The following is a 57,671-nucleotide window of genomic DNA, read 5'->3' on the forward strand; positions in this document are numbered from 1 at the left end:
GGCACAAAATGGTGCTCACAACTAGAATAAAAGCTGATGTCTTTTTCCACCAACATTTCATTGTAGCGGTATTTGTTTTCGAAAAGCTTGATGTCGGGCTTATTTTCAGGGTTTAGCCCACTGAAAATCTCTTTTACGTACATTTTTGCAACTCGCCTAGGCGTGCCCATCAGGCTATCGTCCTTGAGGTCGAGCCCCATAATGTCCATAATCTCTCGGAAATGAGATTCGATCTTATCGATTTTTTCTTCATCGCTCATTTCGAACGCATCGTCACGCAAGGGTGTATCATAGGAAGTTCCAACATGCTCATCTCCCAATTGGTCGATGAAGTCTAAGTCGGCTTCCGTTACGTTTTGAGAACCTTTGCCGTTATGATGCAGGGTATTCAACGAAATTCCGTTCTGTTTCATAAAGGATCACTTTTAAATCAAATTTATTATCAAGTTTTGCACTAATTTTTTGCCAAATCACCACGGCTATATTTTCCGCAGTGGGGTTCAGCTCTTTAAATTCTTCGGTGTCGAGGTTTAAGTTTTTGTGGTCGAATTGCTCCAATACTTCGGCTTTAATAATGTCCCTCAGTATTTTTAGGTCTATCACATACCCTGTTTTTGGGTCAATCTCTCCAGTTACTTTTACCGTAAGGTTGTAGTTATGTCCATGATAATTTGGGTTGTTACATTTTCCAAAAATCTTCTGGTTTTGCTCTTCACTCCATTCGGGGTTATTCAAACGGTGCGCTGCGTTAAAATGCTCTTTCCTACTAACGGTTACTCTCATCAATCAAAAAAATAAAATTTGTATTGCTGTTTTTGAATTCCACAAAAAATTAGTGCGCTGCAAATGTAGTAGTTTTTAATGTTTCGTTTTGGTCGCCTCTAATTAACTCAATTATCTACCTTACAGTTCAACCTATTTTGCTTTCCAGATTCATAACATAAGGATTAGAATTAATGTTTAAGTGTTATTAAAAATAATTAAACAAAATATGGATTAATGGAAAAGTATGACGTGTGCGTGATAGGTAGTGGGATGGCGGGGCTTACGGCGGCTTCGCTTCTTACCAAAAAAGGGTTGAGGGTAGGTGTGCTGGAGCACAATTACCTGCCCGGTGGCTGCACCAGTTCTTATTGGCGGAAAGGGTTTGTGTTTGAAACAGGCGCCACTACACTGGTTGGTATGGACGAGCATATGCCCTTGCGCCATCTGGTAAATGAAATTGGTTTGGAAATACCTATGAAAAAGTTGCAGTTGCCCATGCAAGTGCACCTTGCCAATGGAAAAAAAATTAACAGGTACGAGAACTTGGAAGAATGGATTGCCGAAGCCGAAAGGGTTTTTGGAAAGAAGAACCAGCGCGCATTTTGGGAGTTTTGTTACGATGTAAGCGAGTTTGTGTGGGAAACTTCGCTTAAGCAGAAGGCCTTCCCTCCCGAAAATATATCAGATTTGATGCAAGCAGCGTCGAATGCTGACCTCAAACAAGTGCGGTATGCAACATGGGCGCTCATGTCCATGAAAAAACTTCTTAAGCGCTATGGGTTACTTGAGAACAAAGCTTTTGTCGATTTTGTAAATGAACAGTTGCTTATCACCGCTCAAAACCATATTTCGGAAGTGAATGTCCTTTTTGGGGCGGCGGCTCTCTGCTACACCAACTATGGGAATTATTATGTAGACGGCGGGCTTATAAATTTGGTGAAACCAATTGTACATTATTTGAAAGAAAACGAATCGAGGGTGCATTTGCGCAATACAGTGGAAAAGGTGACCCAGAAGGACGATGGCTATCTTATTCACACAAAAAAGCAGGGAGATATTGCGTGTGATTTTGTGATATCGGCAATTCCTCTCAACAACACCTTGCCAATTTTCGAAAATATCCCGAAGCCTGCTTTCTCTGAAAAAGAACTAAAACCAGCACTGCTCAACAGTGCTTTCCAGCTAGGCATAGGTTACGAGCCGCACAAAAAACTCCCAACCCTCCACCATCAAATCCATTTGGAAGAACCACTGCCCGAAATTGGTTCGGCGAGTATTTTCCTAAGCATCAGTCACCCCGAAGACCATACCCGCACCGATGAACCCGGACAAGGAGTCGCTTCCGTCAGTACGCATATTTCCCAGCCCAACTCAAGGTCCGCCATAGACAAAGAAAAGGTGGAAGCTGCTATTTTGAATAAGTTGGAAGAACTGGATTTTATTCGAAAAGACCACATTATTTATACGCACTCATCTGCCCAGAAAAGCTGGGAAAAATGGACGGGGAGAGCCTTCGGTTTTGTAGGTGGCTACCCGCAATACATGAAGATAAAACCTTGGCAAATGCCGGGAAACAGGCTGGATGGAAAAGGGGCGTACATTTGTGGGGACAGCACCTATCCGGGTCAGGGTATTCCGGGAGTAACGCTTAGTGGGATAATTGTAGCCGATAAATTTATGAGGGATCAGAAGAGTTATTTGAAAAGGAAAAAATATGAAAGGGAGATGAGCTTGCTTTAGTTTCAGGGAGGTTGGCTATTTTAGCCAAATGAACCATTAGTCGGAACGTCCATTCCACCCAAGCAATAGGATTGCTATAAACCAATGCCGACAAGATCCAGGGGGCGCTTTGATCGGAGGGGTGCTAATTGGAGTACTTTACATAACATTTTAGATGGGGGAATCGATGATGTTTATATGCTGTTTCAAAAAGAGAAAAATACAAATTTTGTATTTTAAAACCGTTATTACAAGAAGTTACTTCAAAGAACAAAAAACAGAATAATGGAGCCAAGAGGATATGGGTACCTAGCAGGGTTACTACTCATGTTAGCATTAAGTGGTATTGCAATATTGTTTAACTCTATTAGAAATTATCTGGATGAGCGATACCTTAGAAAAAAAGGAACTGTCGATTTCAAAACAAAAAATGGAAAAACTAAAGGGTATTGGGTCACAAAAGATGGTGAAAAGTATGATAAGGATTTAAAATTGGAAGATTAGATATTATACATATACTTAAACTATAAGAGTAGAGAGGGATGGACAAATGCTCCGAATAATTGGGGCATCAATTCTAATTTAATAATTGAAAATAATAGTAGGGATAATATTCATATAGAGACAAATCATAAAGAGATTTCTTGACTATTGTTAAAACAGAGTATTTACTTCCATTTGGCGTGCAGATATAGGGTAATATTTCTTTAGGTCTAGCATCGTTAGGCAACATTTGTAGCTTACTATTTGGAATAGTCTCAACATAATATTTTGAAATAAACCCGATCATAGGTAACAACAACTCTTCATAGGTTTGATGGGATAAAAAATTGTGGCATCTGATAGATACTTCCTCCAATAAATGAATATCATAGGTCTTAATTTCGCTGTTAAGTCCAATTTTAGTAAACAACTCATTTTCAAGGGAATCCGAAAGCCTAGGAAATTCTTTGTCAAAAGAGTAATACTCAAAAATGGACGTTCCAAGATTTATGTGATATGCTTTAAAATCTTCGAAATCATTAAAGAGTGATCCATATTGAAAAGATGTGTTATTCCCTGAAATATAAGAAACTACCAAGTATTGTCCATTTTCAAGTTTTAACAACTTTTTATTTTGACAGAGAGGTTTTTTCCAAAAAGAAAAAATAGAACCATCTACTACCTCAAAAGTAAAATGGTCGAGAAGTTTTTTTATATTTTCTTCGCCAGTAATTTCAATCAAGCCATTTTTTAAGAGAGGATGTAGAAGTTTTGCCACTTCTCTTTCGTTTTCCTCTAAATCATGAGAAACATAGTCTTCTAGATATTCCTTAGAAGGAAATTTCAACATCAACTTTTCTTTTTTACAGTCCCTCAAATAGTAAACACCCTCACAAAAATATTGCTCATAGCGAGGTCTCTCTATTCTCGAAACGATTGAATTATTTGTAACATAACTACTCTCGTCTTCATTTACTAAAATGATTTTCAATGGACTGTATCCAATAATTTCCTCTATGTTATCTTGTGCCACTAGATCAAAATAAGTTAGAAAAGATAAAAATAATATATATGCCTTCATGCACTAAATATATTTTAATTTTCTGGAAAATCTCCCCAATGGCACAAGCGTCTCACTTGTGCCTACAAAGCTGGATATTTCTTAGCAAACAAGAGAGCGGTTTCCTGCCCACTCTCGTCATTTTTTTTATAACTATCTTCTAAGTACATGACAAAAAAATCTTAAAAGCGATTTTGATGTCGTTTCTAATTGTATTGATAAAAGCATTGGTAAGGAAATCAAGCCCGTAAGTAAAGAAGCTTACGGCCCTCCTGCCGTGGTTTTTAATTGCTATTTTTTTGACACAATCATTAAGGTAAATGCCTACGCTGTAAGACCAAACAAAAGCAATGGAAATGACTTTTATCAGGGTGTCTAATCTTTCATAATCAGTAATATGGGTATCTTCCAAATTAAAACCAGCCGACTTGAAAGCCCTGAACATAGTTTCTATCTGCCAACGGTTTTTATAGATGTCTAGGCTTAAGTCTTCTTGGTTATAGGAAACCAATATCAGGTAATCAATTTTTCCATTTTGACCAACATATTTAATACCTGAGAAATAGCCCAACGTATCATTGAGATAAACAATTTTAGGGTGAAAATATACTCGGTTTAGCCGTTGAGCCATTAATAACCAATAAGCTTTCACCGTTTTGCCTTCCGCCAAAGTAATATGCATATTATTGCGGACCCTGATAAAATAACGGATTTGATGGCTCGTCAAATACGCCAACCAATCTTGGCCAACAAACTCTCTATCAGCTGTCAAATAGGCAATCTTATCATCTCCAAAGTTGAGCATAAAACGATTGAGTAGGTCTTTTCGCTCTTTTTGAGAGGAATTGCCCCGCTTATTTCCCAATGTGCACCAAAATACGGGCAGGCCTACTCCTTTATAAATTACTGATAAGAACAAAATGTTGATGTTGAGCTGTCCCAGCTTCCAATTTGTCCGGTCCAGGCTTAATTCATATTTACCTTCTATTGGTAAGGTTTTCATTATCAGCTTACAATAAAGGGCTTCTGCAAAGGTGAATTGGCTGAAGAACCGCTGGACTCTACGAAGTTTTGATGATAGAAGAACCCCATTATCATATCCTGTCGCCAATCGTTTGAAATTCACGCTCCTTACTTTCAAAACCGATATGATTAAATAACTCAACAACGTTATTCTGGCTTTATTTCCTCCCAACTCTTGCTGCAAAATCAATTGCAATTCTTTACTTTTATACAGGCTTGTCATCTAGGTTGTTTTTTTGTCTCGCAACTCAAAAATAACCTTTTGATGGCTTGCCTTTTATTTTTGTCATGTACTCAGAAATGGCATTAGAAAAAAATCATCTTCCATTTCCTTCGCTTTTCTTTAAATCAAGTTATTTTTCCTCTGTTTCGGGGAGGTTGGTTATTTTAGCCAAATGATTGAAGTCAGTAAGCTGAGCAAGTCCTTTTCTGGAAACCGAGTGGTCGATAACATTTCCTTTTCGGTGGAAAAAGGTAAGACGTTGGTGCTATTGGGGAAAAGTGGGTGTGGGAAAACTACTACGCTCAAAATGCTCAACCGCTTGGTAGAGCCTGATGTGGGAGAGATCAGGATATTGGGCAAGAATGTACTTGCCATCACTCCCGAACAACTTCGCAGAAACATAGGCTACGTTATCCAAGATACTGGGCTTTTTCCTCATTATTCCATTGCCCAAAACATTGCCGTGGTGCCCACGCTCCTTGGTTGGGAAGCAGGCAAAATCAAGAAAAAAACTTCCGAATTGCTGGAAATGTTGGATTTGCCCCAGTCTATCCTTAGCCGGAAACCTGCCGAGCTTAGCGGAGGGCAGCAACAGCGGGTGGGCATTGCCCGGGCATTGGCTGCCGAACCACCCGTCATCTTGCTCGATGAACCCTTTGGGGCGCTCGACCCGCTCACCCGTCAGCAAATAAGGAAAGACTTTAAGCAGCTAGAAACCCTGCTCGATACTACAATGGTGATGGTTACCCACGACGTAGCCGAAGCGGTGGAACTTGCAGATGAAATTTGCCTCATGGATCAAGGGAGGATTGTTCAGAAAGGAGTTCCAAAAAACTTGGTTTTTAATCCGAATTCTAGTTTTAGCAAAGCTTTTTTCGAAAATGATTTTTTGCAGCTTAGCTTCAGTTTGGTAAAAATAAAAGACCTTTTGCCCTTGCTCAATCCTACTGGTAAAGAAGAAAATGGCAAGGAAATAAGCCACTTTTCTGTTCAGGAAAATTTAGCCTTAGTGCTCAATTCGGCAAATGGGCACCTGCTTGCTTTTAAAGAGGAAAGAGAAGGCAGTGAACCAGTTTATACAAACAAAGAAGCACTTTTGATCGCTTACCAGCGGTGGGTGGAAAACGGATACGCATGAATGAGTTTTTAGATTATTTACAGGCAAATCAGCATACGCTTTGGAAGGAAACCTTGCAGCATATTTGGCTGACCTTGTTTTCCCTCTTTTTGGCAACATTGGTTGGTGTGGGGCTGGGTATTTTGCTCACTAGGTTTCAGAAAATCTCCCGCCCTGTAATGGGCGTAGTGAGCACCATCCAGACCATTCCTAGCTTGGCTTTGCTCGGTTTTTTGCTGCCCTTTTTGGGCATAGGCGTGCTGCCCTCCATTGTGATGTTGTTTCTCTATGCGCTGCTGCCCATTGTCCGAAATACCCTTACGGGAATAGAGGGAGTGGATTCTTCGGTAAAAGAGGCGGCAATGGGCATGGGATTTACCAGCCAGCAGCTGCTTTTGAAGGTAGAATTACCTTTGGCCATGCCCACCATTTTTGCAGGAATCCGAACCGCTTCGGTCATTAATGTAGGCATTGCAACACTCTGTGCACTTATTGCCTCAGGTGGTTTGGGTACGTTTATTTATCGAGGTATTTCCCTCAACGATGCCAATATGATTTTGGCAGGGGCTATTCCCGCCACCATCCTTGCCCTTGTTTTTGATTTTCTCTTTTCCATTATCCAGCGGAACATCAGTCAGCTATTTAAACCAGTGCTAATCGTTGCTCCTTTGGTGCTGCTCTTGGTCTGGTTTGCTGGTAAAAATGATGCTGGGGGCAATGGGTTTACCGGAGGCTTCCACCCTGAGTTTATGGAGCGGGTAGATGGTTATGCAGGAATGTCGCAGGTGTATGGCCTGAAAATGGAAACTGTGGAGCTGGATGTTGGGCTAATGTACCAAGCCTTGGTGGAAGGGCAAGTCGATGTGATAGGAGGATATTCTACCGATGGGCGAATTGATGCCTATGGCTTAAAGGTATTGGCCGATGACCAAAACTATTTTCCGCCTTACCAAGCTGTTCCTGTGGTCAGAAAAGAAACTTTGGAGAAATATCCTTACCTACTTCCCTTGTTGGATAAGTTGGAAGGGTTGATCGATAACAAAGCAATGCGCAAGCTTAACTACCAAGTAGACCATGGTATAGCCGATGCTAAAACAGCAGCAAAAAACTTCCTAGGGGAAAAGGGTTTCCAGACGGATATAGACAGGCAGGGCGACACAGATTTGGCAATAGGAGGGAAGATCTTCACCGAGCAATTTATCTTGGGAGAATTAGTTGCCACCTATCTAGAGAACCAAACCTCGCTTACCGTGGAGGTAAAAGGGGGTTTGGGAGGTACAAAAATTATCTTAGATGCGCTGAAGGCTGGGCAGATAGATATGTACGTAGAATATACAGGAACGGGCTTTTTGGTCTGGTTCAAGCCCGAAGAAGCGGTGATAGAAAACCTCATTCGCTCATCAGAAAAAGTGCTTGATTATGTTTCCCTCCAAAGTGACTCCCTGCTCAATATCCATTGGGGAAAACCGCTGGGCTTCAACAACAGCTACGCCCTCATGATGCGTGGGAACACCGCCGATTCTTTAGGTATTGAAACTATGTCTGATTTGGGGAAGTATTTGGGTGGGGAGTGATGATGGGTTATAGCGATGGTTAAAACTCCAAGCTAACCCCCAATACTACATTAATACCCAGATCATCGGCGAAATAGCGCCAGCGGTTGAGGTAGTCGCGATAGACTTGGTTAAGGAGGTTTTCCGCTTTGGCAAAGGTATTTAGCCTTACCGAGCCTAGTTGCTTTTCTGCCGAAACTTTTGCCCCCACCAAGTTATAGCCTTTTGGTGGCGGGGCGTAGTCTTGGGAAGGCAGCAGGTTTCTCTGTTCGAACACGTACCTATTGTTGAGTTCTAACGTGATGTTTTCAAACCTCCCAGCCTTAGGCAGTATGTAGTTCACCGCCGCAAAAATATTATTGGATGGCATATTGATCAGGGGCAAATCGTCCCCTTCGTTCCAACCTTTCAGGTAGCTGTATTTGAGCACGGCGTTGGTGAGGTCTGTAAATTTATAGGTCGCGGCAAAGTCTAGCCCATAAATCACCGCATCGGTCTGCTCGTATTTGAACACAGGAAATACCCCACGGATGGTCAACCTTACGGTATCTTGGGGATTGAGGTAAATGAAATCGTCTATTTTTTGCCAGTAAACCAAAGCATCCACCATCAACCTATTTTGGGAATTGGCCTTGATGGAAAATGTGTTTTTGAAAGAATTCTCTTTTTTTAGGTTGGGATCGCCTTCTTCTATTCCGCCCACCCCTTGGTGCACCCCATTGCTATACAGCTCATTCACTTCAGGGTTTCGGGAAGTCAAGCCAATGTTGTAAGCTAGCGTTACGCCCGGGCTTAGTTCATAGCTTGCCCCACCTGAGGCACTGTAGTTGGCAAAAAGGTTATTGTACCGAATGATTTCCCTCGGAACGGTTTGGGAAATAGCGGCAACCCGCTGCACATCATAATCAAACCTCCCCCCAAACTCTACAAACCACCTGTCCGAATCCCATTGGGTGATGGCAAACACACCTGTTTTGTTCGAAACATAATCTGGGATGAGGGGTAAAATCCCCGTTTCAGGCAGGTTTGTGTTGTTCACACTATTCAATTGAACACCTGTTTTTAGCAACCATTCAATGTTCAATTCTTTCTCAAACTTAAACTCAAAAAAATGGCTGAATTGCTCTAGGCTCAAAGCAGGCATGTCTGACCGACCACTTCTTCTCACATCGAATTCTTTTCTCAAATTGAGCTGCCCAGCGTAGGTAAAATCAAGCATTGCCGTTTCGCCATATGCATAACCCGTATGGAATTTCACCAAGTGGTGATTCACTTTTTGGTACGGTGCAGAAATGTCGTACGAAAAATAGTCTTTGGTGTGAAAAGGCACTTCTCGCTCAAAAGCGTCCTCCGAATCGGTCAGGTTTCCGATATGGCTGCCCCTCAATATTCCAAGGTTCGAGTTGAAGGTGCTAAGGTACAATTCGGTTTTCCAATCGGGGGTAATCGACTTTTCTAGTTGGAGGGTAAAATTGGCTTCCTCGTGCCCCGTATTGGTCAAAAAATAATTCGGGCTTCGTTTGTCCCCACTTTTTTTGACAGTCCCAACCGCCCTCCAGGCCAACCATTTGTCTTGCTCAAGCTGCATGTTCACCCCGTGTCCTCTTCCGTTCGATTCGTAAAAGTAACTGCCCTTCCCATGCAAATGCGGCTCATTGTCAATTTCCTTAGGGTCAATCATCACCACGCTCCCCAAGTTGCTGCCTTGGTACTCCAACGCCGCCGCTCCTTTCACCACTGTGAGCTTGTTTGCCGACCAAGGGTCGATTTCTGGCGCATGGTCTGCCCCCCACTGCTGCCCGCTTTGTGCCACGCCGTTGTTCAAAATAGTCAAACGGTTGCCGTACATCCCGTGGACAACGGGCTTGGAAATGGTGCTTCCCGTCCGCAACGTACTCACCCCGGCAATGCTCTCTAGCATATTCCCCAAGTTCTGGTTGGCATTTTCGGCAATCGTAGCCTCCCTTATCATCTGCACTTCTTGGGTGGATTCCATCATCTCCATCCCCACTACCGACACCTCATTGAGTAAGCGAGTAGCTTTGGAAAGCCTGATCACTACTGAAGTATCTCCATCTACTTTAAAATAAGCTTTTTGGGTTTCGTAACCGATGTAGCTCACAATCAGGTGAACATCTCCCTTGCACACGTTCTTTAGCTCAAAAGTACCATGCACATCACTCATCACCCCTCTTTTGCTTTCCTCAATAACAATATTGGTAAAAGGCACGTGTGTGTCCGAGCCTTGCTCTTGCACTACCCCCTTTATACTAAAAAAACAGTCCTGAGCAAAACTTAGCCCAGGAACTGCAAATGACATTAGGATGAATACTATATTTCTCAAATACACTGTTAAGTAATTTTTTGGCTGAGTGAAGATTGGTGTTAGTTGCTTTTTGCTGGGCGAACTGATAATCTAATTTGGAGTCAATTCAAGCGAGACGCTCGCGCCAGACAATTTTTTTAACCCTATACTGGTATGTTAGTTCAATAATTATTGTGATTTAGTTTCCAACTTATTAAACCAGCAACACATCATAAAGCTTGAAAACCAATCAATTACTTTACTTCCACATCAAACGTAACTTCTATGTCTGTTTCTCCACCTGCGTTGGTGATGTCGCCGTCTTTTACCCCGTCGGCGGTTTTGTTGGGTTCGTGCCTCAAAGTTACGGTCAATTTTCCACTTCCCGCAGTAGTGGTCGCAACTTTAGTAGCCAAGCCAACAGGATTTCCGTCACCATCTATATCGTCGTAAGCAACAGAAAGACCATTAACGGTAGTTTGGTAAAAAAACTGGTGTTCGTCATTCTCTTCTTCTACTTCTTCCGTGATGTCTTCAGCAGGAGATTCCAATTCGTTTAATAGCTCAATACTTCCCTCATAAGTAGTGTTTGCAGCCAATGTGCCTCCTGTTATTTCTGGATCATCTCCTCCATCACCGTCCAAATCTTTGAACTTCAGTTCAACTGTTGTTCCTCCACCCACAGGTGTAAGCGTGTAGGTAAGCGTGGTGATCAGTTCTTCTTCATTAGGGATTTCTGGTTCAGGATCGTCCGAACAAGAAGACAAAAAGGTCATCACCAATCCAAGTGAAATGAATAAGAAATTTTTAATTTTCATTACGATAAGTTTTAGTAGGTTTTGAGTTTATCATGCAAAGATAAATACTAAATGCAATAATGTTGCATTTAGTAAAAGGTTTTTGCAACATTATTGCATTTTATCTTTTTTAAGTAATGAGGAAAGGTGAATTAAAGGCTATGGTATTTGCTTCGGTAAGTAGCAGGGGTAAGCCCTACAAATTTTTTGAATTGGCGGTGGAAAAAGGACATGTTTTCATAGCCACATTCCATGGCTAGTTGGTTGATGGAAAAGTCGGTGTCTTGCAAACCTTGGCAGACTTTTCTGATCCGGAATTCATTGAGGTAATGGGTGAAAGACTTGCTGAACTGCTTTTTGAAATACTTGCAGAACGATACTTTGGTCATGAACGTCAAATCTGACATTTCTCCAATAGTAATCTTCCTAGTGAAATTTTGTTCAATAAAAGTGACAATATCTTTTACCCGATGGTCCGATTCATCCGTTTTGAGCAATTTTCCGCCAGACCCCGAAAGAGCTTTTACCTCCTTAAGCTGCGAGAGGCTGAGCAAAACCTCCATAAATGCCATTATTTTTCGAGCACCTTCTATTTGGGGCAAGGCTTCAAGCTGCTTGCCTATCTCGGCAGTCTGTCCCGATTCTTCAAAATGCAACCCATGATCGGCTCGGGAAAGCAAGAGCCTGATGGGCTGGAACTCTACGATTTTATCTAAGAATTCCTCAAATATCTGGGGACTCCACTGGATGCAAATGGAAGCAGACCCTGCCGAATATGTAGGGTCGTTTTTCCAAGTATGGGGCAACGAAGAGCCTAGTAACACCAAATCTCCGGGTTGGAAATTATCTATACTACTGCCTACATATCTAATTCCGCTGCTCTGGCGGATGTACGTCAGCTCAAATTCCTCGTGGTAGTGCCACGGTGCATCAAAATGATTGTTTTCGTAGAAAAAAGCATGGATCGAGCTGTCTAAGTCGTGGGGGACTAGTTCCAGTTTAGGCCGCATAAAGCTCTATATTTCTATTTAAAGTTCGTGTTTAATTATCAAAAGGGAAATATAGTACATCTTTTGAAGAATATAGGATTTAATGGGGAATAGTCTTACAGCGTACTTTTGTTGTAGATTAAAACGAAATGGAAAGGGATATGGAAGTAATATGCAGCGGGTTAAATGTAGTTGACTTACTAGTGTCTAGCCCAGAAACGATTGCCTTTGGGCAGAAAAACGAGTGTGAGAAAATAATTATACAAGGAGGTGCCCCGGCAGGAAATGCAGCGTGCGGGTTGGCAGCTCTTGGGCACGATACGGCTTTTTTGGGTTATTTGGGCGAGAATACGCTCAGCGAAATAGCAAAAGCAGAATTGTTGCGACATGGGGTGAAGCCCACACTTTTTAAAGAGAAAAAAGAGGCGACTCCTGCCATAGCGATAGTTCAGATCAATAGTGAAGGCGAACGAACTGTTTTGTATTCGATGAACGGTTACGCCCCTTTCCAACCTGAAGACCTAGATGAATCTGCCATCAAAAACTGTAAACTGATATTGGTAGATGGCTACGATGCCGTGATAAATACGCATTTGCTCAAACTTGCAAAAAAGTACGGGATAGCCACGGTGCTCGATCTGGAAAAAGCAGATGAAGCGGTGATGAAAGAAATGGTTTCCCTTACTTCCCACGCCATTTTGCCTCTGGAAACAGCCCAGGCACTTTCGGGCAAAACCAGCATTGAGGACTGCGTAGAGGCAATAGCCCAATTCACCAATGCCCAAGTGGTAGTGACGGACGGAAGCAATGGCTCATTTGCAATGGATAATGGGAAGCTAGTTCATCAACCTTCTTTCAAAGTTGAAGTAGTAGATACAACGGGTTGTGGCGATTCGTTTCATGCGGCGTATGCTTCGGCTCTTTTGCAAGGAATGGACTTGCCGCAGCGCATGGAATATGCCAGCTTTTTTGCCGCACAAGTCGCAACGGTATTTGGTGGGAGAACCCACTTTCCTTCAAGGGAATTCATGGAAAAACACCTTCATTCTGAAGTAATGAGCTGATCATTTTCAGCTAATTAATACCTTGTAAACCAAGTTTTCGTGTTTTTAAAATAAAGCCTATTGTTGATTTACTACCGTATTTGATTGTTGCTGACGGTCCGCCGCTGCGGTTTCTCGTTACTGGTTGCTCGTTTTTTCTTAAGAAAAGTCTTTTACTTTTTAAGAAGAAGACAGTTAATCAACTCATTACCTAGTTGAACCAGTAACCCGTAACTAGCACCTAGTAACCGTCAGCAGGGTCTAAAAATCAAAATAATAAGCATTATTAAAACACTCGGTTATTTAGTTCACAGTGTATTTTAAAAAGCACATAGCCCATTTTTTTATAGATATTTTTTGAAAACATTAGGTAAATAAACAATGGAAACACTAGCATTATCAAACTTGGAACATGGCATTGTTAGCCATCTTTTCGAGAAAGCGATCCTTCCTCCACAAGCAAAATACAGAGCCAATATTGGGCTGGTAGGAATAGGTTTTGAACTTCATTTCGATTGGAATTCTATTTTGGAAAACTACCAAATAGCCAAAGAAAGCCTGAAGCAGAGCCTTCCCAAAGATCGGTTCAACCTTGTTTGCTCCAAAGAGCCGCTACAAACTCCCGAAGATGTATTGGGCTGGCTAGAACAAGCAAAAAAAGAAGGACTTGATGGGGTGATTATCTACCAAGGTTCGTTCATGGCCGGGGAATTGGGCGCTACGGTTGCCCGCTGGCTCATGCAAAATCCAACACCTGTACTTAGTTGGTCGCACGACGAAGCAACGGGAGCTCGCCTTTCCAACAACCGACTCTGTGCGCAAAATTTCCTATTGAATATTTTCAAGTCTAGCGGAGTGAAATACTCTTGGTTGTTCGAGTCGCCTCGTTCGGAAAGCTTGGCGGAGCATATGATGGTTTTTGCGAAAGCGGTGTATGCCAAAGCGTCTATCAACCAACGGACAATTGGGATGATTGGAGGATTTAGAGTTCCCGGTTTTTACGATTGCGAACTAAACGAAATGGCGCTTTTGAAGCGGTTTGGAATAAAAGTAGACCGTGTGGATTTTGAAACTATTTGGGAGCATGGAAAGCGATTTTCAGGTGCGCTAATCAGCGAAATCAAAGAAGAATTACTCAACCATCCTCTGTGCAAATACAACAATGTAGCTGCTGAGCAAATTGAAAAATCGATTAGGCTTTCCCTTGCCATAGTAGATTTCAGTAGGGAAAAGAATTATTTGGGAGTTGGGCTCAAAAACTGGCCCGAGCTTTTTGATCATTACGGCATAGCGGGAGACGGTGCTGGGGCATTGATCCAAGATTTGGGAATCCCTGTAGCAGATGAGTCGGACATGGGCGCACTTATCACCATGGTGCTTATGAACCAACTCAGCTTGGAAGAAGCCATCCCAACACTAGTAGATTTATCCCTTATAGAAGAAAATAAAAACCGCATAGGCTTTTGGCATTGCGGTGGAGCACCTACCAAACTGATAGATACAGACTCAGGATTTGAGGTGCGAAACCATAGCATTTTGGAAAACTACGACGAGGAAAGTAGCATGGGAATGCTGTTGGAATTTTTACAAAAAACAGGCCCTGTGACCATAGCGAAGTACCAATATCCAGATGCTGGTCGGGTAATGGGCTGGGAAGGAGAGATCAAGCCTTCCAAAATGGCATTTAGAGGAAGCTATGCGGAAGTAGAGCCTAAGGAAAACGAAGCTAAGGACATTCTATCTTCGGTAATGAACAATGGGCTGGATCACCATTGGATAATAGGTAGGGGACATCTCCTGCAAGAAATTCAGGAACTCAACCACTGGTTAGAAATTCAAACTATTGATATAGAAAAAAGTAACAGTTATTTATATGGACACAGTAATAGATAAAGTACTCGACAAGAAATTTGATGAGCGATTTGCCACGCTTAAAGAGTTGTTTTTAGCGTATAGAAACTCAGAAAGATGCCTCCCTGCTTTCAACGTGAATGACAACTACGACCTGAGGGCTGTGGTGGAGTCGGCCAGCGAATTGGATACAAATGTGATGGTGATGACCTATCCGCCAGTGGTGGAGTTGAACTCGCCTGAAGTATGCCGAGCGTTGGTAGATGGTATAAAGAAAACAGCAAAGCATAATGTCTACTTGCACCTTGACCACAGTACTTCGGTGGATATGTGTAAGCATGCAATAGATGTTGGCTACGATTCGGTCATGTTTGACGGTTCTCAACTTCCTATTGAAGAAAACATAGCCAAAACCAAAGAAGTAGTTGACTATGCAGCATCTGCCAACGTGGTGGTGGAAGCTGAGATTGGTAAGATTATGGGAAGAGACGTCATCGTAAATTCTCCTGACGACTTTTTGGCAAGTGTAGAGGATGTGGTGAACTTGTATGAAACAACTAAGGCAGATATCATTGCCGTAGGAATTGGAACTGCGCATGGTTTTACTCCAGAAGAACCAAAAATCTACTTCGACCGTTTGAAGGAAATTTCATTGGCTATTCCCGCTCCATTGGTGTTGCATGGAGGCACAGGCATTCCCGATGCAGACATACAGAAGTCTATCACCATGGGGATTGCTAAGATCAACATAGGGACGATTGTTCACTCGACGTATATGAAGTTTGCGAAGCAGGAAATTGATAAAGCTGGGGCGGGAGCCTATCCTCCATTTATCATGAAAGAAGTGCTTCCAGAAATCAAAAAAGTGGTTGCCGACCGATTGAAAGCGGTAAATGTTTAATAAGCGCAAAGTTAAACTTTTCCCACCTCCTCAGGGCTATTCGTCAGTTTTGGGGAGTTTTTTCTTCCTAATCGGTTACTTGCCCCCTACGCTAAGCCTTCGTTAACTTTCTATGAACCCCAATTGGGTTGTATCCATCTTTTGTATTTTTCGCTCCCAAACGAAACCAACACGAAAAGATGCCCCAAAAAGTTTCTAACGAACAAGGTGATAACAACGTAACACCATTAAGAAAAGAATATAGAAATCAACTTAGCGATGCAACGTTAAAAGTTCTGGAAGAAGACGAAAAATACTTCTTGCACCAAGCGCTGTCCACTCCTGTGATGAATGTGCTGACCAAGACCGAAGGGGCTCGAATTACAGACTTAGATGGAAATTCCTACCTCGACCTACATGGAAATGGGGTGCACAATGCCGGGTTTAGTAACCCAAAAGTGATAGAAGCGGTCATTAAGCAACTACAAGGCCATTTGGCTTTTACTCCCCGCCGATATACCAATATTCCCGCTATTGAGCTAGCTAAAAAACTGGTGGAAATCACCCCAGAAGGGCTAGACAGGGTGCTTTTTTGCCCAGGTGGCTCAGAGGCCATTGAAATGGCAATTATGCTTGCCAAGCAAATTACGGGCAGATGGAAAACAGTTTCTTTTTGGGATGCTTACCATGGAACAGGGTTTCAGGCTTCGAGCATTTCTGGGGAAGAGCATTTTTTGGTCGGGAATGGCCCTATGGTTCCAGGAGCATTTCATGTTGAATTTCCCAATTATTACCGAAACCCTTGGGGCTATACTAACCAAGAGCAAATTGACCGGGAATACCTTCGCCAGCTCGCAACTATTTTAAAAAGAAATCCGGATGTAGCAGCTATTATAGCCGAACCCATTTCGGCTACGCCAGTAGTCCCATCCCAATTTTACTGGCAAGAAATAAGAAGGATGTGCGATGAATACGGGATCTTCTTGATTTTTGACGAGATAATTGAAGGCTTCGGGCGAACAGGAAAAATGTTTGCCAGCGAGCATTTTGTCACGCCTGATGTGTTGGTGTTGGGCAAATCGCTAGGCGGAGGACTGGTGCCTTTTGCCGGCATAGTCACCAAAGAAAAGTACAATGTGTTGCAGCACCGCTCTATTGGTCACTTTACTCATGAGAAAAACCCGCTTTGCTCTGCTGCTGGTCTGGCGGAGATCGAGTACATACGGGAACATGGCTTGGTAAGAAATGCAGCTGAATTGGGCGATTACCTAATGGCTAAATTGATTGAGCTAAAAGAAGAGTTTTCGATAATAGGAAACGTGGCGGGGAAAGGCTTTCACATTGGGGTGGATTTGGTAAAAGATAGGAGTACGAAAGAAAGAGCTGTGGAAGAAGCGGAGCAGATTATGTATTACTGTATGGATAAGGGTTTGGCTTTTAAGATTATAGAAGGAAATATAATTACTATGCGTCCTGCGCTTATTCTTTCTAAAGACGATTGTGATTTTATCATTGCCACACTGAGAGATGCGTTTGAGAAATTTGTGGTTTAGCTAAAGTTTTGTTCTTGGGCGAAGTGGATTTTTAAACAGCATTTTGTTTTTTAGATTTTTATCAGCTTTTTTCGAGAATAAAAAACATAGCTATAAGACCCATGAAACGATCAGACATCCAGAATATGCCCCAGTTTTTTGACCGATACATTTTGAAGGTCGATGATATTGAACTGCTAGAAGGCTTGGAAAATTCCCTCACTTGGTTTGATGAGAGATTGGAGCAAATCACAGCGGTACAAGATAAAATTTATGCGCCGGGCAAGTGGACTCCAAAAAATATCATCCAGCATATTTCAGACAATGAGCGCATTCAAGCCACCCGTGCCATGCGGTTTATGCGGAATGACAAAACAGTGTTGCCGGGCTACGATGAGCAGCTGCTGGGAGGCAACACCAATGCAGATAACTTGCCTTTAGAAGCAATTATTGAAGAGTTTAAAGAGTTGAGGAAAGCGAGTATCACCCTTTTCAAAAACAGTTCGGATGAAATGCTAATGAGAACAGGAATTTGCTACAATGTAGAAATTTCGGCACTTGCACTAGGGTTTATGCTCATTGGGCACCAGATGCACCATCTACAGGTTATGGAGGAAAGGTATTTTTCATTGTAAAACACTTGTTTTATTGCTATTATAAAAAATAATACCCTATTTGATCCCAATAATTTCAAAGCAACTTGATCAAGTTTCGCTATCAATTCTACTAATTTATAGCTATATTCCCCACATTGTGACAAACTTATTATTACAGATATGGCTGCCTTGTCGGTAGCCATATCTGTTAACTATTCTTAGAAAATAATAGTGGATAGCAAAAGTATTTATAAAAAAGAACATATTATTGCCAATAACATATTGGATCATGGTTTTTTGATGGGTTCTGTATTGGGGATGCTTGGCGTTTTGGTTGCCTATGAGTATACGTTTGATGAGTTAAATATTAGGTTTGTTGCTGATTTTACTATAGTAGTTGTATTCTTTTTCGTCTACCTTTTTAGGTCTAATATTGGTTTGAAAGTCAAAAGTGTACTTGGAATAGTTGGTATTTCAATTATCGCTTTTAGCGATATATATGTGCTGGGTCTTTCCTCTGAAAACATAATTCTTATTATAATCTTGCCTGTTTATGTATATCTAGTATATAGCTTGAGGCAAACTGTTTTTGTATTTGCAGGCCTCTTGGTATGTTTTCTGGTACTGGGCTTTTTATTTGTCACAAATAGGGTAGAGTTGAGCAGTACAATTTTGGAGCGTACAACGTCTGTTTTACCTTGGATTATCCATGCAATAATGCTCATTATTGTATCTGTTTTGGTTATCTATATTATCTATTATTATAAAAAACATTTTGGGGTTTTAATAGATGAATTGAAAAAGACTAATAATGCTCTTGCGAGTAGTGAGCAGACTTACCGAGAGATTTTTAATGCCTCTACAGACCAGATTTCCATTCACGATCTTGAGGGGAATATATTAGATGCAAATCCAACCATGCTCAAAACATTTGGCTACGAATTTCATGAAATTAAAGAAGGAGGTTTGAAGAGTTTGAGCAATGAAGAAGTTAGAGACGCAGCAGCAAAAGTTAAGCAAATAACGGAAAAAGTAAAAAAATACAAGGAGTGTAGTTTCGAATGGCAAGCAAAAACAAAAGAAGGGAAGGGTATTTGGCTGGATATAACGTTGAAAATTGTCACTCTTCTTGGTGAAGAAAGGATCTTGGCTATAGGAAGGGATAATACTGACAAAAAAGCAGCAGAGGAAGAATTAATTGCCACAAAAAACATTTTAGAGGCAGCGATTGCACAGTCGCCTTCGGGAATTTTGATAGCCGATGCGCCAAATGTTTCTATCAGGATAGCCAATAAAGCTGCCTTCGGAATTCGTGGGGGAGATGACAGAACCCTAACAAGCATTGAGGTGAACGAGCATGCTCAGAGGTGGCAAACTCACTTACCTGATGGTAGTCCTTATCCACCTGAAAAACTTCCGCTTTCTCGGGCAGTGCTTGAGGGGATAACAACCAAAGGGGAAGAGTTGATCATAGTAGATGAGGTCGGTAATGAGCATTGGATAAATGCAAATGCGAGCCCTATTTATAACGATAAGCAAAAGATTACAGGCGGTGTAGTGGTCTTTCATGACATTACTGAATATAAACTTACTCAGCAAGCTTTGGCAGAAAGCGAAACGCGCTTCAGAACCCTAGCGGAAAATGTGCCAGGAACCATTTATCTCTGCAAAAATGATGAGAGATACAGCATGATTTATCTCAACAATGAGATTGAAGCGCTTACTGGATACCCTAAAAAGGACTTTTTGGAAGGTAATATCAGTTTCTTTGATTTGTACCATCCTGATGATGTAGCTCACTTGGTTGCCGATGTTGAGAAAGCGATAGATGCTAAAGATCCGTACCATCTTATTTATAGGATAAAACATAAAAATGGCAAGTGGGTGTGGGTAGAAGAATATGGCGATGGAATATTTGAAGGAGATGAGCTAATATATTTGGAAGGTTTTTTTATTGATATAACGGAAAAGAAAAAAGCAGAACTGGAACTTGAAAAGTATAAGAACAACCTTGAGTTATTAGTAAAAGAGCGGACGGAAGAATTGGAAACAATGAATGAGGAAGTCAATGCTACTAATGAGGAGCTTTACATCAAGAATGACCTTATTCATGAGCAAAATGCAGAATTGAAAACTGCATTTGACGAATTGAAAAAAACACAAGCCCAACTGCTGCAAGTAGAAAAAATGGCTTCTTTGGGTATCCTTACGGCTGGTGTAGCCCATGAGATAAACAATCCGCTAAATTATATACATGGGGGCTATCTGGGATTGAAGAAGTATTTTGAAGAACAAGGTCATGAGAATAAGAATATCCCCATTCTTCTGAATAGTATAAGGACTGGCGTGGAAAGGGCTTCGGATATAGTGAAAGGTTTGAGCCAATTTAGTAGAAGCAACGAGGCTTTTAACGAAAACTGTGATATCCATTCTATCATTAATAATTGCCTGATCATGCTGCAAAATCGTTTGAAAAATAGCATTGTAGTAACAAAAGAATTTGCAGGTGAGGACTTGATAGTAAAGGGAAATGTAGGAAAACTTCACCAAGTTTTTATAAACTTGCTTACTAATTCTAGTCAAGCAATAGAGTTGGGCGGAGAAATAAAAATATGGACAAAAGTGATTGAAAATATGGCTGTAATTGAAATAGCAGATACAGGTAAGGGGATAAGGGATGATAACTTATCCAAAATAACTGATCCTTTTTTTACTACAAAAGCACCAGGCAAAGGGACGGGGCTTGGTTTGTCTATTTCTTACTCAATTGTCCAAGAACACCATGGGCAAATTGAGTTTGAGTCGGAGTTTGGTGTGGGCACAAAAGTAAAATTGTCTTTTCCACTCAAAAATGAGTAAGGAAGGAGTAACAAACGGAAACTAGCTAAAGAATTTTTTATGAGTTTTAAAGAGAAAACTGCCCTGCTTTTGGTAGATATCCAACAGGGTTTTGATGATATTGCCTATTGGGGAGGGCACAGAAATAACCTCGATGCTGAGGAAAATGCGGGTAAGATTCTTGGACTTTGGAGATCGAAAGGAATGCCGGTTTTCCACATAAAGCATTGTTCTACCAACCCTGAGTCCAAATTAGCAAAGGGCTTGAAAGGAAATGAAATTCAAGATATAGTGAAGCCCTTGGCAACTGAACCTATATTAGAAAAAAGTGTGAATAGTGGCTTTATAGGAACAGGTTTGAAAGAGCGTTTGGATAAAGAGGGAATAGATTCGGTGGTGATTGTGGGGCTTACAACAGACCACTGCATTTCCACCACTACAAGAATGGCTGCAAACCTAGGGTTTACAACTTACCTCGTTTCCGATGCTACTGCCACTTTCGATAAAGTTGGTCCTAACGGCGAGAAGTATTCGGCGGAACTCATTCATGAAACCGCAATTGCCAGTTTGCATGAAGAGTTTGCTACTATTCTGAATACAGAAAAGTTGATGGATATTCTTGCAAAGTAGTTGTTGCTTACTCAAAATGATACCTGAACACCATTCCCAAGCCATAGCTGCTCGGGTTGCTATTGAACCCAGCATTAGATTTGCTAAATGAGTTGAGGAACTTACGGTAATTAGCTGATAGTGAGAAACTGTAATGTTTGTCTAACATGTAGTTGATCTCGTTGCCAATCACCCCGCTGAGCATCACCCTGTTAAAGGGGGAATCATTGCCTGCTCTCATTTCCACTCTATTGAGTTGGTCATTTTTATCGCTGATCTCATTTCTTAGGAAGAAATCTGTGCTCATTCCTGCTTTAAAAATGAGGTTGAATTTCTGAATACCGATTACATAACCCGCCGTCATCGGGATGGATGCAAACTCAAATGAGTTAGTGATTTCGTGCTCTTCTCCCGTATGATAAAGCTTAGGGTTAGAAATATCAGCTGTAAGCTCAGGTCTTTCATTTTGGATGGTAAGGGGCAAATTATTATTAAGCTCTCCATCAGAAACGGTAGCCGTAGTTGCCGTAGTGGTGTTGTAGTTTGAATAATTCACTCCACCTTCAATCATCCAATGTTCCGATACTTTCATACCGACATTTATGCCATAGGTAAAAGATGCTTGAGGACTGTTTTCAACGCCCATTTCACTTTGACTTACTCTATTGTTTACAGCCATGTTTTCATAGCCATCGTTGTTATATACCCCGTTGGCTTTATTTCCACCATCAAAAGCCAAATAATTGTTGCTAGCAACAGTAGCTTTGCTAAAGTTCGGATTGAAAAAGTCTGAGTTGAGGTTCACATTGGCAAAGAAACTGTTGCCCGTATTTTTTACTTTTTTAGAGCGAACTTCAGGTCTGTTATACCACATTTTACTCTCATCAATGTGCATATGACCGTATTCTACGTCCCTTACTTCTTGCAAAGCAATTCCTTTTGATTCAACCACAAAGTCATCATCTTGTGCAAATGCCAGAACAGAGGTTGAGGCTGCAAGTGGGTTGATGGTTTCGGTATTTTCGTCGTTTTCAGTTGCAGCTATAGAATTGATTCCAACTACACCTGTTCCCCTGTTAGCTTGTCGGCTATAAACAGATGTTGTTGCCGCGGCCAGCTCTTGATCTTTTTGTGTGGGAAAGTTTCCATTTGCAGTTGTAGGAGCTCCATTTGAGCCATTTCCTACAGAGTTGCTAGCTGCTGTAGTGTTGTGTTTTTGTTCTAAAGCAAGTAATGAAGCTTGTTGTTGCCCATCTTCCGATGAAATATTTTCTGGATTTTCGGCAGGCAAAGCTGTTTCCTTTTGCAAACCTTCTACTGTTTGGTTCTCAGTAGGTTGGTTAACAATTAATTCCTCTGGTTGAAGCTCGATATCTTGGCTTTTGGTGTATTCAGGTTGGATGTTTCCAAATTGATAGTAAGCAGCCAAGCCTGCAAGGCTCAAGAATAGCAGCACAGCCGCAGCGCTACGGTAAAAAATATAGTATTTTTTAAAGCGCATAGCCTCCGCTTTGTTTAGGTTGCTATCCACAGCATCCCATACACTTTTTGGGGGAACCATTTCAGCACCCTCTAAAGCTTCCCGCCATTGTTCATCGAAATCCGATCTAAAATTTTTCTCTGAACTGTTCATATTGAATTTTCTCCGAATCTATAATCTTATCTTTCAGAAGGCTTTTTGCCCTAGCATATTGGGATTTTGAAGTCCCTACGCTAATGCCTAGCATTTCGGCAATTTCCTTGTGCTGATACCCTTCGATTGCATACAGGTTAAAAATCACCCTGCACCCGTCGGGCAAGGTTTGTAGTAACTTCAGCAAATCTTTTAGTTGGAAACTGGATAGGGTAGATTCCTTTTCAGCAAGTCCATGAAGGTCTTGCACATCCACCATCGGATATAGATATAATTTACTTCTTTGGTAGTTTAGCGCGGTATTGATTACTATCCGTTTTATCCAATAATAGAGGCTCGATTCTTTTCTAAAAGTTTTAATGTTCTTAAAAATCTTTATGAAAGCCTCTTGAAGAATATCATCTGCATCTTCTGAGTTTTTGGCATAACGCATGCACACAGGATACATCTTTTTGCTATACTCTTCAAAAAGATGCTTTTGAGCTTTTCGCTCTCCTTTGCAACAGCCTTTTATTATCTCGTTTTCGTCGTGCATGTTCTTAAAAACTGCCATCCTTTAGGGAATGTTCCCAAGCCTTATTTGTCTAAGCGCTATTCATCCCCAATTTGTCAGTTACTATTTTATCTTCTTTTGCGCGTATCATTATGACAACTAAAGCTGAAAAATGGTTGGCGTGGGTATAGAAAAAAGAAAAATATAGTGAAGGGGTATTATTATGGAGTGAAGAAAGAGGGATTTGGATATTATAAAGTTACTCACGCTTAGTTAAAATTCAATTTATGCATATAGATATTTGAAACTATGAGCAACGCAAAGAAGAAAATTAATATCAATGAAATTCCTATTGAATCCTTATGTGCAATATGGGCAACAAAGGCGGTGATTAGAAATAAGCCAAACCCAGCATATGCCCACTCTTTCATTTGTGTTGGGATATTAGGGAGGAGTAAAACAATAACTCCAATAATTTTTAATACAGCTAATTCTATTCTGAAGAAATCGGGAAAACCAAGCTCTCTGACTCCCTCAATAGTTGCTTGGCTGAATATATAAGTAAATGCACTCCACAGCATCATTATAGAAAGTAGTGAGGTACTTGCCCAATAAATTATATTCATTTTTCTTTGTTTTTGAATTGAAAAAGCCAATCTACATTTAAGTAGATTGGCATAAAAATGATTGATTTAAGATCCAAAAAACATTTGGTCTATTTCATCTCGAAATGCCTTGTAGCCTATTTCTTCTTTTCGCTGAACAAATGCTTTTGCATCTACTCCAGCATAATAGCGTAGTTGGTCTTTGCCATCGGTGGCTGCTTCATACACCAGTTCTGCTATAGTTTCAGGTGAAGACCAGCTTTCTGCCCGTTTCGGATCTCTAAATATGGCAGCAACTTTTTCAAATATTTCATTGTAAGCCTCGTGCTGCGACATGTCTAATGAGCGGCTGGCAAAATCTGTTTTTATTCCCCCAGGAGCAATTGTTTTAATACCTATCCCAAATTTCCTCAGCTCCAAGTCCATGCTCTCGCTCCAGCCTTCTAGGGCAAATTTAGTAGCGTGGTACACCGAGTTGAAGGGAAGGGCTATGCTTCCGCCCACGGAAGTAGTCGTTAAGAACAATCCTGCTCTATTACTTCTGAAATAGGGAAGGAATGCTCTTACCACGCGCATCACACCTACAAGATTCGTATTGATGTTCCTGAGTATTTGATCATCGCTTGTTCCCTCAAAAGGTCCAGCCAAGCCATAGCCAGCATTGTTGAATACCACATCTATTTTTCCTAAAGAAGTTGCTTTTTCTGCTACTTCGATGATCTGCTTGGCATTGGTCACATCCAAAGCCATGAGCTGGATATTTGGATGGTTAGTCAAGTCTTCTGCTTTTGAAGGGTTTCTCATAGTGGCTATTACTTTCCAACCTTTCTCTGCAAATAAAAGTGCTGCTGCTTTTCCTAATCCGGTCGATGTACCGGTCATAAAAATGGTTTTCATAATCTGTTTTTAGTTTAAAGTAATATTGGAGTGAATATTCATTCCAAATTTTAATTAAATTTTTTTACTTTTTAATAGCGTCCCAAACAAGACGCAGTTGATTGTTTATACTTGAATTATTAATTTCATATGTTGTAACCCATCTCAGGTAGGAGATAATAGCCCCACCTAAAAATTGTAACAATTCTTCAATCTTGATTTCCTTGACCAACCCAGCTTCTTGTCCATCTTTCAGTAACTGAATTACTGATTCTACAGCTTTGTAGCCTTCTTTTTTGCTCTCTTTCGTAATAATGGGTGAGCTTTGAAGTTGTTGTATGAATTTGAAATATAGCGGGTTGTCTAAATAGAAGTCAGTAACTATTCGGTAATATTGCTCAAATTGAGCTTTGATACTTCCTTCTTTCGGAGCATTCAATAAGATGCTTTCTTCCTTTTGTTTGATAATGACATAAATGGCATTTATCAAAATCTCTTTGTTAGGAAAGTAATTGTAAATAGTGCCCATCCCCGTATTTGCCGATTTGGCAATTGCGGACATGGGCGTAGCGTGTATCCCATTTTCTACAAGTAGCTCCAATGCTGCGCTTATTATACTTTCCTTCTTGTTCACGGTGCAAGTATACAGCTCTTGGAATGTTCATTCCAAATAATTCTTCAATTTTTTTTTCTAACTGCTCAATGAGTAAACTTGCGCTCAGAAAAAAAATGACCCAATGAAGTCTGGACTTACAAAAAAAATAATAGGTGTTTTTGGTATTCTGGTATCCATAGCCGCCCTTGTGTACCTTTCCCGCAAAATAGATTTTTCCGAAGCTATTAGCCTTCTGAAGGAAGTTCCTGCCTATTACTTTGTGCTGCTACCTGTGGTTTATCTCACTACATTTTTTGTGAGGGCTTGGAGGTGGAAACTCATGCTTTCCAACTTTAGTGGGATTAAGTACACCGAATATTTGAAAGGAGTAGTGGTTGGTTTTGCTGGTAATAATGTGATTCCTGCAAGGGGAGGGGAAATTCTTCGAATGGCATTTTTCAGCAAACGAACCCAACTCAATAGGGTTACTTCGCTGTCTTCGGTGCTCACCGAAAAAATACTCGACGGGGTCAGTTTGTTACTTATCCTTTCCCTAGCCGTGCTCTGGACGGGGCAAGGTGTGTTTGAAAAAGAATGGTTTAGTCAGATGTTTTACCTCGTTGTTGCGGTGTTTGGTGTGGCGGTGATAGGGTTGGTGGTTGTTCGGGTTTTTGGGCAGCCGATTATCAGCTTTTTGGATGGAAAAGAACATAAACTGTTCAAGCTAGCAGGAGGGATTACCGACAAAATTTACCATGCTCTTTATTTCATCAAACCCGATTTTAATTCTTTGCTCATCATCGTTTCAGGCTTGCTCACTTGGCTAATAGAAGGAGGAATGTTCGTGATCGCCTGCATGGCATTTGATTTGCCCACTAACTGGCTAGTGGCTGGTTATGTATGCCTTTCGGTTGTGAATTTTGGTCTGCTCGTTCCATCTTCACCGGGCTATGTGGGCGTGTTTCAGGGGATGACTATCCTAGCGCTTTCCCTCTTCGGTATTCCCGAAGAACTGTCCCTTTCCGTAGGGATTTTGGTTCATATTTGTCAGTTTGTACCCATCACTATTTGGGGAGCGGTCATCATTTTCCAAAGCTCGATCAAGTCGGTGGTGGGGGAGGAATGAATCACTAGATTTACTCTTTATTAGTTAAAAGTTGCAGAAACTGCTCAAAGATACTAGGAAAGGAATTGGACAACATAATCGTATCGGATGCTATAAGTTCAACAGGAGGTATTTGGAAACAAGGTTTTTGACAGGGTACTCCTAGCTTCTACACTTACATGATTTGGTGGTACTCTTACGGAGTATCATTTTGTGAAAAAATAATTAATATTTTTATTGCTCATTATCAATTACTTAAAACAGTAATATATGTTTTGTTTCTAGTTAGTTCGGTATTTACCGAACTAACTATACCTTTGCATTGTATTTAGTAAAAAATGAAATATTGAAAATGGATTTTAAAGACTTTGAAGAAAAGAAGTTTAGACTGATTGAGAAACTAGGGTTGGTGTTTGAAAATAAAGAAAACCTTCCCCCACTTGCTGCAAGGATAAAAGCCACCATCATAATGTATGAACCCAATGGGTTAACTTTTGATGATCTGATTGCGATTCATAAAGCTAGCAAAAGTACGGTCTCTACAAGTTTGAACTTGCTCACTAACCTTAACAAGATTACTTACTATACAAAACCTGGAGACAGGAAACGCTACTACACTGTTATCCCAAAAGTGTTGTTGGATAAAATTGAAAGTAGTATAAAGGACATGCAAGAGGAAAAGAAGCTTCATGACGAAATCAAGGAATTTAAAATTGGTTATAATAATTGTCCAAATAAAAACACTGATGCTCAACCATTAAAAACTCAAATCCATGACAGCATCAGCAATTATTTTGCTGGTGTCATTGAACTTCTCAAAGAGTTCAAACAAAATATTGAAGACGAATAAAACTTCACAAATACCTTTAAATTTTATTTAAAAACAGAATGAGAAAAATATCAATTATTACAATTCTATCTTGCCTAGTTCTCTTTTCTTGTCAAGAAAAAACCAATGCTCCGCAAGGTGGACCACGTCCTTTACCAGTTGTAGAAATCATACAAAGGAACGTACAGAAATACACAACTTTCCCAGCAGAGATTAAAGGTAAAAACAACAACGAAGTACGGCCTAAAATAGGAGGTTATATCCAAGAAGTATATGTGGATGAAGGAGAAGAAGTAGTAGCAGGGCAACTACTTTATAAGCTGGAAACGAATATAATGACAAAGGATGCCGAAGCAGCAAAAGCGCAGATAAGTGCAGCAAAGGCTAACGTGAATGCAGCACAAGTTGAAGTGGATAAACTTAAGCCACTGGTTGAGAAACAAATCATAAGCCAAGTTCAATTAGAGACTGCCAAAGCAACCCTGAGCCAAACTCAAGCTGCTTACCAAGTAGCCATAGCCAATTACAAAAGCATGGAGGAAAACATAAAGTTCTCCACAATTCACAGCTCAATAAATGGCATAGTAGGTAAATTGAATTACAGGAAAGGAAGTTTAGTAAGTCCTTCGGACCAAACTCCACTGACTGTTATTTCCGATTCGAAAGAAGTGTATGCCTATTTTAACCTTAACGAAAAACAATACATCGACTTTTACCAGCAATCTAAGGGTAAGAATCTTCAAGAAAAGATTGCAAACTATCCTGAAGTTGAGCTTGAACTTGCCAATGGTTCTATCTACGAAGAAAAAGGGAAATTAGAAGCTACTACAGGACAGATAGACCCAAACACAGGTACAATCCTTTTCAGAGCAACATTCGACAATAAAAATGGTATGCTAAATAATGGCAATACCGGAAAAATCAAAGTGGCCAAAACATACAAAAATGCCTTGGTCATTCCTGAGTCTGCTACATTCGAACAACAAGGTTTTGTGTATGTCTACAAGTTGGACTCTACTAATACTGTCAAAGCTACTATGATTAAGTTGATTGACCGAGTGGACAACTTGGCGATAATTGAAAGCGGTCTGAACAAAGGTGAATCAGTTGCTGCTTCTGGTTTAGGAAGCCTTAAAGATGGCATGTCAATCACTCCTCAAGTAGTAGGGGTTGACCAAATCGTACTTCGTTCACAAAAAGTCATGTAAACCTACCAACGACAAACAAAATGATTAAAACTTTTATTGAGAGACCCGTACTCTCCACTGTAGTATCAATTTTTATTGTACTACTTGGAGTTTTAGGGATAGCGATATTGCCCGTAACGCAGTATCCTGATATTGCTCCGCCTACAATCACCATCTCAGCCACTTATACCGGAGCTGACGCAGAAACGGTGTTGAAGAGTGTTATTACGCCTATAGAAGAACAAGTGAACGGTGTCGAGAATATGACCTATATCACTTCGACAGCCAGCAACTCTGGTTCTGCTAATATTAGTGTGTTCTTCAAACAAGGCACAGATCCTGATATTGCGGCTGTAAACGTACAAAACAGAGTAGCAAGGGCAACCCCTCTGCTGCCTAGTGAGGTAACGAGGTTTGGCGTAGTTACACAAAAAAGACAAACAAGTTCTTTGATGTTTATGTCATTTTATTCTTTAAATGAGGAGTATGACGATGTTTTTATCCAAAACTACCTGAATATCAATATTGTGCCAGCACTCAAGCGAATCAATGGTGTTGGTGAAGCAACGGTTTTTGGAGCAAAGGACTATGCCATGAGGGTTTGGTTAAAACCTGATAGGCTAGCCAATTTCGGTTTGGTTCCTTCAGATGTTATCAGTGCCATCAACGAGCAAAGTACGCAGGCTGCTCCTGGCCAATTGGGTCAAAATAATGGGGAAGCATTCCAGTACGTGATCAAATACAGTGGTAAATATAATGATGTATCTCAATATGAGGACATTGTAATAAAAACTGGGGCAGATGGCCGCCTGTTGAAACTCAAAGATGTTGCAGAAATAGAACTTTCTGCTTTTTCTTATGCCTCTACGGGGGAAACAGATGGAAACCCCTCCTTAACGCTGGCTATTTACCAAACACCTGGATCGAATGCTCAGGAGATCATTGAAAACATTACCGCATTCCTAGAAGAAAACAGGCCAAACTTCCCCAAAGGGATTGATTACCTGGTAAACTACGATACCAACGAATTTTTGACTGCATCCTTAAACAAAGTGCTTAGTACCCTTTTAGAAGCATTTGTACTGGTGTTTATCGTTGTGTTTATTTTCTTACAAGATTTTCGCTCTACGCTTATTCCAGCTATTGCGGTACCAGTTTCTATTATAGGTACATTTTTCTTCCTGAACCTTTTTGGGTTTTCCATCAACCTACTCACCCTATTTGCACTCGTACTTGCCATCGGGATTGTAGTGGATGATGCCATTGTGGTAGTGGAGGCAGTTCACGCCAAGCTGGAGAAATCGAAAGGGGAAGGTGATATCAAAAAGATCACCAATAATGCAATGAGTGGAATTACTGCTGCGATTATTTCTATCACATTGGTGATGGCAGCTGTATTTATTCCTGTTACCTTTATTTCAGGTTCAACTGGGGTTTTCTATCAGCAATTCGGGATCACATTGGTAATTGCAATTTTCATTTCTGCAGTTAACGCACTTACATTGAGTCCAATGCTTTGTGCCTTATTCTTAAAGCCTCACAGCGAAGAAGAACATAAAAAGGGATTTGTACAGCGCTTTTACGATGCATTCAACACTATTTTCAACGCGCTTAGCCAGCGATATGTAAAGGTTGTAGGGTTCATAATAAACAGAAAATGGATCGCTTACCTTTCCATCGCAGCGTCTGCTGGAGTTATTTGGTGGGTTAGCCAAACTACCCCAACCGGGTTCGTGCCTAATGAAGACAGAAAACTTGTTTTTGGTAACATAGAATTACCAGCAGGATCTTCTCTTGACAGAACCTATAAAGTACTTACCGAACTGAACGATGAAGCAAGCCAAATACCAGGAGTTGCAGGCCTGAGCTTTGTAATTGGACGAAGCCTGATTAATGGAGAAGGCAATAACTATGGACTTGCCCTTATTAGGCTTAAAGACTGGAAAGAGCGAGGAAAAGATAAAAGCCAATCTATTGAGGCAATCACAGGTAGGTTGTTCGCCTTGAACATGAAAATACCTGAAGCAAGGCTTATCTTTTTTAGTCCTCCAAGTGTTCCTGGGTTTAGTATTAGCTCTGGATTTGAAGTACAACTACTTGATAAAGGGGGGAGTACCATTAAAGAGCTAGACGAAACAGCTCAAAACTTTATGGGTGAGCTGATGAAACGGCCAGAGATTTTATATTCTCAAAGTTCATTGAATACGAAATTTCCTCAGTATGAGCTCAAAATCAATGTTGATTTGGCAAAGCAAAAAGGAGTCGCTATTTCTAGCATTTTCTCTGCGCTAAGCGGATACGTTGGTGGTGTGTATGCAGCAGATTTCAACAAGTTTGGAAAGCAATATAGGGTAATGGTTCAGTCTCTTCCTGAAGAAAGGAACAACAAAGAGAGTCTAGACAAAATTTACATAAGGAATAACAATGGAAATATGTCTCCTATCACGGAGTATGTAAGCTTAGAAAGAGTGTATGGTCCTCAGTCCGTTAGCCGATTCAACTTGTTTACTTCCGCCGCTATTTCCGGTGCTCCTGCAGAAGGATACAGTACAGGTGATGCCATCAGAGTTGTACAAGAAGTGGCACAACAAACACTTCCTCCAAGCTATGACATCGATTTTTCTGGACTTACTAGGGAAGAAATTAGCTCTGGTTCACAAACTATTGTGATCTTTATGTTGGCTGTCGTCTTTGTCTTTTTACTTTTATCAGCCCAATACGAAAGCTATATTGTGCCATTTTCTATCATTCTTTCATTGCCTATTGGTGTAATGGGAGCTTTTGCCGCCCAAAAATTCGCCGGGCTTGAAAACAACATCTATTTTCAGATCGCGCTCATCATGCTCATAGGGCTACTGGCAAAAAATGCGATTCTGATTGTGGAGTTTGCCTTGCAGGAAAGAAAAAATGGACATTCAATTGTCCAAGCGGCTATTCTCGGTGCGAAAGAGCGCCTTCGACCTATCCTGATGACATCTTTTGCTTTTATCGTTGGCTTAATGCCACTGGTATTAGCCACGGGTGTAGGCGCGGTAGGAAACAGGTCCCTGGCAACTGGTGCCGTATTTGGGCTGCTTGTCGGTACTGTTTTAGGCCTTCTGATTATCCCAACTTTCTTTGTGATATTTCAAACTCTACAAGAGAAAATTAAGCCAATCAAATTCTCAAATGAAACCCAGCATGAAACACAAACAATATAAAATACTTATCGTGATTGGGGCATTGCTTTTTGCCCAATCATGTAAGATTACAAAGAATTACGAAAGACCTCAACTTGTTCAGCATGATGGATTTAGAAGTGGGCAAGATTACTCTGACACAAGCTCCATTGCCCAATATGATTGGATGGAGTTCTTTTCAGATACCATCCTGCAAAGACATATTGAAGTTGGCTTTGCCAATAATATAGATGCGCAGATTGCGGTTCAAAATTTATTGATGACCGAATCTTATTTAAAACAGGCTAAAGCAGGTTTTTACCCCACTTTTCAGATGGACGCGAATGGTGGAAAAAGTACGATCTCGCTCAATTCGATCAATGGAAGCTTTATAGAAAACAGAGTGTGGTTTGACCAATTGAACTTATCAGGCAGCCTTTCTTGGGAAGCAGATATTTGGGGGAAAATAAAAAGCCAAAAAAAGGCTGCTTTAGCCCAATATTTACAGACCCAAAATGCGCAACAAGCCGTGCGTTCGCAACTTATAGCTAGTATTGCCACAAACTATTTCTTGCTTCTTTCTCTGGACAAACAAAGGGAGGTAATTCTCTCGACGATTGAAAACAGAAAGCAAAGCGTAGCAACCATTAAGGAGCTGAAAGAGGCTGGCACAGTAACCCAAGTTGCTGTAAAACAAAACGAAGCGTTGTTTTATACTGCCCAGGCACTTTTGCTAGATATAGACAACCAGATCAAGATAAATGAAAACGCCTTGAGCATACTGCTTGGCAAAGCTCCAGGTGCTATTGAAAGAAGTTCATTAGATGGGATTGAAATAGTAACACCTTATGAAATTGGCGTACCAGTTGCACTAATTTCTAACAGGCCGGATGTGTTGGCCGCAGAAAACAACCTGATCAGCACGTTTGAGCTTACAAATGTAGCTAGGGCAAGTTTTTACCCTACTATTTCTATCACTGCCACGGGTGGGTTGAGCAGCTTGACATTTGCCGACTTATTTGGTGTCAATTCGCTATTTGGAAATGCATTGGCTAACCTGACTCAGCCTATTTTTGGGAGAAGAAGATTGAAAACTCAGCTAGAAGTGACAAAAGCACAACAAGAAATTGCTTTACTAAACTACAAACAAACTATTCTTACCGCTTATCGAGAAGTTTCCGACGCACTTTATACCTATGAAGCCAACGATGGAAAACTAGTGATAAAAGAGCAAGAAAAGGCGGCTCTGATGGATGCAATCGAATATTCAGAAGAATTGCAAACCTACGGTTTAGCCAACTATTTGGAAGTACTCACGGCGAAAAACAATGCTTTGAATACACAATTGACACTTGTCCAAATAGAGTTTTCCCGTCTCCAATCAATAGTGCAGCTTTACCGTGCACTAGGAGGTGGGAAAATTTAACGATTTTTCATTTAGTGTTTAGTAAAAAGGGCTTTTGCATTTTGCGAAAGCCCTTTTTTATTTACCCACTTACTCTCTTACCACATCATTTTTAGTTAAATAAATAGGCTTGTTTTTTTGACAACTAGTTTGATTAATTTCAAAAGTTTGAGCGACTTATAAAAAAGCCGATCGAAGAACTACCCCTTTCCGTAGGGATTTTAGTCCATATCTGCCAGTTTGTTCCAGTTATTATTTTGGAGGGCAATTATAATTTTCAAAAGTTCTATTTAGTCGGTGGAGGAGGAATAAATTGTTTTTCCAAACTTATTCACGCTCCATGCAACCTTCTTCCAATTGATCCATCTTTTGAATGGGAAATGAAGAATACATTTTTTTCTTTTCAAATTCATTTATAGAAATAAAACAAAAAAAACATGGGAATGTCTAACCTCAAAAAAATACTGCTAATTGCGCTATTGTTAAGCTTTGGAATGGGTACAGGGTTTGCCCAAGAAGTGGATTTGCCTGCTTTCACCAAGTTGGTGGTCAGTCCTGATATCAACCTGATTTTGGTGAAAGGCGAGAAGGAGTCAATCAGAATGGATTTTAGCGGGATTGATGAAGAAAAGATAAATTACCGAGTGAAAGGGAAGAAACTGCAAGTTTTTCTGGACAAGGCAAGGTTACTGCCCAAGTATAAAAAAGAGCGGCACGGGTATTCGAGAAACTCGTACAATATTTACAAAGGGGCGATGGTGACGGCTTATGTGACGTATACAGACCTTACAAAATTGGTGATAAGAGGAGAGGAGGATGCTGTTTGTAAATCGCCCATTGAAGCGAAAAAGTTCCGCTTGAAGGTATATGGAGAATCGGATGTGAAGCTTGCATCTGTGGATGCAAAAAAGCTGAAGCTGAATTTGAAGGGGGAGAATTATGTGAAGATATCGGCTGGGAAAGTAGAAACGCAGGTGTATAAATCGTATGGGGAAAATGAGGTCAAATCGAAGGGTTTGATTGCCCAAAAAAGCAAAGTGAAGTCGTATGGAGAAGGAAGGGTCTCTATCAATTCTACTGATAAAGTGGTAGTTACTTCGCTCGGCGAAGTGGATGTGAGGTACGAAGGAACGGCAAAGCTGAGTAAAGGGATAATTTTAGGAGAGTCTGATATTATAAAAAAGTAGGTGTTAAGTCTTTATAAAACAGGAAGGCCGGTCTTTATTGAGATCGGCCTTCCTGTTTGTTTTTACTTGGGTTATTTCTTACCTAATTCCACCTGTATGGAGCGCTAGTACGGTTTCCCCTTTTTTGAAGTAGCCATTTTTGATAAGCTCGTAGATGGCATACATCATTTTTCCAGTATAAATAAATTCTAATGGGATTTTATTGGCCCGCTCAAATTTTTTCATGAAAGCAAGTAGTTCGGGTGTTGACTTGGCATAACCGCCAAAGTGGTAGTCGAGGTTGACAGACCAGTTGTCGTACGCTTGCCCGTTGAAATCTTTGATGAGCTGTGTGACATCCTCTTTAAGGAAGTCGGCTCCTTTGAGCGAAGCGATGCCCAATACTTTTTTCTTTCCTCCTAAGCCAGCAACTAAACCTGCCAACGTACCGCCAGTACCTACAGCTGTGCAAATGCAGTCAAAACCTTGGTCTATTTCGGGAATGATCTCTGCTACTCCACGTACAGCCAAGTTATTTGACCCTCCTTCGGGTACGAGGTAGAAATTTCCAAATCGTTCTTTCAGTTCGGCTATTACTTCAGGTGATGTTTTTTTGCGGTACTTTTCCCTGTCCATGTAGTGCAGTTTCATTCCTTGGGAAATGGCAAATTCGAGGGTGTTGTTGAGAGGCTTGGTTTCCTCTCCTCTGATTATCCCAATGGTATTGAGCCTAAAAAGCCTACCACCTGCCGCTGTAGCATAGATATGGTTAGAGAATGCTCCGCCAAAAGTTAATAGGGTATCAAACCTTTTGTCTCTAGCTTCGCTGATATTATACTTTAGTTTGCGCCACTTGTTACCTGAAACGGTCGGGTGAATTAGGTCATCTCTTTTTACCAACAGCTCTACTCCATACGGAGCTAATTCAGGATCGTTTACTCGTTCAATGGGTGTTTGATTGATAGTTACCTCCACTTTTCTTCTAATTATTAGGTTAAAACTTGGATATTGTTCAAAATAACAACGCTTTATGTATCATTAATTATTTAGGACAAGAAAATACAGAATGTTTGTACTTTATTAAAATACGGAAGCATTGAATGAATGTCAAGTATTTGTAGTAAAAACTAGCTTAGCTTTTCAAAAAAGCCCTAGCTTGTTCTACTGCTTCGTTGTATATTCCTGCTTTCTCTAGATTGTCCATATATCCCAAAAAGCGCTCCGTATAATTATCTTTTCCATAAGCCTGTCCTTTATACGTACGGAAAACTTCTTCTGCCTGATCGTATTTTCCTTGGTATAAATAAGCTAAGGCAAGTTTGGTATTGGTCCAAGGGTAGGTGTCGTCTGCCCGTAGCCCAAGCAGGGCTGCTTTTTCAGCTTTTTCAAACTTTTGGTCGAACAAATAGTAATAAGCTAGGCTGTTGTAAACATTTGCCAAATCACGCTTGTTTTTGGCAATGTCTGCCCCAGCTTTCCTGTTGATTCGGAGTAGTTTGCGGTATAGTTTGGCAGATGCCTCATAAGCAGGAATACGTTTTGCCCAAGGCAGGGACGACCAGCGCTGGGAAAGGAAAAGAGCATACATTTCTATCTCTGCTGGATCATCCGAATCGAAAATATCTAGGTCTATTTCTTTGCTTAAAGAGAACCTGACGTCGGCAAGCTCTATAGTAGTTTGAGCTGTTTGTTCTTTTGTGTGAAGCTTTTTGTATAGTTCTTCCGAAAAACCATAAAGTTTCATGGCATCATTAGGACGTTGAATTGCTTTTAAGCTATCGGCTTCTGTTTTGAAGAAACGTGCGTAAACTTTTAGCTCTTCAGCTACCTCTGCTGCGGCAAATGGCTCCAGTTTGTAGTCTTTTCCCAGTTGCCAATTCACTTCGGCTAGCGAGGTGAACACTCTTGGCGAATGAGCTATACTTTCATAATTCTCGTAAAGCAACTTGGCATCTGAAAGCCTTTGGATGTTGGCAAAATAATCGCCATATACTCGAAACCTAACTGTATCCCGCATGGTAATGACTTCCTCGATAGGTTCGAGGAGATCAAAAGCAACACGGTCTTCGGGCGTAAGGGGAGGAGTGGGGTGCTCTATCCTCCACTGGGAAATTGCCTCAGGGTGATGGCCGCCTTTAAAAGGGTTGGGCTGCAATTCCCATATTTTGGCAGTTTGGTCTGCCGAAGAAGTAAGCATCAAGTTTCCATTTGGGGAAAAGTCTAAGCTATTGATGCCGAGCAGATGACCGCTCAGGTCTGCTTTGAAATTGACCGCTCTACCATCGCCTGCTGGGTTGTCGCCTATTTCCCAAAGTTTCACCCTTCCGCTTGAAGATGCGGTGAGAAGTTGGTTGCCATTTGGCGAAAATTCAAAAAGCCTAAGTGGACGGGAATAACCTGAGAAATTTGCATCGCAAAGTAAGTTGCCATTATACCTCCAAAGTCTTGCCTTACCGTTTTGGTTAGCGGTAAGAATTCTAAGGCTATCAGGAGCGGCATGCTCGCTAAACTTGATGAAGTCGATGTTTGAGCCGTCCAAGAAACTAAGGTCAGCTAACAAAATCTGCTTGTTTTTCATGTCATCAGGCATTGACTGTATTGCCATTCTAGGACCTATACCAGCTAATAGCTCGTTCATGTTCCAAAGCTTTGCCTCATTGTCTGACCGGGTAAGTAGTAAGGAGCCATCTGGCGAAAGTTTTACATCTGCAATTGCATGGCTGTGAAGGCCTACGGTGTCAAGTTTTACCGTGTCGGTGATATTTATGGTATTGAAAAAGCTTCTGCTTGCTGGGGCAATGCGCTTAGGTTCAAAACCAAGATTGAAGATTCTTTTATAACCTGTGGCAAGGTCGTATATTTTAGCATTTCCATTGCTAGATGCAATGAAAAGCCAAGGATCATTAGGTTTGGGCGAGAACTTGGCAAAATTAACGGGGTTATATCCGTTTCCAAGTTCCAACGTACTTAGGAAAACCCCATTGCTTCTCCATAACTTCCCAGTACCATTTTCTGTAAGAGTATAAATAAAACCTCCATCAGGGGAAATGTTTGCTTCTATTACAGCTCCACCTTCTCCGTCTAGCACTTTTACCAGTCTTGATCTTCTCCCGTTTATTTCCCAAACCCTGGCTGTCCCGTCTCTTGACCACGTGACCAACGAGCTTCCATCATTGGAAAAAGATGCGCCAGTAACTCGGTCGGAGTGTCCTGCAAGAGAGGTGATAAAGAAGCCTTCGTCGCTCCATAATATAGCTTTTTTATCTCTAGAGCATGTGACGATAAAATTGCCGTCTTGGGAAAAAACTGCTGTGTCTACTAGGTCCTGATGGCCGTCAAGAGTTTTCACCAACGAACCATCAGTTTTCCAAAGCTTGGCGGTGTTGTCATCCGAGCAAGTCAAAACCAAATTGTGATTGGGAACAAAGGCAGAATAGTTTACCCTTCGGGCATGCTTAAGGTTTTTGAAGTTTTGTATGTTCAAGAAATTATCCAAAGCGTCTAAGATTGGCTTCGGCGGATCGGTTTTTACCAAGTCATATGCTTCCAAGGCCACGCTCATGGCTTTGGTAGGGTTGTTCTCGCTTACCAAAAGCCCAACTGCTGTATTTGTGAGCAAAAGCGATTTGGCTTCACTCGCACTTTTTGCCGCTTTTATCTCGTTTTCTCGGGCTATTTGGCGGTTATATTCGGCAATACCAAAACTAGCCACCGCCACAAGTAAAAGCACAAATGCAGCCACCAAGGCTATTCGAACAATTCTAAGACGTTTCCTGAGCGTTTCCTCTATTTGTTTTTCCTTTTGGCGGATAGCCTGAACGGTTTCCTTGCTCAAGGCAATAAATTTTTCTTGAAGGGAAGTGGGCGGAGGGTCTTTTTTAGCCGATTTTGTATCTAAAAGCCAAGCTTCTGCTTGGACAGACTCAACTTCGCCCAAAAGCAATTCTTTTGCACTATTTTCATCGCCCGACTTTTTGACCTGCTCCTGCCAATCCATTGCCTTTTGTTGCCATTTTTTGTGGCTTTGCACATGCTCTCGGTCAATGTTGAGGGTACGCATCAGCTGGTTAAAAGCGGCTTGGAAGTCGGCATTCTCATGCTCAAAGTTTACCCACTGCACCTTAGAAAGCGCCTCGGGCAAAAGGGAGGCGTCCGTAGGGCGCACCATTACATTGATGAACCTTTTGCCAAGTTTTTCGGCGTAGGCAACTTCTTCTATGCAGTAAGAAGAGTTGACAGAGTCTGGGGAAATAATGAACAAAAAGTTATCGGCAGAAGCAATTCCCTTTTTTATCTCTTCTTCAAAATCAGCCCCTTCTGCTATACTATCCTGGTCGAACCAAGTTGTTTTTCCATTCAGTTCTAGTTCGGCGTTGAGCTTGCGTGCAAAGTCGCCGTCTTTTCGCGAGTAGGCAATGAAGACTTCAATGTCCATTTCCCCATCATGTGCTTCACTTGCTTTTATAAATTCCTCGTGAAGGTCAGTTGGGGCATATTTCCCTTTTTGTTTTCCCTGTCCCAGCCAAACTTTTGCATTTTGAAGGTTGAAGCCTCTTAGCAAAATGCTGGTATTATGCTTTTGACGCTGCCATTTGAGCGCTTGCGCCAAAAGGATTTTGTGTTTTTCAAAATATCGGCCATCCTCGTTGATCACTTTCAGGATCTGATCGATATCTTTTTCAAAATCGTCGAGAGCTACGTTGTTTGTGAAGTCTATGCAGCTTAATCCTTTGAGCAAATCGGGAAACTCGTTCGCAGCTACTTCTTCTATAAGTAGCGGAATGATTCGTTTATTGAGCTGGAAAGCGTAGTTAAGTTCTCTAAGACAGTTTTCCGATACAATTGATTCTTTGGAGATAAAAAACAGGAAATTGTCTGCTTGTTCTATCCCTGTAAGTGTAGCCTGTTCGGCATCCTCACCCGACTGTATGTCGCGTAAGTGAGTCCAGGTGGTAATGCCATTTCTGGCTAACGATTTTTCCACTTTTTCCCTGATTTCCACATTTCCCGTAGGGTGGGAAATGAACATGTTGGTCATCAGGTTTTCGGCGTTCTTTTTCGAATCGCAAATGTATTCGGCATGTAAGTCTGTGGGAAGGCAAGGCGGCTGTTCTGGAGCTTTAAATTCTTTGAGAAGCCAGTTTTGTGCCTCGTGCCTGCGGTCGCCTACTAGTAAATATTTGGTTTTTTGCCTTTTCTTTTTCCACTCCAAAGCCCTTAGTAACAACTTTGTATGTTGGTCTACATAGCTTTTTTGAGTTTCAATGGCGAGTTTTAGGTCGTTTAGCCCTTTTGCATAATCGTCAATAGGTTGCCAGTTCTCAAGGGGTAAGCTAATATCTGCTTGCTCTCTAAGCGAAATCCAGTGAGTTTTACGAATGTTAGGATGCATTTTCCCCCAAACCGGATCGTCTTTTTCTGCTTCTACATGCAGGATGGGAAATATCCGTTTGTTATAGGCTTCGGCATGGAGAATTTCTTTGAGGCAAAATTCTGACTGAAGTGCGTGAGGGGAAATTACAAACAGAAAGTTGTCTGCGCTTTCTATGCCATTATCTATCCGCTGCTGATAGTCGTCGCCAGCAGGTATGTTAATCATATCCAACCAAACTGTATAACCACTTTCTACTAAGCTGTCATGCAGTTTGCGGGCAAAAGCCTTGCTTTCTTTCCGCCCATATGAAATGAAAATATCCTTCTTCTCGAGCATTATTTGGTATGTGTGTTAGGGTTAGGCAGCATAACTAGCTAGATTCATGACCAAGTTAAATGAATATTACGATTAAAGAAAGTGTTACGTTATGGAAAACAGTATTTGGAGTGTTAAGGGCTATTTTGCTTTTATGTGAATTTAATGTAAACAAATTTATTGGGTATTGCTCTAATGCAAAATAATGTCTTTTAAAATAAAAATGAAGCTATTTTATATACAACATTAGCATACTTCTTGCGTAATGGTAAATATATAAGTAACTTTGTGTTAACAATAAGTTCATATTAAAACCTTTACAATTATGGCAAATGTAGTTTACAGAGAAGAACAGAGATATGGGAAGTTGCAGGCAGTATTTGCTAGTTTGCTTTTGGCTACATCTTCTTTCTTCTATATCGATGCAGTAATTCACCAATCGGAAAAGCAACCTGTTCCGGCGTTTGTGCTCGGGTTAGGTATTATAGTGGCAGCAGGTTTATTGGTGTATATTAGAGCTTCGCGCCTTACCACTGAGGTGAGCAAGAAAAAAGTGTTTTGCAGTGTATCACCTTTCCAAAAGGAGAAAAAGAAAATTAAACTTAAAGAGATTGAATCTATAGAAGTGATGAAAACTCCATTACTTGCCAAGCTGAATGGATGGAATATCCAGTTTGAAACGATGGAAGATCAAGAACATAAATTTTCTCTTATGGGAAGAAATGGGCTATCCATTACGCTCAAAAATGGCGAGCAATACTTCATAGGTAGCAAGCAACCTGAAAAGCTTAAAGAAGTGATTTATGCCCAAATGGCTAAATACTTGAATGTATAATAACCTTAACCACAATTACATAATGCAGAGCAGTGCCACTTTTGGTACTGCTTTTTTATTTTACCTGCACATGGATATGATCATCGTGTCTTACTGCTTTGCACCCGTGGTATCTTATTCGGCTGTCGTTTAATCCAAGCCTACTCTTTAAATGGGGTTCAATAAACATCTTGCCTACCAAACTTGAGCTCAAGAAGCTTTTTACCAGTTTTTTTGTCCCCCCTTTTGAAAAGTTGAGTTCAGGGTTGATTCTTCCAAAGGTTAAATATTTTGGAAAGTCATATTGGAAATAGCCTTTTTCTTTGCAGAAAGAAATCTGGTCATGCTCCTTTTTTGTAGGTTCTTCAAAAATTCCATAGCCACTCCAAGACTTTTGTTTGGAAGTTATTTCACTCTTTGGTGTTTCGTAGACTAAGCTGATATCAATCTTTTTCCCATCGTTGTGGCTGAGGTGGGGAAGAAGTGGAAACCCGTCGTAAAAAGGGAAATTTGCATCCAAATAGCGAATATTAATAGCATTGTCTTGCCCCGCCAAAACTTTATCAACATTGGCAAGTAGTTGGTTTATGGTTGGTTTTACATAGTTCCTGTTTAGTAGAACAGTAACGAAATTAGTAGGCTTGATTCTTTCTGTGTTTTTTACTTTTTCTCTGCCAAAAAATGGGGCGGTAAAGGGAATGATTAGAAAAGTGAAAATGAGGTATAAGGTAAGAAATAGGATGACTGGCTTTCCAATAAAACGGGTTTTCCATTTTTTTCTCCAAACCAAGCTCAGCAAATAAACCACACCACCAATTTGCGTGAGAATGGTCAGCAAAATGATACTTAATACTTCAAAGGTTATGGAAACTACTTTTTTTAGCCTCATTAATTTCCTTGTTTTCTAGGGAATATTCTTTTCTAATAAGTGTTTGTTGTGAAAGCTCTAAATAAGCGAGTTTTAGTCAAAATACAGCTGCTCATTTGTTCGGAATTTTCAATTTGTGTGCATAACCGCACAATGAAGGATGTGTGGGAAATGCAGATGTTTGTTTGTAAGAAGTTGTTAATTAGGTCTTTATGTATTGATGGCATAGGTGTTGGTACTATGATTTGTGTGTCAAATTAATTTTTTCTCTAACTACAGTAGCTTTATGAACTTGTATAAAACCATCTTAACTGCTGCCCTGATGTTTGGCATCACGGTCGCAATAGCCAAGCCTTTTAATCCTAAAGGTGGAGGAGAGTTTAATGTTGAATCTGAGAAACTTTCTTACAGTATTTATGCGGTAGTGAACACTACCAAGGTGCGTATAGCCTATGAAAAACAAGATACAGAACCTATTGCTATTGAAATATATAATGACTCAGGTAAGTTGCTCTATGCCGAAAAGCTCAAAAATGCTAGCTCGATGAAAAAGAGCTATGATTTGGAAGACTCTGGAGCAGGAAATTATAAGGTAAAGATTACTACTGGAGCTTACACGGCAAGCCATTACATTGAGCTGGGAGCGAGGGAGCAAGAAGAATTTGTTGCTAAAGTATCTCCCGTTTTGGAAAAGAAACTTAGGGTTGCCTATGAATTTGCCAGAGGTCCAGTGTTGATTGTAGTGGAAGACGAAGATTCCAAAAGTGTGTTCCGTGAGCTAATCAATGCTAGAAATTATACAACTTTGTATAATATAAATAAACTGGAAAAAGGGAATTATACAGTGAGACTTAGCTGTGGAGATCAGCTAAAAGAGCATGCTTTCAAATTATAAAAACACGTCTTATAAGTCCTTTCTTAGTGGAAGGGAAGAATCAAAGGACTGCCTTTTTAGGTAGTCTTTTTGTTTTTTTAAGAAACTTAAAGATACAAAAAAAGGGTAGCTGAAAGCCACCCCTTTAGTTATATGTTTGAATACTTTTTTTACTCGTATTCTAATAAGCTCATCAAATAGGCTCCATAGCCAGATTTAACAAGTGGCTCGGCTAGTTTTTTCAACTGAGGGGCATTGATGTAGCCCATTTTATATGCTGACTCTTCAGGAGAACCGATTTTCATCCCTTGCCTTTTCTCAATTACTTGTACAAACTGAGCGGCTGACATCAAAGAATCAAATGTTCCAGTATCTAACCATGCTACGCCCCGGCTCAAAATACCTACTTGTAGTTTTTTTGCTTTGAGGTAAACATCGTTTATATCTGTGATTTCATACTCTCCCCTTGGTGAAGGTTTGATGCTTTTTGCTATTTGAACAACATCGTTATCGTAGAAATACAATCCTGGTACCGCATAGTTAGATTTCGGCTTCAAAGGCTTTTCTTCAATGCTGATGGCCGTTTGGGTATCATCAAATTCAACTACACCATATCTTTCAGGATCGGATACGTGGTAGGCAAATACTACTCCTCCTTCAGGGTCATTTTTAGATTGGAGCAATTCATCTAATCCAGAACCGTAAAATATATTATCTCCAAGAACGAGAGCAACTTTGTCGTTTCCGATAAATTCTTCTCCTATGATGAATGCTTGTGCAAGGCCTTCAGGGTTGGGTTGTACAGCATAATGGAATTCACAACCTAGGTCAGAACCATCTCCTAAGAGGTTTTTGAAAAGGGGGAGATCTCTTGGCGTAGAAATGATTAATATTTCGCGAATACCCGCATTCATTAGTGTGGTAAGTGGGTAATAAATCATCGGTTTGTCGTAAACTGGCATCAGTTGCTTACTTACCGATAATGTGAGAGGATGAAGTCTAGTGCCGCTTCCGCCAGCTAAAATGATTCCTTTCATTTGGATTCGTTTAGTTAAAAGTTATAAGTTTTAGTAAAGTACAATAGCATTAATGTGTAGCTACGATTTGTTTATGCAAATAAGCATTCTAAATGCGAAACTGTTACCTGTTTTCAAGTTTTGTTTAGAATTGTTAAACATCTTAAATAAAGGCAATAATTAATCCATCGTATTTAACAAGATACCTTACCTACTCTTCGCTCATGCCTTCCTAGTTCTACTTCTGTAGTAAGGAATGCCTCAACAATGCCTTTGGCTTCATCCCAGCTCACAAACCTTTCAGGGATACAAAGAACATTTGCATGGTTGTGTTGTCTGGCAAGTTCTGCTAGCTCTTTTTTCCAGCAAAGTGCTGCTCTAATATTTTGATGCTTATTCGCTGTGATGGCTACTCCATTGCCACTTCCGCAAACTAGAATGCCTAAGTCAAATTCTCCTCCTTCTACGGCAGATGCTACAGGGTGTGCAAAATCAGGGTAATCAACTGAGTCGGGGCTGTCTGTCCCAAAGTTTTTTACGCTATGCCCAGCCTCTTCCAGATATCCAATCAATTTTTCTTTGTATGTGAAACCTGCGTGATCGCTTCCTAATGCTATTTTCATTTTTTTAATAAGGTTTAATAAATCTTCCACAAAAAAAGAGAAATTTACTTCCATATAAAATTATATATCCACTTTTCGGATATATAAACAAAAGGAAAGGCCAGTAGAATGAATGATTTGACCATTACGGTAGTAACAGTAGTCTATAATGATGTAAAACATATCCAGAAAACGATGGATAGTGTTTTGAGCCAGACATATTCCAACATGGAATATATAGTGATTGATGGAGGCTCGACAGATGGGACAGCGGAAATAATTGGAAGCTACTCAGATAAGTTGAGTTATTGGGAAAGCGAACCCGATGAGGGAGTTTATTTTGCTATGAACAAAGCCATTGAAAAAGTTTCGGGCGAGTATATCAATTTTATGAACTGTGGAGATTGGTTCGCATCTAGCTCAACTGTTGATGAGTTTTTTGCGCAGGTAAAAGGGAGACCTGATTTTGTTTATGGCAATCATGATGTGTTACTTGACACATTCACCAAGCATAAGAAAGCCTTGCCTTTAGATACGATGTGGCGGGGAATGTCTTTTTCTCACCAAGCAGTTTTTACCAAAACATCTCTGATGAAGCAGCGTCCTTTTGATACTGCGTTTAAGGTTGCCGCTGATTTTAATTTCATATTTGAGAAATATAAAAAAGGATGTTCTTTTCAGTATGTAGATGTAAAAGTTACTTGTTATCAAGAGGGCGGGCTATCGAGGAAACATGTAATACGTGGGTATGAGGAAAACTGGAAAACAGTGAAAAAATGGGAAGATGGTATCGAGATAGATAGGTATTATAAAAAACTGATAGCGATCCAGCGGTTGATTATTTTGATAGAAAAGGTTTTGCCCAAGTTCGTTTTTAACAAACTGATGCAATGGAAAAATAAAGCGAAGTCAGCTTAATACGTGATTATAGATTTTAAGTGCTTTTTCCGCATATTTTTCAATGCTGAACTGTTCTTTGGCTAGAGCAATCCCATTTTTCCCGAGTTCTATTTTTGCAGAAGGGTTGTTCATGCAAAACATCATTTTTTCAACTAACTCTTCTTCATTTTTGTAAAGAAACCCATTTCTTCCTTCTTCAACTAACTCAGGAGTCGCTCCGCCATTGTAGCCGATTACAGGAACTCCATTAGCCATTGCTTCGACGGTTACCCTGCCCATTCCTTCGTTTTTTGAACACATTAGGAGGCAATCAGCAGTTTCGTAATAGAGGCTTGGATTGGAGGTATATCCTGTAAAATTCACCTGTTCGCTCACACCTAGCTTCTTAGCTTGTTTTTTTAACACCTCCATGTAGTTGTCAGGGCTATCACCTACAATGGTTAGGGCGCAGTTTGGGTTTCGTTGATACACTTTTGTGAAAGCAGTAATGGCTTCCATTTGCCCTTTTTCGGGTTTTAGCGCTCCTATTATGAGAAAGTTGACTATGGGGTTTGATTGGGGAGATGGTGCTGGCTTCATTTCTTTTTCCCAAAGAACTCCGTTGTAAATAATAGAAGAAGGGGCTTTCAGTTGGGTGGAAAAGTGTTGTTTTATCGCTTTTGAAATGCAGATGATATGACGGGATGTGTTGAGTAAATTAAAAAAATATTGGCTCCCCAAATTATGTTTCATTTGGTAATCTTCCATCCCAAATTCGCGAATATGCCAGATGTGCGGAACGCCAAGTTTTTTGGCGATTTTAGCCCCCATAAACACAGCGGAAGTATTTGTATGGATAATATCAGGAGCTTCTACTTTCACCTCTTTTTCAATACGATTTATAGCAAGCGAGTTTTTGAAGTGGCGAATTAGCCCCTTCGCTCTTGATAAACCTTTCATAAAATAGACGTCATTATGAAAAGGAAGAACTTTGCAAGTCACTCCAATCTTTTCACACGCATCGACCAGTTCATCGTGGTTGGGGCAAAAAACAGTACATGAAATTCCCTTTTCTTTCAATCCTTCTATAAGGTTGATCATTGAGCGGTTTGCCCCAAGCATTTTGCTGTAATGAGTAAAAAAGAGGATTTTCATGAGGAGGGCTAATCTATTCTGCAATTACCGGTTCGGCCATAGTTTCGTAAAAATCTTCGGTAATTGCAGGGCTGTCAAAGTTTTCCCAAATGATTATTGACCTTTCATTTTCAGGGCGTTCTTCCCATTTTTTTTCTACCATTATCGGTGCGGGGATTTCATTCGCCTCGCCCCAGCTAGGATTCTTTACAATTGCTACGGCTACCATGTCGAAAAGTGCTCTTGAAGGAGGGTTTCCATGCAGGTCAATGTGTTCGAATAGGTCTACCGCATAGTCGCCAAAGTTGGTGAAAGCACCACCATGCCTGCCTTCAATAGGTTCTGAAGTAGGACCAGCACCCGGCATTTTATCAGCAATTTCGGCAGGGGTAGCTCTTACGGCATCCGAACCGCTTGATTTGCCATAGCGGACCATTACCATTTCAAAAGGCACATCTTGGTCTAAAATATAATTCATGGAAGGAATATCATTTTCAAGGTTGTATTCGCCTGGCTCAGGGTAGTTTGAGCCTAACCACACAATTCTGACCTTGTCTTTTATATCGGGAGCTTTTATTAGTGCCAAAGCGATGTTGGTCAACTTGCCCACTGGCAGTAGAACTAATTTTTGCTTGCGAAGCTTTCTTGCTTCGGCAATGATAAATTCTACTGCATCACTTCCATCGTAATTGGCGTCGTTTATCGAACTTCTTATTTCTTCAAAAGAAGCACTTGCACCTGAATACAATGGGATTTTACCCTCTACTCCGCAGAGCTGCATAACCCGTTCAGCCTCTTCGAATTGCTCTTCTATTCCCCCGCCGTTATTGGTTACATTCACCGTTACGCCAACTACATCAAATACATCTCCGTTAAAAAACGCATAAGCCAAGGCATGCTGATCATCCAGTTCGTTGTTTGCATCCGTATCGATCAAAATGGGTATTTTGGTTGATTTAGCTCTTTGATCTAACGTAGGTGGTGCTTGCTCCTCTTTTTTTTGTTCATTTTTTGAACATCCAATGAAAATTAGGGATAAAAATAGGCTAAGAAAAAGTGATGTGAATGTGGATCGTTTCATATTGTTTTTCATGTTTATAACATGCTTTTAGTCTTCGGTACAAACCTACGGAATTCGCCATCGACAAAAACAGATTTTACATCGGAAATTTTTCTGGTTGGTGAAAATTACTGCTTTATTCCTTTATTGCCTCGTACATAGCCTCGTGGATTTGCTGGTAAATTTCGAGTTGATACGTTTTGCGGTTGGTTCGGGTAGGGTAGACCCTGTTGGAGAGGAAGACAAGTAGCAAACCATTTTCAGGATCAGCCCAGGTGAATGTGCCTGTGAAACCCGAGTGCCCAAAGCTTCTTTCGCTGGCGGCAACGGCAGGAAAACCATTTTCCAAATCTTCCAATCTTGGCTTATCGAAGCCCAAGCCTCTCCTGCTCCCTTCATCTTTGAATTGGTAGCTGGTAAATTCTTGGAGCGTTTCTTCTTTCAAATAACGCTTACCTTCATATTCGCCACCATTTAGGTACATTTGAATAAGCTTGGCTAAGCTTTCAGCATTGGCGAAGAGCCCTGCATTTCCCGAGACACCGCCAAGCATCGCTGCCGCTTCGTCGTGTACGTAACCTTGAACAAGCCTTTTCCTAAATACTGAATCGAATTCGGAAGGGACAATCTCTTCCATTGGGAATTTATTCCAAGGGTTAAAGGTCAGTCGGTCTGCCCCAAGCGGACCGTAAAATCGTTCCCTCACGCGAGACTCCATCTCCTGTCCCGTTAAGTTTTCAATAATTTGAGGATAGAGCAAAAAGGAAAGGCCTGAATATTTGTATTCACGAACAGGTTCTAGTGCCGATTTCTTAATTGCTTTGTAAATTTTCTTTCTATATTTTTCATGTAGAAAAAGACTGTCGCTCACTTTAACAGAATACTTTTTCTTAGGCTTTTCTTTAAATGTTCGCCATTTGAATTTGCCATTTTTCTTGACTGCGTTTGCCCAGTATACGATGTAAGGTTTTAGTTGTGCTTGATGCGCCAACACTTCCCTTACCGTCATTTTTTCTTTATCCGTCCCTTGGAAGTCATCCCAATAAGTGGCAAAAGGCTCGTCAAGCTTGATTTTTTCTTCCTCATAAAGTTGCATGAGCAAAGGGAGTGCTGCGCTGATTTTGCTGATAGATGCTAGGTCGTACAAGTGGTTCAGTTCGACTGCCAGATTTTGTTCATATGTGTGGAAGCCATATGCTTTTTGAAATACGGTTTCCCCATTCCTTGCTACCAACACTTGGCAACCTGGAAATGCCTCTTCACTTAATCCCAGCTCAACAATAGAATCTATTTTTTGGCTGAGAAATGTGGTGTCCATACCGACTAAAAGAGTAGGGTTTTGCAAACTGTCTTGAGCAAAAAGTAACGGATAGAAGCACAGAAATAGGAGAAATGTAGCTGGGTAAATAATTAGTTTCATAATGTGGTTGGTTTTAATTCCACCAAAATAGTGTTTTTGTTCCTAACCGCTTAAAAAGTTGGACTGGTTTAGTAGCCTAAAACCAGAACGATAATGATAGACGATCTACTGAAGAATGCCCGCAGGACAGCAAGTGGCAGAAGGGTCCTAAGCTCGGCACAAAAAGCCACCATTGTTGAGGATTGGGAAGATTCCGGGCTATCTTGCCCCGAGTACTGCCGCAGGTACGGGTTAATCGCCAGCCAACTTTACAAATGGCGTTCAGACGCAAAATCAGGGGCCGTCATGGGAATCAAAAATGATGGGGAACTACATTCCAAGTCCGAGCTGGAGATGCTCAGAAGACAGAACGAAGAACTCAAGAAAGCTTTGGGAGAGGCTACGCTGGATATCAAGATCCTTAAAAAAAAGTTGGAATGGGACGCACAGAGAAACAAGAAGTCGAATCGCTATCCCAACAGTTCCAATTCTTGCATGACAACGGGCCTGAGTATATAGAGAATAACCTAAGAAAGCAGATCGCGTTATGGCATATTGCCGATTGCAGCACACCCGTTTACTCTCCGCAGTCAAATGGCATGTGCGAGGCTTTTAATGGCACTTTCAAAAGAGATTACGTATATGAGAGCTGTCTGGACAATCCTGAAATGATATATAGCCAGATACGGGGATGGATAGATGAATACAACCAATATGCGCCACATTCGGCATTGGATATGAAAACACCGAATGAATTTTATAACTTTAAAACCGCTGCATGACCAGTTCAGTTTTTAAGCGGAAAGAGCATTTTTAGCATGAATCTAAAACCGGAATTCTTAAAGTTAGAGCATGTTTAAAAATTTAATTCATGTTTTCTTTTGAGCCTGTTGAGTATTATTTGGCAGTTTTGCCATAGCACCCAAGCTTCTTGGCTTTTTGTGGTCTTTTCATAGTCCTTGGACAGCCTCCTGAAGAAATTGAGCGTCCCGAAAGTCCTTTCCGTGACCCACCTCCACTTGATGGGCACGAAGCCCTTGGCGGTCGGTGGGCAAGAGGAAATCTCGACCCCCACACCCCTGATATTTTCCTCCACCCAGCCCATGAAGCCTTCTTTGTAGGCATGGTCGGCCAGTATCTTCTTAATCCTATCCAGGTAGCCCAGCAAGGGGTCGGCCACCCGTTGCCCTGCCGCCCCATCAGGCTCGTTGGCCGGGCCGGCGAGCACGCCCCATACCAACCCCAACGTGTCGGTGACCACGTGCCTTTTCCTGCCGTCCACCTTCTTGTTGCCGTCTATGCCGGTGTCCTGGCCTATGAAAGGCGCACACCTTACCGACTGGCTGTCAATGGATAGCATACTGGGGGTCTCCTTTTTGTTTTCCCCCACTCTCCATTTCTTGTTCAACTGGGCGTTGATACGCTCCAAGGTGTTGTCCTGTTTCCATCTGCGGAAATAATAATAGACACTCTGCCATGGGGGGTATCCACCGGAGAGGTTCCGCCATTGCATCCCCGTGCGCAAGATATAAAATATGCCATCCACCACGTCGCGCAAATCATATTTACGCTTTCTTTGCACAGGTAGGCATTCTTTGATATATTCCCATTGCTGGGCAGTCAATCGGCTTTGGTCGGTTTCCATAAACTTTGTTGTTTGGTCACTACAAAGTTTTGGGCTGCCTAGCTTTTTTCAAAATTTAAACATGCTCTTAGGAGACTTTTATAAACTATCTTTATTGTTGCTTAGAAGAGTATTTTTAGCTGAAAGTTAGTTAGAACTACTAGAAAAGAGAGTAAGTGAAAATGGATGGTTCTAAGTCAGGTTGATGTTAGTTTAGTTAATGATGTGCTTTGGGAAAGTGTAAATCATAGCAGGTTTATGTATTTTTAATCCGATAACATTATAAATATTCTTGTTGCTTTGTTTTATAGCAAACTTATGCAAATGTTTTAATTGGGTGATTTGCTATGATATTTTGCCAATAATAGTTAATATATATATTTCTGCTAAGAGCATGTTTAAATTTTGAAAAGAGCCGGGCAGGCTAAAACTTTGTAGTGACGAAACAACAAAGTTTATGGAAACAGGATATACCCGCTTGACCTCCCGGCAATGGCAATATATAAAAGAATATCTTCCCGTGGAAAGGAAACGCAAATATGACCTCAGGGACGTGGTGGACTCGATCTTGTACTGCATGCGCAGCGGACAGCAGTGGCGCAGCCTCTCGGGCGAGGGACGCCCTCCTTGGAATGTGGTATACTATTATTTCCGCAAGTGGCAGGGGGACAACACGCTTTTTCGGCTGAACGCGGCACTCAACCAACTAGAGCGCAAGAGGAAGGGCAAGAAGGCGACCCCGAGCATGCTTTCCATTGATAGCCAGTCGGTAAAGTGCGCGCCTTTTATCGGGCAGGACACGGGGCTGGACGGCAACAAGAAGGTGAACGGGAGAAAAAGGCACGTCATCACCGATACGCTCGGGCTGGTATGGGGAGTGGTCGCCACTGGCGCCAACGAGCATGACGGCACGATAGGGCAACGGGTGGTGGAGCCCCTCTTGGGCTACCTGCACAGGATGGAAAAGATCCTGGCAGACCAGGCCTATAAAAAGAAGTTCACCGGATGGGTAGAGGACAACATAAGGGGCGTAGAGGTCGAGATATCCTCTTGTCCCCCAACCCCCAGGGGCTTTGTGCCCATCAAGTGGAGATGGGTCACCGAGAGGACATTCGGCACGTTCAATTTCTTCCGGAGGCTGTCCAAAGACTATGAAAAAACTACCAAAAGCCAAGAAGCTTGGGTTTTATGGCAAAACTGCCAAATAATACTTAATAGGATCAAAAAAATGCCTATTTAAAATTTTTAAACATGATCTAATGCTTTCTTGTTTGTGCAATATGTGTTAGAATAATTTTGTTCTTTTATATAGGTATTTAATGAAAATGAAATAGACTATATCAATGATTAGCTCACAAAGATTTTTAATTGGAGTATTCTTGTATTTATTGTTTTGTACAGACGCTTATGGTCAGCTGAGCAATAGAATTCATGAGCAGTTAAGGTTCAAGTATATTACAATTGATGATGGAATAGCTAACAATAGGGTACGTGGGCTTGGACAGGATAAATATGGATTTATTTGGATAGGCACTCGAAAAGACATCTCCCGTTTTGATGGTTATTCTGTAAAGTCCTACACGCAGTTTTATAGGGAGGCAGATTCGACTTTTGTCGACTTTGATGAATCACGAGATATTTTTAGTGATTCAAGGGGTACACTTTGGGCAGTTGGAAGATATGGTATTTGTTATTTTGACTGGGTAAAAGACCAGTTTGTAACTTTCAATGTACTTGAAAAGAATCTGGTTACCCAATGTAGCGAGGTTGGTGAGGACAGTAAGGGCTGTCTATGGTTTTCAACAAATCGTGGGATTTTGAAGTATGACCCAAATACGCAAAAGCCTGAATTGTTTACTCAAGAAGATGATTACCCAAAAGCGCCCAAAGAAGGTTCGCTGTTTAAGCTCGTTGTAGCATCCAATGATGATGTTTGGTTTGGTTATTTAAAAAATGGAGTAGGGCGTTATAGTGCTGAAGAAGGTGTTTTTTATCATTATACAAGCTTGCCAACAGATCCAACTACTCTTGGTGAAAACCGAATAGAGAGGTTGTATGAAGATAAAGAAGGGAATATTTGGGTAGGTCATAATAATAATGGCGCATCAAAATATGATTATGAATCTGGTACCTTCAAAAGGTACATGCCAGAGAAAGAAAGGAAAGAATCTGGCAGGGTCAGAGGGATTGTTGAAGATAGCCAAGGAAACTTTTGGTTTGGCACTCAGGCAGGTTTGTACCTGTTCGATAAGGAGGCTGAAACTTTCAGACGTTATGCCTACGCCGAACACCCAATGTCAACGTTAAGCCATAATTCGATTCAGACCATGATGGTTGATAACCAAGAGGGTTTGTGGCTTGGAACCATCGCTGGAGGTGTTTCTTATACAAATTTGAATTCTTCAGGAATTGTTCGCTATGACTACAGCAAAATACCAAGCGAATATTTTCTAAACGATAAAAGTGTTTATTCCCTAGCTTTTGATAAGAATGAAGATATTTGGGTAGGTACAGAAAATGGAGGACTGAATTTCCTAAACCGAAATACGGGTAAGTTTACCTATTTTAGGTTTGATCCAGACGATAACAATACTCCAAGATCGAATAATATTAAGGATATCCATATTGATGGAAGGGGAGTAGTTTGGTTTGGAACTTACAGAGGAGGGATGAGTAAATACAATCCTTATACAAATCAATTCAAGAATTATCTTACTACAGATAAATACCCTAAGGGTAAAGGCGATGAAACTATCTATTGTGTGTTTCCAGATAACATAGATGATGATTTGCTATGGGTTGCTACTACCGACCAGCTTTTTACTTTTGATAAACAGAAAGAAATATTTACGCTGGTTAACCCCAACAATCCAGACTATTCGAATGCGCCAGATAGGTTGAGGATAAAGGATGTTTGCCATGCTCCTGATGATAAATTGGTTTTTGGGACAAGAGGGGTGTTTATCTTGAATAGAAAAACCAATGAGTTTGATATGATCACCGAAGTTGAAGGAGACCGTATCAATACGACTGATTTTGTGATGGTAGATAGCAAAGGTTTTTTATGGGCTTCTATAAATTCCGAGTACCTTATCCGGGTAGATTTGGATACGAAAGAAATTCTTAAGATTGATGAAGGTAAGAACCTGCCTAAAAAGGTGAGCTATTTGGAAGCGGCTGAAGATCATGAAGGGAATTTGTGGCTAAGTTCAAGCAACGGGCTTTATAAGTTTGAGGGGATAATTGAGACTCCTGAATCTTTTGTTGTTCATCACTATGATAAGTCCAATAATGTTCAGAGCCGTGAGTATAATTATCACTCAATAGCGGTTAGTCCTTCTGGAGAAATCTTATTTGGGGGTATAAATGGGTTCAACTCCTTTCAACCTAAAAATGTAAAACCAAATCCTTATAAACCCAATATTTTAATGACGGAATTTGAGGTTTTTGGAAATGAAGTGGGAGTAGGTGAAAATGTAGAAGGAGAGGTGTTGCTTGAAAAGCCGATTCAAGAAGTACAAGAGTTAGAGCTTCATCATAAAATTGATATTTTCTCATTTTATTTTACGGGACTTCACTATGTCGCTCCTCAAAATAATAAGTACAAATATAAACTAGAGGGCTTTGATAAAGACTGGAAAGTAGTAGATGCATCTGTCCGTGCTGTTACTTATTCAAACATTCCTAGTGGAGAATATGTGTTTAAGGTTGATGGGACGAATAACGATGGTGTATGGAGTGATGCAGGGGTTTCCCTTAAAGTTACGATGCTCCCTCCATGGTGGGAAACTTGGTGGTTTCGATTGATAGCCGCAGTGTTGGTTGTGGGTGGATCAGTGGGCTTTTATCGTTATAGAACATATGCGCTGAAGCAGCAGAAAAAGCTTTTAGAGAAAAAAGTAACAGAACGAACTACAGAATTACAGAAAGCTAACGAGGAAATACATGTTCGGAACGAGGAAATGGCACAACAGGCGGAAGAGCTGGAACAGCAGCGTGATTACTTGCAAAATGCCAATGAGGCAATTTCTCAAAAAAATGAATTGATTACTTCTAGTATTAATTATGCCCAACGTATTCAAGAAGCAATTTTGCCCATGGATGAAGAACTATCTCGCCAATTTGATGACCATTTTGTTCTATTCCGTCCTCGAGACGTGGTCTCAGGAGACTTCTATTGGATGTATGAGGGTGAAGAAATTACTTTTATTGCCGTAGTTGATTGTACGGGACATGGAGTTCCAGGGGCATTTATGAGTATGATAGGGAGTTCGTTGCTCAGTAGAATAGTAGGTGAAATGAAAATAACTGAGCCTGCTATGGTCCTAGCAAACCTTCATCATGAGATTGTGAAGGCATTGAGGCAAGAAACAACATATAACCGAGATGGGATGGATATGGCTTTGTGCGCCATCTATAAAAATACCGAAAACCCTAAGTTGGTTTTTGCTGGAGCCAAAAGCTCTTTGTTTGTACGCCAGCCCAATGGAGTAGGCATAGAAGAATTTGTGAGTAGTAGAATGTCTGTGGGAGGGAGTAAGGTAGAGAAGGTTTCCTTTACATCTGAAGAGTTGGAATTTGAAAAAGGATCAACCATTTACCTCACAACCGATGGGTATATAGACCAGCATCGTGCTTCTGATAGGAGAAGATTAGGTAGAAAAAGGTTTAACGAACAATTAGAAAATGGAAAAGGGCTTCCTCTTTCAAAACAGAAGGAAAGATTAAATCAATTCCTAGTAGAGTTTATGGGGGATGAACCTCAAAGGGACGATATTGCTGTAGTTGGTATAAAGCTTTGAGATGGTATAAGTATTTTGGTAGTGTCCTACAAGATCTGATGTGTATGGTTTCTGTTCAATATAACCATTTTCATTGCCATCTCATGGAACTTGTTTTTCTTTGAAAAACATGTCGTCCTCCTGACGGTTCTTTTGTTCCTTGCCCTTAAAGACGTGTTGACCCCTTCGATATCCTTGGTGAAGCTTTTGCCTATCAGGTGCTTAGTATAGGGCAATACCTTGGCGAACGCTTTCCAGTCATCGGTACAGAACCAATCGATGTCGGCATTTTCCAACCGCCCATAGAGCGACCTTGTCGTCCCCGTGTCCCTTTTCCCCCACTGCCATGTCAATATCTGCTTACTGCCCGGGCCATAGGCATATAACAGCCAGCGTTTATTTTTCTTTCTGCCCACATATGTCCAAAACTCGTCTATCCGCACCTTCTGGTGGCGCCCCGACACATCGGGCGGGTCGGTGTCCTGGAACATGCCCGACAAGCAGTTCGACACACATTGCTTGCTGATATGCAATATCTCGGCACAGTCCCTGATACCGTTGCACCTGCCCAACATCCTTGTTGCCAACCGTTTGACAAGGGGGCTTGCGCCCCAATAAAGGTATCCATGCTGGAAGTGCTTGCCACAGCCCCTGCACATGAACCGTTGGATACCTGCACGGGATTTGCCATTTTTTACTACATTGGCCCTATGGCAATGGGGACAATGGACTTTTGTTGTAATTTCGCACATTCAACAATTTTCCATATTTCCATTGCCTTTTGCAACCCATCAGATCTTCTAGGACACTACCAGTATTTTTAATGCTGTTGATTAGACGGGACACAAATACCACAAAAGCCGGGCTAAACCCGGCTTTTGTGGTATCTGATTGATGCAACTATTAAAAATTACATTTTATCTTTATCAACTTTTGCAGTGATAGAGAAGAATGAGTTCCCATCAGCTACTTCTCTAAATTCTATATCAAGTGGGTTTGCAGAAACAATGGCAACATGTATGAGCCCGATTCCCGCTCCTTTACTCTTTTCGCTTGAAGGTCTGCCTCTTTGAGACCTTCTATACTCTCTCAATTGTTCCATATCCATCGAATTAATAGTTTCGATGTTGTCAAGAAGTTCGTTAAGGTAATTTGTTTCTATAAGGTTGCCACATGAAAATATATAACTGTCCTCGTCTTCAGTGAGCAAAATGGTGCCAACACTATCTTTCCTACCATTGAAGCTTACTCTTTCAGCAGAATAGTAAAGAACGTTTTGAGCTAATTCCATAAAAATAGAAAATACTTTTCTGCTTGTTTTTGCGTCTTCTGAAAATTTGTTGCGGATATCGCTGCTAATTTCAGCTAAGATTACAGCAGTGACTGGTCCCTTGTAAAATATAAGGACATTCTTTTCATTTGTGCGGATGTAATAATCAAATAGGCTTAGCATTAGGTAGCTGTTTAAGGTTAATATTTTATTAAAGCTTTTATTCGTCGTAAGCTATAAGATCCATCTCAATACCAGTGTCAGCTATCATGTCTTCAGCATCCATTAAGCTATCTTCATCATCTTCAAGGTAATACCATTTTACATTCACAGGAGCTCCTGTTTCTTGGTAATTCTTCAAAAGCTTTAAAATATCAACAATTGACTTGGAAGAACTTGTGTTATAATAAGCTAATTTAATTTTAAATTCGATAGGCAAGGTGCCTGCAGATGTATATGTTTTAAGCCAATTGATTAATTTTTCATAGAACTGCCATGTGTCTTCAAGATAAGATTCTCCGGAAAGTTCGCAAGTACCTGTTATAGGGTCAAAGTTTACTTTTGGAATAAAGAACGTACCTTTTTCTTCCTTAATTTCTAGTTTTTCTAAGTTCAAAGTCTCCATAATGAAAAGTGAAGAATTAATTAATATACCTGATAATATTTTTCTATTCAGGTTCAAAACGTGATTACATACTTCTTATTACATCACGTATTACTGACAGCGAGGAGAGTTGCATTAATAAACATATGTTTGAACATATTTTTGCTTTGGGTTTTACATTAAAAACCAGTAGGATTAACCAAATATTGATACTGTTACAATAGAAAATATATGGAAAAAGCTTTGTTTTTATTAGAAAACAGCGCTCAATTAGCTAGCATACTTAAAAAAATGTCTCTTGAAGAGAAAGTAGCTCAGTTAATACATGTTGCTGGTTACTCCAATAGAGATGACTCTCATGAGGAATATTTGTTAACACTTATTGAAAAATATGGGATAGGAGGAATTATTTTTTTTCAAGGAACGCCTTCTGCACAAGCAGCAATTACAAATCGTTGCCAGGCAGCTTCCCAAATTCCATTGATGATTTCAATTGATGGAGAGTGGGGCTTGGGAATGAGGTTAGATGAGTCTATGGGCTTTCCATACCAACTAGCTCTAGGAGCTTTACAAGACAATACGTTGATTTACAAGATGGGCAAAGAAGTGGCGAGACAATGTA

Annotated in this window: 48 protein-coding genes (2 of these 48 running past the window's edge); 24 read left to right on the plus strand and 24 right to left on the minus strand. The window is 40.7% G+C overall.

Features of this window, described 5'->3' with window-relative positions:
• Both folE and R9C00_08535 read right to left on the minus strand, forming a co-directional pair.
• Positions 1-413 carry the 5' portion of a GTP cyclohydrolase I FolE gene (folE, locus tag R9C00_08530; protein ID WPO37493.1) on the minus strand. Its footprint begins 313 nt before the window's first position, so the window shows 413 of its 726 coding nt (coding positions 1-413); it begins with the start codon at positions 411-413; the stop codon falls past the left edge of the window.
• Positions 373-783: a 6-carboxytetrahydropterin synthase gene (locus R9C00_08535; GenBank protein WPO38767.1), complete on the minus strand. Its 411-nt coding sequence runs from the start codon at positions 781-783 to the stop codon at positions 373-375. Before R9C00_08535 ends, folE begins: the two co-directional genes overlap by 41 nt.
• Positions 784-999: 216 nt before the next feature.
• Here R9C00_08535 and R9C00_08540 point away from each other — a divergent pair, with 216 nt between their 5' ends.
• Positions 1,000-2,505, plus strand: a complete 1,506-nt coding sequence (locus R9C00_08540) for an NAD(P)/FAD-dependent oxidoreductase (protein WPO37494.1) — start codon at positions 1,000-1,002, stop codon at positions 2,503-2,505.
• A gap of 264 nt (positions 2,506-2,769) precedes the next feature.
• The gene (locus R9C00_08545; GenBank protein WPO37495.1) at positions 2,770-2,988 is read left to right on the plus strand and encodes a hypothetical protein; all 219 of its coding nucleotides are present in this window, start codon (positions 2,770-2,772) and stop codon (positions 2,986-2,988) included.
• A gap of 73 nt (positions 2,989-3,061) precedes the next feature.
• On the opposite strand, the gene R9C00_08550 is transcribed toward R9C00_08545, so the two are convergent.
• Positions 3,062-4,048, minus strand: coding sequence for a hypothetical protein (locus R9C00_08550; protein ID WPO37496.1), 987 nt, complete (start codon positions 4,046-4,048; stop codon positions 3,062-3,064).
• 139 nt (positions 4,049-4,187) lie between these two features.
• A complete protein-coding gene (locus R9C00_08555; GenBank protein ID WPO37497.1) occupies positions 4,188-5,273 on the minus strand; it encodes an IS4 family transposase in 1,086 nt (361 codons plus the stop codon).
• A gap of 172 nt (positions 5,274-5,445) precedes the next feature.
• Between R9C00_08555 and R9C00_08560 the strand changes: the two genes are divergently transcribed.
• Together R9C00_08560 and R9C00_08565 are read left to right on the plus strand one after the other, a co-directional pair.
• Complete coding sequence (locus R9C00_08560) at positions 5,446-6,411, plus strand: ABC transporter ATP-binding protein (GenBank protein WPO37498.1); 966 nt, start codon at positions 5,446-5,448, stop codon at positions 6,409-6,411.
• Positions 6,408-7,964: an ABC transporter permease/substrate-binding protein gene (locus R9C00_08565; protein WPO37499.1), complete on the plus strand. Its 1,557-nt coding sequence runs from the start codon at positions 6,408-6,410 to the stop codon at positions 7,962-7,964. Before R9C00_08560 ends, R9C00_08565 begins: the two co-directional genes overlap by 4 nt.
• Before the next feature lie 19 nt (positions 7,965-7,983).
• Here R9C00_08565 and R9C00_08570 read toward each other — a convergent pair whose 3' ends face one another.
• The 3 genes from R9C00_08570 to R9C00_08580 all read right to left on the minus strand — a co-directional run bounded on the left by R9C00_08570 (position 7,984) and on the right by R9C00_08580 (position 12,055).
• Positions 7,984-10,293 (minus strand): TonB-dependent receptor, encoded by a 2,310-nt coding sequence (locus R9C00_08570; GenBank protein ID WPO37500.1) that lies wholly within the window; start codon positions 10,291-10,293, stop codon positions 7,984-7,986.
• Between the two features lie 209 nt (positions 10,294-10,502).
• Positions 10,503-11,066, minus strand: a complete 564-nt coding sequence (locus tag R9C00_08575; GenBank protein ID WPO37501.1) for a hypothetical protein — start codon at positions 11,064-11,066, stop codon at positions 10,503-10,505.
• Between the two features lie 131 nt (positions 11,067-11,197).
• Complete coding sequence (locus R9C00_08580) at positions 11,198-12,055, minus strand: AraC family transcriptional regulator (protein WPO37502.1); 858 nt, start codon at positions 12,053-12,055, stop codon at positions 11,198-11,200.
• A gap of 128 nt (positions 12,056-12,183) precedes the next feature.
• Here R9C00_08580 and R9C00_08585 point away from each other — a divergent pair, with 128 nt between their 5' ends.
• From R9C00_08585 to R9C00_08615, 7 genes are all read left to right on the plus strand, one after another.
• Positions 12,184-13,098 (plus strand): PfkB family carbohydrate kinase, encoded by a 915-nt coding sequence (locus R9C00_08585; protein WPO37503.1) that lies wholly within the window; start codon positions 12,184-12,186, stop codon positions 13,096-13,098.
• 360 nt (positions 13,099-13,458) lie between these two features.
• Complete coding sequence (locus tag R9C00_08590) at positions 13,459-14,970, plus strand: hypothetical protein (protein ID WPO37504.1); 1,512 nt, start codon at positions 13,459-13,461, stop codon at positions 14,968-14,970.
• Entirely contained in the window at positions 14,951-15,829 is an 879-nt protein-coding gene (locus R9C00_08595) for a class II fructose-bisphosphate aldolase (protein WPO37505.1), read from the plus strand. Before R9C00_08590 ends, R9C00_08595 begins: the two co-directional genes overlap by 20 nt.
• Before the next feature lie 179 nt (positions 15,830-16,008).
• Positions 16,009-17,361, plus strand: a complete 1,353-nt coding sequence (locus R9C00_08600; protein WPO37506.1) for an aspartate aminotransferase family protein — start codon at positions 16,009-16,011, stop codon at positions 17,359-17,361.
• A gap of 101 nt (positions 17,362-17,462) precedes the next feature.
• Positions 17,463-17,975, plus strand: coding sequence for a DinB family protein (locus R9C00_08605; protein ID WPO37507.1), 513 nt, complete (start codon positions 17,463-17,465; stop codon positions 17,973-17,975).
• 192 nt (positions 17,976-18,167) lie between these two features.
• Complete coding sequence (locus R9C00_08610; protein ID WPO37508.1) at positions 18,168-20,795, plus strand: PAS domain S-box protein; 2,628 nt, start codon at positions 18,168-18,170, stop codon at positions 20,793-20,795.
• Positions 20,796-20,834: 39 nt separating this feature from the next.
• Positions 20,835-21,404, plus strand: coding sequence for a cysteine hydrolase family protein (locus tag R9C00_08615; GenBank protein WPO37509.1), 570 nt, complete (start codon positions 20,835-20,837; stop codon positions 21,402-21,404).
• A gap of 7 nt (positions 21,405-21,411) precedes the next feature.
• On the opposite strand, the gene R9C00_08620 is transcribed toward R9C00_08615, so the two are convergent.
• The 5 genes from R9C00_08620 to R9C00_08640 form a co-directional block, all read right to left on the minus strand.
• Positions 21,412-23,016, minus strand: coding sequence for an outer membrane beta-barrel protein (locus tag R9C00_08620; GenBank protein ID WPO37510.1), 1,605 nt, complete (start codon positions 23,014-23,016; stop codon positions 21,412-21,414).
• A complete protein-coding gene (locus tag R9C00_08625; GenBank protein ID WPO37511.1) occupies positions 22,991-23,569 on the minus strand; it encodes an RNA polymerase sigma factor in 579 nt (192 codons plus the stop codon). Before R9C00_08625 ends, R9C00_08620 begins: the two co-directional genes overlap by 26 nt.
• 209 nt (positions 23,570-23,778) lie before the next feature.
• A complete protein-coding gene (locus R9C00_08630) occupies positions 23,779-24,135 on the minus strand; it encodes a DoxX family protein (GenBank protein ID WPO37512.1) in 357 nt (118 codons plus the stop codon).
• A gap of 66 nt (positions 24,136-24,201) precedes the next feature.
• Entirely contained in the window at positions 24,202-25,011 is an 810-nt protein-coding gene (locus tag R9C00_08635; GenBank protein WPO37513.1) for an SDR family oxidoreductase, read from the minus strand.
• A 64-nt stretch (positions 25,012-25,075) separates the two neighbouring features.
• Positions 25,076-25,624 carry a TetR/AcrR family transcriptional regulator gene (locus R9C00_08640; protein ID WPO37514.1) on the minus strand — a complete coding sequence of 183 codons (549 nt, stop codon included), beginning with the start codon at positions 25,622-25,624 and terminating at the stop codon, positions 25,076-25,078.
• A gap of 103 nt (positions 25,625-25,727) precedes the next feature.
• Here R9C00_08640 and R9C00_08645 point away from each other — a divergent pair, with 103 nt between their 5' ends.
• The 6 genes from R9C00_08645 (at position 25,728) to R9C00_08670 (ending at position 34,456) form a co-directional block, all read left to right on the plus strand.
• A complete protein-coding gene (locus R9C00_08645; protein ID WPO37515.1) occupies positions 25,728-26,711 on the plus strand; it encodes a lysylphosphatidylglycerol synthase transmembrane domain-containing protein in 984 nt (327 codons plus the stop codon).
• A gap of 331 nt (positions 26,712-27,042) precedes the next feature.
• Entirely contained in the window at positions 27,043-27,540 is a 498-nt protein-coding gene (locus tag R9C00_08650) for a hypothetical protein (GenBank protein WPO37516.1), read from the plus strand.
• A gap of 38 nt (positions 27,541-27,578) precedes the next feature.
• A complete protein-coding gene (locus R9C00_08655; GenBank protein ID WPO37517.1) occupies positions 27,579-28,727 on the plus strand; it encodes an efflux RND transporter periplasmic adaptor subunit in 1,149 nt (382 codons plus the stop codon).
• A 20-nt stretch (positions 28,728-28,747) separates the two neighbouring features.
• Positions 28,748-31,906, plus strand: coding sequence for an efflux RND transporter permease subunit (locus R9C00_08660; protein ID WPO37518.1), 3,159 nt, complete (start codon positions 28,748-28,750; stop codon positions 31,904-31,906).
• Complete coding sequence (locus R9C00_08665) at positions 31,887-33,290, plus strand: efflux transporter outer membrane subunit (protein WPO37519.1); 1,404 nt, start codon at positions 31,887-31,889, stop codon at positions 33,288-33,290. The genes R9C00_08660 and R9C00_08665 overlap by 20 nt, the downstream gene beginning before the upstream one ends.
• A 422-nt stretch (positions 33,291-33,712) precedes the next feature.
• On the plus strand, positions 33,713-34,456 hold the full coding sequence (locus tag R9C00_08670; protein ID WPO37520.1) for a head GIN domain-containing protein: 744 nt from the start codon (positions 33,713-33,715) through the stop codon (positions 34,454-34,456).
• 78 nt (positions 34,457-34,534) lie between these two features.
• On the opposite strand, the gene R9C00_08675 is transcribed toward R9C00_08670, so the two are convergent.
• Positions 34,535-35,410 carry a pyridoxal-phosphate dependent enzyme gene (locus tag R9C00_08675; GenBank protein ID WPO37521.1) on the minus strand — a complete coding sequence of 292 codons (876 nt, stop codon included), beginning with the start codon at positions 35,408-35,410 and terminating at the stop codon, positions 34,535-34,537.
• Positions 35,411-35,567: 157 nt separating this feature from the next.
• A complete protein-coding gene (locus R9C00_08680) occupies positions 35,568-40,145 on the minus strand; it encodes a TIR domain-containing protein (protein WPO37522.1) in 4,578 nt (1,525 codons plus the stop codon).
• Positions 40,146-40,449: 304 nt separating this feature from the next.
• Here R9C00_08680 and R9C00_08685 point away from each other — a divergent pair, with 304 nt between their 5' ends.
• Positions 40,450-40,959: a hypothetical protein gene (locus R9C00_08685; protein ID WPO37523.1), complete on the plus strand. Its 510-nt coding sequence runs from the start codon at positions 40,450-40,452 to the stop codon at positions 40,957-40,959.
• Between the two features lie 55 nt (positions 40,960-41,014).
• Here R9C00_08685 and R9C00_08690 read toward each other — a convergent pair whose 3' ends face one another.
• Complete coding sequence (locus R9C00_08690) at positions 41,015-41,827, minus strand: hypothetical protein (GenBank protein ID WPO37524.1); 813 nt, start codon at positions 41,825-41,827, stop codon at positions 41,015-41,017.
• 265 nt (positions 41,828-42,092) lie between these two features.
• On the opposite strand from R9C00_08690, the gene R9C00_08695 reads away from it, so the two are divergent.
• Positions 42,093-42,701: a T9SS type A sorting domain-containing protein gene (locus R9C00_08695; protein WPO37525.1), complete on the plus strand. Its 609-nt coding sequence runs from the start codon at positions 42,093-42,095 to the stop codon at positions 42,699-42,701.
• A 149-nt stretch (positions 42,702-42,850) separates the two neighbouring features.
• Here the strand turns inward: R9C00_08695 and rfbA are convergent, their stop codons facing one another.
• Together rfbA and rpiB are read right to left on the minus strand one after the other, a co-directional pair.
• Entirely contained in the window at positions 42,851-43,717 is an 867-nt protein-coding gene (gene rfbA / locus R9C00_08700; GenBank protein ID WPO37526.1) for a glucose-1-phosphate thymidylyltransferase RfbA, read from the minus strand.
• 173 nt (positions 43,718-43,890) lie between these two features.
• A complete protein-coding gene (gene rpiB, locus R9C00_08705; protein WPO37527.1) occupies positions 43,891-44,319 on the minus strand; it encodes a ribose 5-phosphate isomerase B in 429 nt (142 codons plus the stop codon).
• A 108-nt stretch (positions 44,320-44,427) separates the two neighbouring features.
• On the opposite strand from rpiB, the gene R9C00_08710 reads away from it, so the two are divergent.
• Entirely contained in the window at positions 44,428-45,216 is a 789-nt protein-coding gene (locus tag R9C00_08710; GenBank protein ID WPO37528.1) for a glycosyltransferase family 2 protein, read from the plus strand.
• Here R9C00_08710 and R9C00_08715 read toward each other — a convergent pair.
• The 3 genes from R9C00_08715 to R9C00_08725 all read right to left on the minus strand — a co-directional run bounded on the left by R9C00_08715 (position 45,208) and on the right by R9C00_08725 (position 48,791).
• Entirely contained in the window at positions 45,208-46,332 is a 1,125-nt protein-coding gene (locus tag R9C00_08715) for a glycosyltransferase family 4 protein (GenBank protein ID WPO37529.1), read from the minus strand. The genes R9C00_08710 and R9C00_08715 overlap by 9 nt on opposite strands.
• Positions 46,333-46,345: 13 nt before the next feature.
• A complete protein-coding gene (locus R9C00_08720) occupies positions 46,346-47,392 on the minus strand; it encodes a nucleoside hydrolase (protein ID WPO37530.1) in 1,047 nt (348 codons plus the stop codon).
• Between the two features lie 115 nt (positions 47,393-47,507).
• Positions 47,508-48,791, minus strand: coding sequence for a serine hydrolase (locus tag R9C00_08725; GenBank protein ID WPO37531.1), 1,284 nt, complete (start codon positions 48,789-48,791; stop codon positions 47,508-47,510).
• A 416-nt stretch (positions 48,792-49,207) separates the two neighbouring features.
• Here R9C00_08725 and R9C00_08730 point away from each other — a divergent pair, with 416 nt between their 5' ends.
• Complete coding sequence (locus R9C00_08730; protein WPO37532.1) at positions 49,208-49,552, plus strand: integrase core domain-containing protein; 345 nt, start codon at positions 49,208-49,210, stop codon at positions 49,550-49,552.
• A gap of 74 nt (positions 49,553-49,626) precedes the next feature.
• Here R9C00_08730 and R9C00_08735 read toward each other — a convergent pair whose 3' ends face one another.
• Positions 49,627-50,415: an IS5 family transposase gene (locus R9C00_08735; GenBank protein ID WPO37533.1), complete on the minus strand. Its 789-nt coding sequence runs from the start codon at positions 50,413-50,415 to the stop codon at positions 49,627-49,629.
• A 436-nt stretch (positions 50,416-50,851) separates the two neighbouring features.
• On the opposite strand from R9C00_08735, the gene R9C00_08740 reads away from it, so the two are divergent.
• Together R9C00_08740 and R9C00_08745 are read left to right on the plus strand one after the other, a co-directional pair.
• Positions 50,852-51,634, plus strand: a complete 783-nt coding sequence (locus R9C00_08740; protein WPO37534.1) for an IS5 family transposase — start codon at positions 50,852-50,854, stop codon at positions 51,632-51,634.
• A gap of 103 nt (positions 51,635-51,737) precedes the next feature.
• Entirely contained in the window at positions 51,738-55,196 is a 3,459-nt protein-coding gene (locus tag R9C00_08745; protein ID WPO37535.1) for a two-component regulator propeller domain-containing protein, read from the plus strand.
• A gap of 26 nt (positions 55,197-55,222) precedes the next feature.
• Here the strand turns inward: R9C00_08745 and R9C00_08750 are convergent, their stop codons facing one another.
• From R9C00_08750 to R9C00_08760, 3 genes are all read right to left on the minus strand, one after another.
• Positions 55,223-55,927: an IS1 family transposase gene (locus R9C00_08750; GenBank protein ID WPO37536.1), complete on the minus strand. Its 705-nt coding sequence runs from the start codon at positions 55,925-55,927 to the stop codon at positions 55,223-55,225.
• A 158-nt stretch (positions 55,928-56,085) separates the two neighbouring features.
• On the minus strand, positions 56,086-56,628 hold the full coding sequence (locus tag R9C00_08755; GenBank protein WPO37537.1) for a SiaB family protein kinase: 543 nt from the start codon (positions 56,626-56,628) through the stop codon (positions 56,086-56,088).
• 37 nt (positions 56,629-56,665) lie between these two features.
• Positions 56,666-57,070: a DUF1987 domain-containing protein gene (locus tag R9C00_08760; GenBank protein ID WPO37538.1), complete on the minus strand. Its 405-nt coding sequence runs from the start codon at positions 57,068-57,070 to the stop codon at positions 56,666-56,668.
• Positions 57,071-57,340: 270 nt separating this feature from the next.
• Between R9C00_08760 and R9C00_08765 the strand changes: the two genes are divergently transcribed.
• Positions 57,341-57,671, plus strand: the 5' portion of a protein-coding gene (locus tag R9C00_08765; protein WPO37539.1) for a glycoside hydrolase family 3 N-terminal domain-containing protein. It continues 1,304 nt past the right edge of the window; 331 of the gene's 1,635 nt are visible here — the first part of the coding sequence; it begins with the start codon at positions 57,341-57,343; the stop codon falls past the right edge of the window.

The organism is Flammeovirgaceae bacterium SG7u.111 (assembly GCA_034044135.1).
Lineage (GTDB): Bacteria > Bacteroidota > Bacteroidia > Cytophagales > Flammeovirgaceae.

Excerpts from the sequence above, each read along its gene's own strand:
- R9C00_08535 (WPO38767.1), bottom strand. The coding sequence starts at position 783 with ATGAGAGTAACCGTTAGTAGGAAAGAGCATTTTAACGCAGCGCACCGT.
- R9C00_08540 (WPO37494.1), top strand. The coding sequence starts at position 1,000 with ATGGAAAAGTATGACGTGTGCGTGATAGGTAGTGGGATGGCGGGGCTT.
- R9C00_08545 (WPO37495.1), top strand. The coding sequence starts at position 2,770 with ATGGAGCCAAGAGGATATGGGTACCTAGCAGGGTTACTACTCATGTTA.
- R9C00_08550 (WPO37496.1), bottom strand. The coding sequence starts at position 4,048 with ATGAAGGCATATATATTATTTTTATCTTTTCTAACTTATTTTGATCTA.
- R9C00_08555 (WPO37497.1), bottom strand. The coding sequence starts at position 5,273 with ATGACAAGCCTGTATAAAAGTAAAGAATTGCAATTGATTTTGCAGCAA.
- R9C00_08560 (WPO37498.1), top strand. The coding sequence starts at position 5,446 with ATGATTGAAGTCAGTAAGCTGAGCAAGTCCTTTTCTGGAAACCGAGTG.
- R9C00_08565 (WPO37499.1), top strand. The coding sequence starts at position 6,408 with ATGAATGAGTTTTTAGATTATTTACAGGCAAATCAGCATACGCTTTGG.
- R9C00_08575 (WPO37501.1), bottom strand. The coding sequence starts at position 11,066 with ATGAAAATTAAAAATTTCTTATTCATTTCACTTGGATTGGTGATGACC.
- R9C00_08580 (WPO37502.1), bottom strand. The coding sequence starts at position 12,055 with ATGCGGCCTAAACTGGAACTAGTCCCCCACGACTTAGACAGCTCGATC.
- R9C00_08585 (WPO37503.1), top strand. The coding sequence starts at position 12,184 with ATGGAAAGGGATATGGAAGTAATATGCAGCGGGTTAAATGTAGTTGAC.
- R9C00_08590 (WPO37504.1), top strand. The coding sequence starts at position 13,459 with ATGGAAACACTAGCATTATCAAACTTGGAACATGGCATTGTTAGCCAT.
- R9C00_08595 (WPO37505.1), top strand. The coding sequence starts at position 14,951 with ATGGACACAGTAATAGATAAAGTACTCGACAAGAAATTTGATGAGCGA.
- R9C00_08600 (WPO37506.1), top strand. The coding sequence starts at position 16,009 with ATGCCCCAAAAAGTTTCTAACGAACAAGGTGATAACAACGTAACACCA.
- R9C00_08605 (WPO37507.1), top strand. The coding sequence starts at position 17,463 with ATGAAACGATCAGACATCCAGAATATGCCCCAGTTTTTTGACCGATAC.
- R9C00_08615 (WPO37509.1), top strand. The coding sequence starts at position 20,835 with ATGAGTTTTAAAGAGAAAACTGCCCTGCTTTTGGTAGATATCCAACAG.
- R9C00_08620 (WPO37510.1), bottom strand. The coding sequence starts at position 23,016 with ATGAACAGTTCAGAGAAAAATTTTAGATCGGATTTCGATGAACAATGG.
- R9C00_08625 (WPO37511.1), bottom strand. The coding sequence starts at position 23,569 with ATGGCAGTTTTTAAGAACATGCACGACGAAAACGAGATAATAAAAGGC.
- R9C00_08630 (WPO37512.1), bottom strand. The coding sequence starts at position 24,135 with ATGAATATAATTTATTGGGCAAGTACCTCACTACTTTCTATAATGATG.
- R9C00_08635 (WPO37513.1), bottom strand. The coding sequence starts at position 25,011 with ATGAAAACCATTTTTATGACCGGTACATCGACCGGATTAGGAAAAGCA.
- R9C00_08645 (WPO37515.1), top strand. The coding sequence starts at position 25,728 with ATGAAGTCTGGACTTACAAAAAAAATAATAGGTGTTTTTGGTATTCTG.
- R9C00_08650 (WPO37516.1), top strand. The coding sequence starts at position 27,043 with ATGGATTTTAAAGACTTTGAAGAAAAGAAGTTTAGACTGATTGAGAAA.
- R9C00_08655 (WPO37517.1), top strand. The coding sequence starts at position 27,579 with ATGAGAAAAATATCAATTATTACAATTCTATCTTGCCTAGTTCTCTTT.
- R9C00_08660 (WPO37518.1), top strand. The coding sequence starts at position 28,748 with ATGATTAAAACTTTTATTGAGAGACCCGTACTCTCCACTGTAGTATCA.
- R9C00_08665 (WPO37519.1), top strand. The coding sequence starts at position 31,887 with ATGAAACACAAACAATATAAAATACTTATCGTGATTGGGGCATTGCTT.
- R9C00_08670 (WPO37520.1), top strand. The coding sequence starts at position 33,713 with ATGTCTAACCTCAAAAAAATACTGCTAATTGCGCTATTGTTAAGCTTT.
- R9C00_08680 (WPO37522.1), bottom strand. The coding sequence starts at position 40,145 with ATGCTCGAGAAGAAGGATATTTTCATTTCATATGGGCGGAAAGAAAGC.
- R9C00_08685 (WPO37523.1), top strand. The coding sequence starts at position 40,450 with ATGGCAAATGTAGTTTACAGAGAAGAACAGAGATATGGGAAGTTGCAG.
- R9C00_08690 (WPO37524.1), bottom strand. The coding sequence starts at position 41,827 with ATGAGGCTAAAAAAAGTAGTTTCCATAACCTTTGAAGTATTAAGTATC.
- R9C00_08695 (WPO37525.1), top strand. The coding sequence starts at position 42,093 with ATGAACTTGTATAAAACCATCTTAACTGCTGCCCTGATGTTTGGCATC.
- rfbA (WPO37526.1), bottom strand. The coding sequence starts at position 43,717 with ATGAAAGGAATCATTTTAGCTGGCGGAAGCGGCACTAGACTTCATCCT.
- rpiB (WPO37527.1), bottom strand. The coding sequence starts at position 44,319 with ATGAAAATAGCATTAGGAAGCGATCACGCAGGTTTCACATACAAAGAA.
- R9C00_08710 (WPO37528.1), top strand. The coding sequence starts at position 44,428 with ATGAATGATTTGACCATTACGGTAGTAACAGTAGTCTATAATGATGTA.
- R9C00_08715 (WPO37529.1), bottom strand. The coding sequence starts at position 46,332 with ATGAAAATCCTCTTTTTTACTCATTACAGCAAAATGCTTGGGGCAAAC.
- R9C00_08720 (WPO37530.1), bottom strand. The coding sequence starts at position 47,392 with ATGAAACGATCCACATTCACATCACTTTTTCTTAGCCTATTTTTATCC.
- R9C00_08725 (WPO37531.1), bottom strand. The coding sequence starts at position 48,791 with ATGAAACTAATTATTTACCCAGCTACATTTCTCCTATTTCTGTGCTTC.
- R9C00_08730 (WPO37532.1), top strand. The coding sequence starts at position 49,208 with ATGGGACGCACAGAGAAACAAGAAGTCGAATCGCTATCCCAACAGTTC.
- R9C00_08735 (WPO37533.1), bottom strand. The coding sequence starts at position 50,415 with ATGGAAACCGACCAAAGCCGATTGACTGCCCAGCAATGGGAATATATC.
- R9C00_08740 (WPO37534.1), top strand. The coding sequence starts at position 50,852 with ATGGAAACAGGATATACCCGCTTGACCTCCCGGCAATGGCAATATATA.
- R9C00_08745 (WPO37535.1), top strand. The coding sequence starts at position 51,738 with ATGATTAGCTCACAAAGATTTTTAATTGGAGTATTCTTGTATTTATTG.
- R9C00_08750 (WPO37536.1), bottom strand. The coding sequence starts at position 55,927 with ATGTGCGAAATTACAACAAAAGTCCATTGTCCCCATTGCCATAGGGCC.
- R9C00_08755 (WPO37537.1), bottom strand. The coding sequence starts at position 56,628 with ATGCTAAGCCTATTTGATTATTACATCCGCACAAATGAAAAGAATGTC.
- R9C00_08760 (WPO37538.1), bottom strand. The coding sequence starts at position 57,070 with ATGGAGACTTTGAACTTAGAAAAACTAGAAATTAAGGAAGAAAAAGGT.